The organism is Paracoccus bogoriensis (assembly GCF_019431455.1).
In the GTDB taxonomy this organism is placed as follows: domain Bacteria; phylum Pseudomonadota; class Alphaproteobacteria; order Rhodobacterales; family Rhodobacteraceae; genus Paracoccus; species Paracoccus bogoriensis.
The window spans coordinates 1-55,324 of sequence record NZ_JAHYSR010000003.1; the positions used below are offsets into that span (position 1 = coordinate 1).

The 55,324-nt window shown below is 66.6% G+C and carries 55 protein-coding genes, 1 tRNA gene and 1 pseudogene (1 of these 57 cut by a window edge); 31 read left to right on the plus strand and 26 right to left on the minus strand.

The window, feature by feature from the left end:
• Positions 1-190 (minus strand): IS3 family transposase (locus KY389_RS15790; RefSeq protein ID WP_425517133.1); only part of this gene is annotated, 190 nt, incomplete at its 3' end.
• Between the two features lie 332 nt (positions 191-522).
• Here KY389_RS15790 and tnpC point away from each other — a divergent pair.
• Positions 523-2,125: pseudogene (gene tnpC, locus KY389_RS01825) on the plus strand (IS66 family transposase).
• Positions 2,126-2,127: 2 nt separating this feature from the next.
• Here tnpC and KY389_RS01830 read toward each other — a convergent pair.
• From KY389_RS01830 to KY389_RS01840, 3 genes are all read right to left on the minus strand, one after another.
• The gene (locus KY389_RS01830) at positions 2,128-2,280 is read right to left on the minus strand and encodes a hypothetical protein (RefSeq protein WP_219829027.1); all 153 of its coding nucleotides are present in this window, start codon (positions 2,278-2,280) and stop codon (positions 2,128-2,130) included.
• A gap of 81 nt (positions 2,281-2,361) precedes the next feature.
• Positions 2,362-2,676, minus strand: coding sequence for a hypothetical protein (locus KY389_RS01835; RefSeq protein WP_219829028.1), 315 nt, complete (start codon positions 2,674-2,676; stop codon positions 2,362-2,364).
• 697 nt (positions 2,677-3,373) lie between these two features.
• Positions 3,374-3,449, minus strand: a tRNA-Lys gene (locus tag KY389_RS01840).
• On the opposite strand from KY389_RS01840, the gene dapF reads away from it, so the two are divergent.
• The 6 genes from dapF to dxs all read left to right on the plus strand — a co-directional run bounded on the left by dapF (position 3,423) and on the right by dxs (position 9,741).
• Positions 3,423-4,373 (plus strand): diaminopimelate epimerase, encoded by a 951-nt coding sequence (gene dapF, locus KY389_RS01845; protein WP_219829029.1) that lies wholly within the window; start codon positions 3,423-3,425, stop codon positions 4,371-4,373. The genes KY389_RS01840 and dapF overlap by 27 nt on opposite strands.
• The gene (gene mtaB, locus KY389_RS01850; RefSeq protein ID WP_219829030.1) at positions 4,370-5,635 is read left to right on the plus strand and encodes a tRNA (N(6)-L-threonylcarbamoyladenosine(37)-C(2))-methylthiotransferase MtaB; all 1,266 of its coding nucleotides are present in this window, start codon (positions 4,370-4,372) and stop codon (positions 5,633-5,635) included. The genes dapF and mtaB overlap by 4 nt, the downstream gene beginning before the upstream one ends.
• A 145-nt stretch (positions 5,636-5,780) precedes the next feature.
• The gene (locus KY389_RS01855) at positions 5,781-6,701 is read left to right on the plus strand and encodes a histone deacetylase family protein (protein ID WP_219829031.1); all 921 of its coding nucleotides are present in this window, start codon (positions 5,781-5,783) and stop codon (positions 6,699-6,701) included.
• Entirely contained in the window at positions 6,698-6,934 is a 237-nt protein-coding gene (locus KY389_RS01860) for an exodeoxyribonuclease VII small subunit (RefSeq protein WP_219829032.1), read from the plus strand. Before KY389_RS01855 ends, KY389_RS01860 begins: the two co-directional genes overlap by 4 nt.
• Positions 6,934-7,797, plus strand: coding sequence for a polyprenyl synthetase family protein (locus KY389_RS01865; RefSeq protein ID WP_219829034.1), 864 nt, complete (start codon positions 6,934-6,936; stop codon positions 7,795-7,797). The genes KY389_RS01860 and KY389_RS01865 overlap by 1 nt, the downstream gene beginning before the upstream one ends.
• A gap of 27 nt (positions 7,798-7,824) precedes the next feature.
• A complete protein-coding gene (gene dxs, locus KY389_RS01870) occupies positions 7,825-9,741 on the plus strand; it encodes a 1-deoxy-D-xylulose-5-phosphate synthase (RefSeq protein WP_219829035.1) in 1,917 nt (638 codons plus the stop codon).
• Between the two features lie 2 nt (positions 9,742-9,743).
• Here dxs and fliP read toward each other — a convergent pair whose 3' ends face one another.
• The 4 genes from fliP to fliF are packed head-to-tail and all read right to left on the minus strand — an operon-like array spanning position 9,744 to position 12,797.
• Positions 9,744-10,457, minus strand: a complete 714-nt coding sequence (gene fliP, locus KY389_RS01875) for a flagellar type III secretion system pore protein FliP (protein ID WP_219829036.1) — start codon at positions 10,455-10,457, stop codon at positions 9,744-9,746.
• On the minus strand, positions 10,454-10,711 hold the full coding sequence (locus KY389_RS01880) for a FliM/FliN family flagellar motor switch protein (protein WP_219829038.1): 258 nt from the start codon (positions 10,709-10,711) through the stop codon (positions 10,454-10,456). Before KY389_RS01880 ends, fliP begins: the two co-directional genes overlap by 4 nt.
• Positions 10,699-11,265 carry a hypothetical protein gene (locus KY389_RS01885; RefSeq protein WP_219829040.1) on the minus strand — a complete coding sequence of 189 codons (567 nt, stop codon included), beginning with the start codon at positions 11,263-11,265 and terminating at the stop codon, positions 10,699-10,701. The genes KY389_RS01880 and KY389_RS01885 overlap by 13 nt, the downstream gene beginning before the upstream one ends.
• An 8-nt stretch (positions 11,266-11,273) precedes the next feature.
• Positions 11,274-12,797, minus strand: a complete 1,524-nt coding sequence (gene fliF / locus KY389_RS01890; RefSeq protein WP_343222887.1) for a flagellar basal-body MS-ring/collar protein FliF — start codon at positions 12,795-12,797, stop codon at positions 11,274-11,276.
• Positions 12,798-12,970: 173 nt separating this feature from the next.
• Between fliF and KY389_RS01895 the strand changes: the two genes are divergently transcribed.
• Genes KY389_RS01895 through motA form a run of 4 tightly spaced genes read left to right on the plus strand, consistent with a single transcriptional unit; the run spans position 12,971 to position 15,243 of the window.
• Positions 12,971-13,444, plus strand: coding sequence for a flagellar basal body-associated FliL family protein (locus KY389_RS01895; RefSeq protein ID WP_219829042.1), 474 nt, complete (start codon positions 12,971-12,973; stop codon positions 13,442-13,444).
• Positions 13,441-13,830 (plus strand): hypothetical protein, encoded by a 390-nt coding sequence (locus KY389_RS01900; protein ID WP_219829043.1) that lies wholly within the window; start codon positions 13,441-13,443, stop codon positions 13,828-13,830. The genes KY389_RS01895 and KY389_RS01900 overlap by 4 nt, the downstream gene beginning before the upstream one ends.
• Positions 13,823-14,365: a MotE family protein gene (locus KY389_RS01905; RefSeq protein ID WP_219829044.1), complete on the plus strand. Its 543-nt coding sequence runs from the start codon at positions 13,823-13,825 to the stop codon at positions 14,363-14,365. The genes KY389_RS01900 and KY389_RS01905 overlap by 8 nt, the downstream gene beginning before the upstream one ends.
• Positions 14,366-14,376: 11 nt before the next feature.
• A complete protein-coding gene (motA, locus tag KY389_RS01910; protein WP_219829045.1) occupies positions 14,377-15,243 on the plus strand; it encodes a flagellar motor stator protein MotA in 867 nt (288 codons plus the stop codon).
• A gap of 8 nt (positions 15,244-15,251) precedes the next feature.
• On the opposite strand, the gene KY389_RS01915 is transcribed toward motA, so the two are convergent.
• On the minus strand, positions 15,252-16,436 hold the full coding sequence (locus tag KY389_RS01915) for an IS110 family RNA-guided transposase (protein WP_219829046.1): 1,185 nt from the start codon (positions 16,434-16,436) through the stop codon (positions 15,252-15,254).
• A gap of 224 nt (positions 16,437-16,660) precedes the next feature.
• Here KY389_RS01915 and KY389_RS01920 point away from each other — a divergent pair, with 224 nt between their 5' ends.
• The 5 genes from KY389_RS01920 to KY389_RS01940 are packed head-to-tail and all read left to right on the plus strand — an operon-like array spanning position 16,661 to position 21,237.
• A complete protein-coding gene (locus tag KY389_RS01920; RefSeq protein ID WP_219829048.1) occupies positions 16,661-16,948 on the plus strand; it encodes a hypothetical protein in 288 nt (95 codons plus the stop codon).
• Positions 16,945-19,047, plus strand: a complete 2,103-nt coding sequence (locus tag KY389_RS01925) for a flagellar biosynthesis protein FlhA (RefSeq protein WP_219829050.1) — start codon at positions 16,945-16,947, stop codon at positions 19,045-19,047. The genes KY389_RS01920 and KY389_RS01925 overlap by 4 nt, the downstream gene beginning before the upstream one ends.
• A complete protein-coding gene (locus KY389_RS01930) occupies positions 19,044-19,799 on the plus strand; it encodes a flagellar biosynthetic protein FliR (protein WP_246587888.1) in 756 nt (251 codons plus the stop codon). The genes KY389_RS01925 and KY389_RS01930 overlap by 4 nt, the downstream gene beginning before the upstream one ends.
• Complete coding sequence (gene flhB / locus KY389_RS01935) at positions 19,796-20,857, plus strand: flagellar type III secretion system protein FlhB (RefSeq protein WP_219829052.1); 1,062 nt, start codon at positions 19,796-19,798, stop codon at positions 20,855-20,857. The genes KY389_RS01930 and flhB overlap by 4 nt, the downstream gene beginning before the upstream one ends.
• Complete coding sequence (locus KY389_RS01940) at positions 20,851-21,237, plus strand: hypothetical protein (RefSeq protein WP_219829054.1); 387 nt, start codon at positions 20,851-20,853, stop codon at positions 21,235-21,237. The genes flhB and KY389_RS01940 overlap by 7 nt, the downstream gene beginning before the upstream one ends.
• Positions 21,238-21,496: 259 nt before the next feature.
• Here the strand turns inward: KY389_RS01940 and KY389_RS01945 are convergent, their stop codons facing one another.
• From KY389_RS01945 to leuC, 3 genes are read right to left on the minus strand one after another with little or no spacing between them, the layout of a single operon-like run.
• A complete protein-coding gene (locus KY389_RS01945; RefSeq protein ID WP_246587889.1) occupies positions 21,497-22,516 on the minus strand; it encodes an endonuclease/exonuclease/phosphatase family protein in 1,020 nt (339 codons plus the stop codon).
• A complete protein-coding gene (leuD, locus tag KY389_RS01950; RefSeq protein WP_219829055.1) occupies positions 22,507-23,112 on the minus strand; it encodes a 3-isopropylmalate dehydratase small subunit in 606 nt (201 codons plus the stop codon). Before leuD ends, KY389_RS01945 begins: the two co-directional genes overlap by 10 nt.
• A gap of 9 nt (positions 23,113-23,121) precedes the next feature.
• Positions 23,122-24,555, minus strand: a complete 1,434-nt coding sequence (gene leuC / locus KY389_RS01955; protein WP_219829058.1) for a 3-isopropylmalate dehydratase large subunit — start codon at positions 24,553-24,555, stop codon at positions 23,122-23,124.
• Positions 24,556-24,946: 391 nt separating this feature from the next.
• Between leuC and rsfS the strand changes: the two genes are divergently transcribed.
• The 6 genes from rsfS to KY389_RS01985 all read left to right on the plus strand — a co-directional run bounded on the left by rsfS (position 24,947) and on the right by KY389_RS01985 (position 30,554).
• Positions 24,947-25,297: a ribosome silencing factor gene (rsfS, locus tag KY389_RS01960; protein ID WP_219829060.1), complete on the plus strand. Its 351-nt coding sequence runs from the start codon at positions 24,947-24,949 to the stop codon at positions 25,295-25,297.
• Between the two features lie 10 nt (positions 25,298-25,307).
• A complete protein-coding gene (gene rlmH / locus KY389_RS01965) occupies positions 25,308-25,775 on the plus strand; it encodes a 23S rRNA (pseudouridine(1915)-N(3))-methyltransferase RlmH (protein ID WP_219829062.1) in 468 nt (155 codons plus the stop codon).
• A 135-nt stretch (positions 25,776-25,910) separates the two neighbouring features.
• Positions 25,911-27,425, plus strand: a complete 1,515-nt coding sequence (gene gpmI / locus KY389_RS01970; protein ID WP_219829064.1) for a 2,3-bisphosphoglycerate-independent phosphoglycerate mutase — start codon at positions 25,911-25,913, stop codon at positions 27,423-27,425.
• The gene (locus KY389_RS01975) at positions 27,422-28,660 is read left to right on the plus strand and encodes a murein hydrolase activator EnvC family protein (RefSeq protein WP_246587890.1); all 1,239 of its coding nucleotides are present in this window, start codon (positions 27,422-27,424) and stop codon (positions 28,658-28,660) included. The genes gpmI and KY389_RS01975 overlap by 4 nt, the downstream gene beginning before the upstream one ends.
• Positions 28,661-28,675: 15 nt before the next feature.
• The gene (locus KY389_RS01980; RefSeq protein ID WP_219829066.1) at positions 28,676-30,079 is read left to right on the plus strand and encodes a S41 family peptidase; all 1,404 of its coding nucleotides are present in this window, start codon (positions 28,676-28,678) and stop codon (positions 30,077-30,079) included.
• Entirely contained in the window at positions 30,072-30,554 is a 483-nt protein-coding gene (locus KY389_RS01985) for an RNA pyrophosphohydrolase (RefSeq protein ID WP_219829070.1), read from the plus strand. The genes KY389_RS01980 and KY389_RS01985 overlap by 8 nt, the downstream gene beginning before the upstream one ends.
• Here the strand turns inward: KY389_RS01985 and nagA are convergent.
• The 5 genes from nagA to KY389_RS02010 form a co-directional block, all read right to left on the minus strand.
• Positions 30,512-31,672 carry an N-acetylglucosamine-6-phosphate deacetylase gene (nagA, locus tag KY389_RS01990; protein ID WP_219829072.1) on the minus strand — a complete coding sequence of 387 codons (1,161 nt, stop codon included), beginning with the start codon at positions 31,670-31,672 and terminating at the stop codon, positions 30,512-30,514. The two genes, KY389_RS01985 and nagA, sit on opposite strands and share 43 nt — an antisense overlap.
• Complete coding sequence (locus KY389_RS01995) at positions 31,672-31,989, minus strand: SIS domain-containing protein (protein WP_246587891.1); 318 nt, start codon at positions 31,987-31,989, stop codon at positions 31,672-31,674. Before KY389_RS01995 ends, nagA begins: the two co-directional genes overlap by 1 nt.
• Before the next feature lie 59 nt (positions 31,990-32,048).
• Positions 32,049-32,894, minus strand: coding sequence for a glucosamine kinase nucleotide-binding domain-containing protein (locus KY389_RS02000; RefSeq protein ID WP_219829075.1), 846 nt, complete (start codon positions 32,892-32,894; stop codon positions 32,049-32,051).
• A gap of 346 nt (positions 32,895-33,240) precedes the next feature.
• Positions 33,241-34,500 (minus strand): lytic murein transglycosylase, encoded by a 1,260-nt coding sequence (locus KY389_RS02005; protein WP_219829076.1) that lies wholly within the window; start codon positions 34,498-34,500, stop codon positions 33,241-33,243.
• Between the two features lie 124 nt (positions 34,501-34,624).
• Positions 34,625-34,951, minus strand: coding sequence for a hypothetical protein (locus KY389_RS02010; RefSeq protein WP_219829078.1), 327 nt, complete (start codon positions 34,949-34,951; stop codon positions 34,625-34,627).
• A gap of 119 nt (positions 34,952-35,070) precedes the next feature.
• Between KY389_RS02010 and KY389_RS02015 the strand changes: the two genes are divergently transcribed.
• Positions 35,071-35,541, plus strand: coding sequence for a YbaK/EbsC family protein (locus KY389_RS02015; RefSeq protein ID WP_219829079.1), 471 nt, complete (start codon positions 35,071-35,073; stop codon positions 35,539-35,541).
• Here the strand turns inward: KY389_RS02015 and KY389_RS02020 are convergent.
• A complete protein-coding gene (locus KY389_RS02020; protein WP_219829080.1) occupies positions 35,538-36,323 on the minus strand; it encodes an alpha/beta hydrolase in 786 nt (261 codons plus the stop codon). The genes KY389_RS02015 and KY389_RS02020 overlap by 4 nt on opposite strands.
• 62 nt (positions 36,324-36,385) lie before the next feature.
• Between KY389_RS02020 and kynU the strand changes: the two genes are divergently transcribed.
• Positions 36,386-37,573 carry a kynureninase gene (gene kynU, locus KY389_RS02025; protein ID WP_219829082.1) on the plus strand — a complete coding sequence of 396 codons (1,188 nt, stop codon included), beginning with the start codon at positions 36,386-36,388 and terminating at the stop codon, positions 37,571-37,573.
• Positions 37,574-37,663: 90 nt separating this feature from the next.
• Positions 37,664-38,287, plus strand: a complete 624-nt coding sequence (locus KY389_RS02030) for a DsbA family protein (protein ID WP_219829083.1) — start codon at positions 37,664-37,666, stop codon at positions 38,285-38,287.
• Positions 38,288-38,299: 12 nt separating this feature from the next.
• Here KY389_RS02030 and KY389_RS02035 read toward each other — a convergent pair whose 3' ends face one another.
• The 5 genes from KY389_RS02035 to KY389_RS02055 all read right to left on the minus strand — a co-directional run bounded on the left by KY389_RS02035 (position 38,300) and on the right by KY389_RS02055 (position 43,971).
• Positions 38,300-40,096, minus strand: a complete 1,797-nt coding sequence (locus KY389_RS02035; RefSeq protein ID WP_343222884.1) for an aminopeptidase P family protein — start codon at positions 40,094-40,096, stop codon at positions 38,300-38,302.
• Positions 40,093-40,785 carry a metal-dependent hydrolase gene (locus KY389_RS02040; protein WP_219829085.1) on the minus strand — a complete coding sequence of 231 codons (693 nt, stop codon included), beginning with the start codon at positions 40,783-40,785 and terminating at the stop codon, positions 40,093-40,095. Before KY389_RS02040 ends, KY389_RS02035 begins: the two co-directional genes overlap by 4 nt.
• Before the next feature lie 69 nt (positions 40,786-40,854).
• Entirely contained in the window at positions 40,855-42,603 is a 1,749-nt protein-coding gene (gene recJ / locus KY389_RS02045) for a single-stranded-DNA-specific exonuclease RecJ (protein ID WP_219829246.1), read from the minus strand.
• A gap of 66 nt (positions 42,604-42,669) precedes the next feature.
• A complete protein-coding gene (glpX, locus tag KY389_RS02050; RefSeq protein WP_219829087.1) occupies positions 42,670-43,635 on the minus strand; it encodes a class II fructose-bisphosphatase in 966 nt (321 codons plus the stop codon).
• Positions 43,636-43,716: 81 nt separating this feature from the next.
• A complete protein-coding gene (locus KY389_RS02055; RefSeq protein ID WP_219829089.1) occupies positions 43,717-43,971 on the minus strand; it encodes a BolA family protein in 255 nt (84 codons plus the stop codon).
• Positions 43,972-44,040: 69 nt separating this feature from the next.
• Between KY389_RS02055 and KY389_RS02060 the strand changes: the two genes are divergently transcribed.
• Positions 44,041-44,670, plus strand: a complete 630-nt coding sequence (locus tag KY389_RS02060) for a J domain-containing protein (RefSeq protein WP_219829090.1) — start codon at positions 44,041-44,043, stop codon at positions 44,668-44,670.
• 45 nt (positions 44,671-44,715) lie between these two features.
• On the opposite strand, the gene lnt is transcribed toward KY389_RS02060, so the two are convergent.
• From lnt to KY389_RS02075, 3 genes are all read right to left on the minus strand, one after another.
• Entirely contained in the window at positions 44,716-46,275 is a 1,560-nt protein-coding gene (gene lnt / locus KY389_RS02065; RefSeq protein WP_219829091.1) for an apolipoprotein N-acyltransferase, read from the minus strand.
• On the minus strand, positions 46,275-48,413 hold the full coding sequence (locus KY389_RS02070; RefSeq protein ID WP_219829093.1) for a DEAD/DEAH box helicase: 2,139 nt from the start codon (positions 48,411-48,413) through the stop codon (positions 46,275-46,277). The genes lnt and KY389_RS02070 overlap by 1 nt, the downstream gene beginning before the upstream one ends.
• A 197-nt stretch (positions 48,414-48,610) precedes the next feature.
• Positions 48,611-49,732 (minus strand): TIGR00341 family protein, encoded by a 1,122-nt coding sequence (locus KY389_RS02075; RefSeq protein WP_219829094.1) that lies wholly within the window; start codon positions 49,730-49,732, stop codon positions 48,611-48,613.
• A 143-nt stretch (positions 49,733-49,875) separates the two neighbouring features.
• Here KY389_RS02075 and argS point away from each other — a divergent pair, with 143 nt between their 5' ends.
• The 5 genes from argS to scpB form a co-directional block, all read left to right on the plus strand.
• On the plus strand, positions 49,876-51,618 hold the full coding sequence (gene argS, locus KY389_RS02080; RefSeq protein WP_219829096.1) for an arginine--tRNA ligase: 1,743 nt from the start codon (positions 49,876-49,878) through the stop codon (positions 51,616-51,618).
• Positions 51,619-51,684: 66 nt separating this feature from the next.
• Positions 51,685-52,815, plus strand: coding sequence for an SPOR domain-containing protein (locus KY389_RS02085; RefSeq protein WP_219829097.1), 1,131 nt, complete (start codon positions 51,685-51,687; stop codon positions 52,813-52,815).
• 1 nt (position 52,816) lies between these two features.
• A complete protein-coding gene (locus KY389_RS02090; protein WP_343222885.1) occupies positions 52,817-53,806 on the plus strand; it encodes a glycoside hydrolase family 3 N-terminal domain-containing protein in 990 nt (329 codons plus the stop codon).
• Between the two features lie 51 nt (positions 53,807-53,857).
• Positions 53,858-54,706, plus strand: coding sequence for a segregation and condensation protein A (locus tag KY389_RS02095; RefSeq protein ID WP_219829101.1), 849 nt, complete (start codon positions 53,858-53,860; stop codon positions 54,704-54,706).
• Positions 54,690-55,324, plus strand: partial view of an SMC-Scp complex subunit ScpB gene (gene scpB / locus KY389_RS02100; protein ID WP_219829103.1) — the 5' portion only. Its footprint extends 64 nt past the window's final position; only the first 635 of its 699 coding nucleotides appear in the window; it begins with the start codon at positions 54,690-54,692; its stop codon lies off the right edge, out of view. Before KY389_RS02095 ends, scpB begins: the two co-directional genes overlap by 17 nt.

The following is a 55,324-nucleotide window of genomic DNA, read 5'->3' on the forward strand; positions in this document are numbered from 1 at the left end:
GCTTGGGCGCAATCGGGCACCAGGCCCCTTCACGGCCCTCGCGCGGGATCTTCTTGCGCTTGGTGCGCCGCAGCCACAGCCGTTCTTCGCGGTAGATGCGCTCGACCACCTTCACGTTCACGCGGAAGTTCTCGCGGACGAGTTTTGCATGCAGCATGCGATAGCCATACCTCCTGTGCTTGCCTGACAAGGTGATCAGGCGCTCTCTGAGCCGTGCGTGGCGGTCTGGCCGGGCTTGATAAGCCTGAGCCGGACCCGGTTCATTCTGCGCAACGATTGATCCCCCGGATCAATCGCTTAACGCTTGAACCATACCCCTGCAAAACCCCGACAATCTGTTCTTCGGTAAAACCTGATTTGCGCATCATCTGTTCTCCTTTTTATTACGAACGTTATAAGAACAAACTCTCCTTTTGAATGGCCAGGACTCTTGGGGGCAGGTCAGTGGCGGGGTGACCGTAAACTGTGCAGAAAGGCCTGTTTTTACTGGCCTGACAGGGCATCCTGTGATTCACTTCCCTCATGGAAACCGCTGATCTTGCGCGCGAAAATGCTCTGCTGAAAGCCCGCCTCGCCGAGGTGGAAGCGACGCTGGCCGAGACACAAGAGGCCAATCGGCGGCTACAGGATATCCTGCGCACGGCGCAGCGCGAAAAGTTCGGCAAAAGCTCCGAGAAGCTGTCACCCGATCAGTTCAACCTTCCCCTCGAAGATGCCGAGTTCGCCCAAGGCGTGCTTGAGGCGGCGCAGGAGAAGGCCGAAGCAGCGATGCAGCGGGCACGCGGCGAGGAACCTCGCAAGCCCAGGCGCAATCGCGGGCACCTGCCGTCCCATCTGCCCCGGGTCGAGCGCGTGATCGAGCCTGCCAGCACGCTCTGCCCCTGCGGTTGCGGCGAGATGGCCAGAATCGGCGAGGATGTGTCCGAACGGCTGGACGTGATCCCGGCCCAGTTCCGGGTGCTGGTCACGCGGCGCCCGAAGTGAGGGTATGACTGCCACTGGTTCGAAGGAATACCCGAACGCCTGCCGCCGCTGCTCGCAGGCCGTGGCGCAAGCGCATGCGCCCGAACATGTCGTGCCCGGCGGGCTGCCCACGGAACTCTTCATCGCCTGGATCATCGTCTCGAAGTTCGGTGACCACCTGCCATTTTATCGGCAGACCGAAATCTTCAAGCGGCAAGGCATCAACCTGGACCGGGGCACGCTCGGCAACTGGGTCGGCCGCGCCTGTTTCCTCCTGATGCCCGTCATCAACCACATGCGCGCCCATCTGCGCGGCGCAGACCGCATCTTCGTGGATGAAACCCGCGCGCCGGTGCTGGACCCGGGGCGAAAGGCCACCAAGAGCGGCTTCTTCTGGGCCGTCGTGTCCGATGATCGCGGCCATGGCGGTGCTGGCCCGCCCATCGTGCTGTTCCATTATGCCCCCGGCCGGGGAAAGGCGCACCCGCTGAACTTCCTCGCCGGGTATCGGGGCCGCTTCCTGCAATGTGATGCCTATCAGTCCTACAACGCGCTGACGGAAATCGCGCGCGACACTGGCCCGTGGCAGCTGGTCCATTGCTGGACGCATGTCCGCCGCCGCTTCGTGAAACGTTTCGAGAGCGATGGCTCATCCATCGCCGAAGAGATGCTGCGCCAGATCGCGCTGCTCTATCAGATCGAAAAATCCGTGCGCGGCAAGGAAGCTGCCGTGCGCCTCGCCGCCCGGCGTGAGCATTCCGCACCGATCATCGCCGCACTGAAACCATGACTGGAAGCCCAGCTCTCGCGGATCCCACAGAAATCCCAGCTGGCCGAAGACATCCGCTACACGCTGGGGCATTGGCTAGGCCTGATCCGCTTCCTGGATGACGGCACGCTGGAACTCGACACCAACCCGGTCGAGAACCAGATCAGACCCATCGCCCTGACAAGAAAGAATGCGCTGTTCGCCGGGAACGAAATCGGCGCCGAGAACTGGACCATGCTGGCCTCGCTGGTCGCCACCTGTAAGATGTCGAACATGAGCCCGGTCGACTACATCGCCGCCACCCTGCGCGCCATCCTCGACGGCCACCCGCAAAGCGGCATTGAAGACCTTATGCCATGGCGCTTCAACCAGCCGTCAAGCATGGCCGCATAGGGTCACGCCGTAGCGCTTACCGTGATGTTCGGGAAGCTGTTCTTGATGCCCCTCTTGATGTTGCGGATATGGTCGTCGCCTTGAGAGGCGGGATCGGTGGCCGTGGGGTTCGTAACCACCAGATCGCTGACATGGGTGACGGTTTCGAGCGCCACGAGTGTATCTCCTTTGGATCAGTCCAAAGCACGGACTCTAGGTTTCACCCTACGTCCGTTTGGTGATACACTTTTCGAGGTTTAGCGGATCGGCACCACGTTGGATCCCAAATCCTCAGGTTCTTCATCAGGCCAAGGCTCCAAGGCTTCCTTGCGGTAGTTCCCGGCTTCGATTTGGTCTTGGATGAAGGCTTCGAGGTTGAAACCCTTGGGAGTCCCCCAAGCGAAGACCTCACGAAGACCCGTAATGTCTATGTCCCCAAGCTCGAACTCGCGGAGGGACGCAACGAGCGTGTCGATGCGGTCAGCCTGCGGGTTGAAATCCTGGCCCTCTCCCGAGGCACCGTTTTCGGCTTGCCATAGGGCCTGCCTTAGCTGCGACAGGGTGTGGTTCATTTAAACCTTCTTTGGTCTATTACGCTGAGAGTTCCACCGTTGCACGTTTTGGAGTCCTTAGGTGGCCGTTTTGCTGGGGTTTTAGGGGGCTCTTGGATGGGTCCAGAGGTGCTGGCGGAATCCGCCGAGCTTCCCAGAAAACCGCCGTCTTTTCAAGGGGATGATCCTCAATAACAATAAATACAATAATAATAACCCCCGATTTTTGAAGCCGGTTTTCTCGACCGCCCACCCCCCTTTGCGATCCTCTTTCGGTCTATCCGGGCGGGTCAACTGATTCTGCATTAGTTTATAATCCTGTTTTACGTAATTTTTTCAATAGTTTAAATAGGATGATCTGGTCGGGTGTGGCGATATATATAGGCACACAACATGCCTTGCGTATCACCAAGCGGACGACAGAGAGGCATCAGCCCGCCGTGTGGATTTAGCCGGATCCACGCGCGTCAGCTACGACCTGTGCAAGCGCAAATGGCTGGGTCTTGGGGCCTTCGCCGGGACTGACGACGCGCCGGGCCGCTGGCATCTGCCCTAGGGCATCATGCTGCACGAGGTCACGGAGGATCTGCCCAAGAACATCCTGCTATCGGCCTCGTGGTTGGAGCATCTGGAAACTTAGGACCGCCACCTTTTTGCCGCCCGTATGTGAACGCAATACTCTGCGAGGCCGCCAAGTTTCTGATTTCTTGGATAAAAGTGGTGAGCCCAGCAGGATTCGAACCTGCGACCCACTGATTAAAAGTCAGTTGCTCTACCAACTGAGCTATGGGCTCAACACGATGCGCTACCTAGGGGCGGTGGCCGATGGCGTCAAGCGAAAAATGATCGTGCTGGCGGAATCATTGTCGCGGGCCTATATCGCGGTCATGACACATCCGCCTGAAACCGGCCTGCCCTTTCTGAAGATGCACGGCCTTGGAAACGACTTCGTGGTGCTGGACCTGCGCGGCGGCCTGGCCCGGCCCGATGCGGGCCTTGTCACGCGGATCGCGGACCGCAACCGGGGCGTCGGGTTCGACCAGATGGCGGCGATCGAGGACTGTGCCGATGCCGATGCGCGGCTGGTTTTCTGGAATGCCGACGGGTCTTTCTCGGCGGCGTGCGGGAATGCGACGCGCTGCGTCGCGCGCTGGCTGATGGACCAGGGCGGCGTCTCGGACTTGCGGCTGCGGACCGATCACGGTGTCCTGCTGGCCGAGGACGCCGGGGGCGGGCTGACGCGGGTGAACATGGGGAACCCGGTGCTGGACTGGCGCGCGATCCCCTTGGCGCGCGATGTCGATATCGACCATCTGCCCATCGCGGGCGACCCGGTTGCCACCGGCATGGGCAACCCGCATGTGACGTTCTTTGTCGATGATGCCGCCTCGGTCGATCTGGCCAGCTTTGGCCCCGAGATGGAGCATCACCCGCTTTATCCGCAGCGCACCAATGTCGAGATCGTGCAGATCCTGTCGCGCGACGCGATCCGGCTGCGGATCTGGGAACGGGGCACCGGGCTGACGCTGGCCTCGGGGTCGTGCTCCTGTGCGGCGGCGGTTGCGGCGGCGCGGCGCGGGCTGACGGATCGCCGCGTCCGGGTCGAGGTGCCGGGGGGCGTTCTGATGATCGACTGGCGTCAGGACGGCGTCTGGATGGAGGGTCCGACCGCCATTGTCTTCGAGGGTCGCCTGACACCCGAATGGCTTGCCGCATGAGCGCGCCCGCGAAAGCACCGGTCTTTTCCACGCTCGGCTGCCGGCTGAATGCCTACGAGACCGAGGCCATGCGCGAGATGGCCGAGGCTGCGGGCCTTTCCGGTGCCGTGGTGGTGAACACCTGTGCCGTCACCGCCGAGGCCGTGCGCAAGGCGCGCCAGGAAATCCGCCGCCTGTCGCGCGAAAATCCGGGCGCGCCGGTGATCGTGACTGGCTGCGCCGCCCAGACCGAGCCCGAGACCTTTGCCGCCATGCCGGAAGTGACAAAGGTCATCGGCAATCACGAGAAGATGCAGCCCGAGACCTGGGCATCCCTGCGCGCCCCCGACCTGATCGGCGAGACGGAAAAGGTCGTCGTGGACGACATCATGTCGGTCCGGGAAACGGCGGGCCATCTGATCGACGGCTTCGGGCGGCACCGGGCCTATGTGCAGGTCCAGAACGGCTGCGATCATCGCTGCACCTTCTGCATCATCCCTTATGGCCGGGGCAACTCGCGCTCGGTCCCCGCGGGGGTCGTGGTCGAGCAGATCAGGCGGCTGGTCGGGCGTGGCTTCAACGAGGTCGTGCTGACCGGGGTGGACCTGACCTCTTGGGGGGGCGATCTGCCCGGCACGCCGCGTCTGGGCGATCTGGTCATGCGCATCCTGCGGCTGGTGCCGGACCTGCCGCGACTGCGGATCTCGTCGATCGACTCGATCGAGGCGGACGAAAACCTGATGCTGGCCATCGCCACCGAAAAGCGCCTGATGCCCCATCTGCACCTGTCGCTGCAGGCGGGCGACGACATGATCCTGAAGCGGATGAAGCGCCGTCATCTGCGCGATGATGCCATCGCCTTTTGCGAGGAGGCGCGGCGGCTGCGCCCGGACATGGTGTTCGGCGCAGACATCATCGCAGGCTTTCCGACCGAGACCGAGCCGATGTTCGAGAATTCGCTGAAGTTGGTCGAGGAATGCGGGTTGACCTTCCTTCACGTCTTTCCCTTTTCGGCCCGCAAGGGCACGCCCGCTGCTCGTATGCCTGCCGTGCCCGGCCCGGTGATCCGGGAGCGTGCCGCGCGTCTGCGCGCGGCAGGTGATGCGGCCCTGCGACACCATCTGGAGGCGCAGCGCGGTCGGACCCATCGTATCCTGACCGAGAGCCCGCGCCTCGGCCGCACCGAGCAGTTCACCGAAGTCGTCCTTGGCGAGGATCAGCCCGAGGGCGCCTTGCTGACGCTGCGCATTGCCGGGCATGATGGGCGACGTTTGACCGTTTGAATGTGGCTTTGCATGTCGGTCCGGATAGGAGGTGCTGCCCCGTCCTGCGCCCCCCTGGGGGGAATGTTTCGGCCAAGGCAAAGGGGCGGGGTTGTAGCGCTTTGGACAGGCCTCTAGGCTTGCACAGAACGAAAGGGACATGCGGATGGGCGTGATCGCATACAGCCACAAGGCCGCCACTGGACACGAGACCCCCGAGGGGCATCCCGAACAGGTGGCGCGTCATGCGGCGGTGATCCGGGCGCTTGATGGGCTGGTTCTGGACTGGCGCGAGGCCCCTCTCTGTGCCGACGAGGAAGTGCTGCGCTGTCATCCTGCCTCTTATCTGGCCGGGTTGCGCGACGGGGCGCCGGCCGCCGGGGTGCGGATGCTGGACGCCGATACCTGGCAATCGCCCGGATCGCTTGAAGCGGCTCTGCGCGCTGTCGGAGGGGCCTGCGCGGCCGTGGACGCGGTTCTGGCCGGCGAGGCCGATCGCGCCTTCGTCGCCATGCGTCCGCCGGGTCACCACGCCGAGCGCGAGACCGCGATGGGGTTCTGTCTGTTCGGCACGGTGGCGATTGCCGCCAAGCGCGCGCTGGATCATCACGGCCTGCCGCGCGTGGCGGTTCTGGATTTCGATGTGCATCACGGCAATGGGACGCAGAACCTGCTGTGGGACGAGGCGCGGGCACTGTTCGTATCGAGCCATCAGAGGCCGCTTTATCCCGGCAGCGGCGCGGTCAGCGAGAGAGGGGCGCATGGGCAGGTGATCAACATTCCGCTGCCAGAGGGCAGCGACGGCGCCTTTGCGCGGCGCGAATGGGCGCGCGCCCTGACGGCGGTGGCCGCGCATCGGCCCGAACTTGTTCTGATCTCGGCCGGGTTCGACGCGCATGGCGCCGATCCGCTGGCCGGTCTGGACTGGGACGAGGAGGATTTCGCCCTGTTGACACGTGATATCTGCGACATGGCGGCGCGCTGCGGGGCGCCTGTGGTATCCTGCCTCGAAGGCGGCTATGATCTGCCAGCCCTGGGCCGGTCTGTGCGTGCCCATGTCATGACGCTGATGGAGGCCACTGGATGAGCGATATCAACACCCTCTCCTTCGAGGAGGCCATGCGCGAGCTGGAGGCCACGGTCGGCAAGCTGGAGACTGGCGAGGCCACGCTGGAGGAATCCATCGCGCTATACGAGCGCGGCGCCGCCCTGCGCGCCCATTGCGAGGCGCGGCTGCGCGAGGCCGAGGAGCGGGTCGAAAAGATCACCCTGGCCGCGAATGGCCAGCCGACGGGAACGGAACCGGTCGAGGGGCTGTGATGCAGGATCGGCTGGGCGCCGTTCAGGTGCAGGTCCAGGCCGCGCTTGACCATGCCATTGACGGATTGCCAAGCGGCGCCTTGGCCGATGCCATGCGCTACGCGGTCTCGGGTGGCAAGCGGCTGCGGGCCTTTCTGGTGATGGAATCGGCTCGGTTGCACGGGATTGCAGACAGGGCTGCGCTGCCCGTCGCGGCGGCCGTCGAGGCGCTGCATGCCTATTCTCTGGTCCATGACGACCTGCCGGCAATGGATGACGACGACCTGCGGCGGGGTCAGCCCACGGTGCATGTGAAATGGTCCGAGGCGACGGCCATCCTTGCGGGCGATGCGCTGCAGACGCTGGCCTTCGGGCTGCTGACCGATCCGGCGATCGGGGCGGCCGAGGCGCGGCTGCGGCTGGTCGCCTCGCTCGCGTGGGCTGCGGGGGCCCAGGGGATGGTCTGGGGTCAGTCGCTGGATATCGAAGCCGAGACCGCCCCGACGCCGCTTGACCTGGCGGCGATCATGCGTCTTCAGGGCGGCAAGACTGGTGCGTTGATCCGTTTTGCCGCGACAGCCGGGCCGCTGATTGCGGGCGACGATCCCGCCGCGCTGGACCGCTATGCCGCCGAGATGGGGCTGGCCTTTCAGATCGCCGATGACATCCTGGACGTGACAGGGGATGAGGTGAGGACCGGCAAGCGCGTGGGCAAGGACGACGCGGCGGGCAAGGCGACCTTCGTTTCGCTGCTGGGGCTTGATGGGGCGCGCATCGCCGCGCAAAACCATGTGACCGCAGCCGAAGCCGCCTTGGCGCAGTATGGTGCGACAGCGGGGAACTTGCGCGCCCTGGCGCGCTTCGTTATCGAGCGCGACACCTGAAAACGCCCGTCCGGGAGGGGACCATCCATGACAGACCGACCCAAGACGCCGCTGCTGGACCGGGTGAGCCTGCCTTCGGATCTCAAGGGCCTGAACGACCGCGAATTGCGGCAACTGGCCGATGAATTGCGGGCCGAGACGATCAGTGCGGTCAGCGTGACCGGAGGACACCTGGGCGCCGGCCTTGGCGTGGTCGAGCTGACCGTGGCGCTGCACGCGGTCTTTGACACGCCGCGCGACAAGATCATCTGGGATGTCGGACATCAATGCTATCCGCACAAGATCCTGACAGGGCGGCGCGACCGCATCCGGACGCTGCGTCAGGGCGGCGGGCTGGCGGGTTTCACCAAGCGATCCGAAAGCCCCTACGATCCGTTCGGGGCGGGCCATTCCTCGACCTCGATTTCGGCTGCGTTGGGCTTCGTCATGGCCCGAGAACTGGGCGGCGATCCGGGCGATGCGATTGCGGTGATCGGGGATGGCGCGCTGAGCGCGGGGATGGCCTATGAAGCGTTGAACAATGCCGGGGATCTGGGCAAGCGGCTGATCGTGATCCTGAACGACAATGAAATGTCGATCGCGCCTGCGGTCGGCGCCATGTCGTCCTATCTGACGCGGCTTTATACGGGCGGTCCGTTCCAGGAATTGAAGGCTGCGGCCAAGGGCGCGGTCGGTCTGCTGCCCGAGGCGCTGCAGGAAGGCGCGCGCCGCGCCAAGGAAATGCTGAAGGGCATGACCATCGGCGGCACCCTCTTCGAGGAGTTGGGCTTTTCCTATGTCGGGCCGGTTGACGGGCATGATCTGGACCTGTTGCTGCCGCTTCTGAGGACCGTCAAGGCCCGCGCAACGGGGCCGGTCCTGATCCATGCCGTCACGAAAAAGGGCAAGGGTTACGCACCCGCAGAAGAGGCCGCAGATCGCGGCCATGCGACCGGCAAGTTCGATGTGATCACAGGCATTCAGGCCAAGGCAAAGTCGAACGCGCCCAGCTATACCTCGGTTTTTGCGCAATCCCTGATCGACGAGGCCAGCCGAGATGAGCGGATCGTTGCCGTGACGGCCGCCATGCCCGACGGGACCGGATTGAAGCAGTTCGCGCAGCGTTTCCCGCGCCGCTGCTTTGATGTGGGTATCGCCGAGCAACATGCCGTGACCTTCTGCGCGGGTCTGGCCGCTGGAGGCATGAAGCCCTTCTGCGCGATCTACTCGACCTTTCTGCAGCGCGGCTATGACCAGATCGTGCATGATGTCGCAGTCCAGAACCTGCCCGTGCGCTTCGCCATCGACCGCGCGGGTCTTGTCGGGCAGGATGGCCCGACGCATGCGGGCGCTTATGACATTGCCTTTCTCGCGAACCTTCCCGGCTTCGTCGTGATGGCCGCCGCGGATGAGGCTGAGTTGATGCATATGGTGGCCACCGCAGCCGCCCATGACAGCGGCCCCATCGCGTTCCGCTTTCCGCGCGGAGAAGGAACCGGCGTCGATCTGCCCGAACGGGGTCACGTCCTGCCTATCGGCAAGGGTCGCATGATCGCCCAAGGCATGGGCGTCGCCATCCTGTCGTTTGGCACGCGCCTGTCCGAGGTCATGGCCGCACGAGAGGCATTGTCGGCACGCGGCATCCAGCCGACCGTTGCGGATGCCCGCTTTGCCAAGCCGCTGGACCGCGACCTCATCCTGGATCTGGCAGCGCGGCATGATGCGCTGATCACGATCGAAGAGGGGGCAGTCGGAGGTTTTGGCAGCCACGTTGCACAACTGCTTGCCGATGAAGCGGTGTTCGATCGTGGCCTGCGGTTCCGCTCGATGGTGCTGCCAGACAGCTTCGTCGATCATGACGTGCCGGCCGCCATGTATGACATATCGAAACTGAACGCCCAGCACATTGTGGAGAAGGTGCTGTCTGTCCTTGGCGTCGAAGCGCTTGAGACGAAGCGTGCCTGATGTCATTGGTAACTTCGCACAAGCGCGGCGGCGATCAGCGTCCAGCCATCCACCGCGACGAAAAAGGCCAGCTTGAAGGGCAGTGACACCACCACCGGTGGCAGCATCATCATGCCCATCGACATCAGCACCGCCGACACCACCAGATCGATGATCAGGAAGGGCAGGGCGATCAGAAAGCCGATCTCGAAGGCGCGCTGGATCTCGGACAGCATGAACGCGGGGACAAGGACTGATAGCCGGTCCTGAGGCTGGCCCTGCCCCGGCGAGATTTCGGCCAGCCCGGCGAGAGTCGAGGGGTTTGTGCGTGCCATCATGAATTGTCGGAACGGTTCGATCCCGCGGTCGAAGGCGTCGGCGATGCCGATCTCTCCGGCCTGGAGTGGTTGTCCCGCAGCCTGCCACGCATCCCGCAGCACCGGGTCCATGATGAACCAGGTCAGAAACAGCGCCAGGCTGATGATCAGCATGTTGGGCGGCGCTTGTTGCAGCCCGATGGACTGCCGCAGGATTGACAGCACAGTGACGATGAAGGGAAAGGCCGTTACCATGATCGCCAGGGCAGGCGCAAGCGACAGGGCGGTCAGCGCCAGCAACAGCAGCACGGCGTTCTGCCCCAGTCCGGCACCCAATCCTTCGGCCAGCCCGGCGCCCGGATCCTGCGCTGCGGCCGCGCCGGGTATCAGCAGGGCCAGCAGCAGAAAGGCCGATTTCATGCCAACCCTGTCGTGCCGAGAATGCGGACGCAGAGCCTGTCCTCGCCGCTGTCGTCGCCGGTCAACTCGCCTCGGGCGATGACCTTGTCGCCGACGCAGATCTCGACCCCGTCCTCGATAGGCTGATCCAGGATCAGCACGTCATCGGGCTTCATCCGCGACAGCTCGGCGACCGTGCGGCGGGTGCGGCCCAGCCGGATCGTGATTTCGACCTGGATGCTGTCTGTGTCGATCAGGTTTTTCAATGCTTCCATGATGCGCTCTCTTGGGTAATCTCGGCGATGAGGGCGGCGATTTCGGCCGCGGTCCGTTCGGGATCCAGTTCGATCCGCCCGCCTTCCAGCGTGATGATCACCTGCGCGGATTGGCTTTGCTCGATCTCGATCGCGTCGAGGCCGTGGCGGTCCAGCAGGTCGCGAACCATCGCCATCAGACCCTGCTCGCAGGATATACGGGCGCGCAGAGGCGCCGCGCGCTCAGCCAGCCGCGCGAGTTCGGCGGACAGCGCCTGTTCGAGGCGCTGTGAGACCCCGACCGGCGCCATGACATCAAGGATCTCCGACAAGAGCGGCATCAGCACGGCAACGGCCTCGGCCCGCAAGTTGGCGCGCCGCGCCTCGTCATCGGCAAGGCTGGCCGCCAGCATCGTGATCGCTTGGGACAGTTCGGCCAACTGCGCCTCGCGCATGTCGGACTGCCCTGCGCTATAGCCGTCCATGTAGGCCTGATCGACGGCATCGCGGGAAAAGACCTGTTCTCCCGGTGTGATCTGCTCGGGCTGGGACGAGAAGGATTCCAGTTTGAACATCGCAAGGCTCAATGTGCTTTCTCCTTTTCCGCGATCCAGCCGGCGAGGATCTTCACGCTTTCCTCGTGCCGCTCGCGCATCATGCCGCGCAACCGCGACACCGGATCTGCCGGAGGCAATTGCAGCGGATCGGAATATATGGACTGCATCGGCTCGATCGGCGTCGGAGCAGGGCTGAACTGAATATCATCAGCCATCAAACCACCAGTTGGCGCAGGGATAGGCGGGCTGTTATCCAGTTGGGGCAAACGCGGCGCCCCGGGTTCCGGACGATTGCGCAACATCGGGCGCAGAAGCAGCAGAAACGCCGCCAGAAGAAACACGCCGATCAGCACCAGCCGTACCAGGTTGTCGATGTTGAGACGATCAATCAAGGATGGTCGGGCCAGTGTTCCCTCTTGTCCAAGCGCAACGAAGGGCAACGACTTGACGGTGATCTGGTCTCCCCGGGTCTCGTCATAGCCCACCGCCGATGCCACCAATTCGCGCAGAACCTGAAGTTCCGCCTCGGGGCGCGGGACAATGACCGTTTCGCCTTGAGCATTGGCCTGAGCAGTGCCGTTGACCAGAACGGCAACCGTCATGCGACGCGTCGCCCCCGGCTGGCGAGAGACCTCGCGCGTGACGCGACTGACTTCAAAATTCTGCTGCTGCCGGTTTTCCTGCCGCGCGCTCTGGCTGTTGTCGCCCGGTTGCTGCGGGGTGTCAGGCAGGTTCGAGGCCGCCGTGACTGCCCCGGCGCCGCTTGAGGTGCTCTGATCCGATGTCTCCTCGGTCACCTGCGAGATCATCGCACGCTGATCGGGATCGAATCGCTGTTCGGTCAGCAACTCGGTCTCGGTCACGAGGTCGAGGTTCAGCTCGACGATGGCATTACCGATGCCGACATGGGGTTCCAGGATACGCTCGACATTGCGTTTGATCTCGGCCGCGCGGTCAGCGCCGGACTGATCCTCGCCGGTGGCGACAATACCGCGCTGCGTATCGATGACCGTCACGCGGTCGGGCTGCAGGCCTGGTACCCCGGATGAGATCAGATATTTCAGCGCTGCGGCCTGTTCGCGGCTGATCGCGCCACCCGAGGTCGTCAGCGTAACCGAGGCGCTGGCATTCTGGTCGCGTCGATAACCGCGCCCGTTTTCGACCGCCAAATGGACCCTCGCGGCCTGAACATTGGGCAAGGCAAGGATCGTGCGCGCCAGTTCACCCTCTTTCGCGCGCCAATAGGCTGCGTCGAACATCTGCGAGGTCGTGCCAAAGCCGGTCATTCCGTCCAGCAACTCGTATCCCGTGCTGCTGGCTGCGGGCAGCCCTTGCGCCGCCAGATCCATGCGAAGCCGGTCGCGCTGCGTCGCCTCGACCCAGATCGCATCGCCGCGAACTTCATAAGCCACGCCCGCGCGTTCGATCCCGGCGATTACCTCGCCGGCCTGTGCCGGATCGAGCCCGCCGTAGATCAGCGCCATGCCCGGACGGTTCACCAGCCAGGCGAACGAGGCGACAGCAATGAAAGTCGCCGCGAATGCGGCCACCAGAAGCAGCCTTTGTTGCGAGCTTCGCTCGTTCCAGTAGTCCTGCAGTTTTTGCAAAACCAATCCTCTCGAATCAGCACGTTCTGTCTGTCCCGACCCTCATGACATGGCCGGGCTTAAGAATTGGTTAGTGGCACCTTGGTATTCCGGTCCTGTCAGGACGGAGAATCACCATGGCCAACGCCATCACCCACCCCGAGCACAACCCGCCGCGATTTCGCGGCATGATGTTTGCCATCATCGCGGCGCTGGTCCTTGCCGGGGCCGGCTTCGGCTCGACTTTTCTGGGGTTCTGGTCGCCATCGGCGCTGCTTCACCGCGAGGCTGCGCCGGCCAAGGGCGCGTCTTTTGCGGTCGAGTTCGTCAACATCCCACCCGTCGAGGTGATCGTGCCGGGCCCGAACAGTCGCACCCTGATCGTGCAGGCTGTCATCGAGACCGACGCCGCCCATCGTTCCCAGGTCGAGCATCTGATGCCGCGCATCTCGGACCTGTTCACGGCCTTTCTCTCGGGCGTCGATCCGGCGGCCTATCAGCGGCGCGGCGTGCTGGAGGTGATCCGCGCCGAACTTGTCACGCGCGCTCGGCTCGTCCTGGGCGAAGAATCCGTGCGCGACCTTCTGATCACGGAGTTCCGCTTCAAATGAGCATTGATCATCTTCTGCAGGGGGGCCTTCTTCTTGCCTGTCTTGGACTTGCGATCTTTTGCGTCACGCTGGCGCGCAGGCTGCGCCGGCTGAACGACCTGGAAACTGGCTTGGGCGGCGCCATAGCCGTCATGGCAGCCGAGGTTGACCGCCTTGAAAAAGCCATTCGCGCCGCCCGCGACGAGGCGACTTCCGCCAGCCGCTCGCTGGCCGGCGAGGTTGCTGCCGCGCGCCGCGAACGCGCCTTGTGGGAACTGCGCCAGAAGATCGCGGCTGCCGCCACGATGCCCGCGGATTCCGCGTCTCACCCGCCCGCCTCTGCTGCCGGCGAGACCGAACAGCTTCTGCGCCGCCGCCGCAAGCGCCAGGAGGTGAGCCATGGCTAGGCGCATCCTTCCTGTTCTGGCGCTTGCCTTTGCGGCGCCGGTTGTCGTCGCCATGGCCGCCCGGTTCGAAGTTCGCGACCTCTTTGCCGCTGTGGCCGCCCAGGATGAACTCCTCAGGGGTTGCGGTGATGTCCCCGAGGCCGTCGCCCTTGCGGGCGAATTGCGAGACCGCGCCCTGCGGATCGAGCGTTACATGCAGGTTCTCGATACCCGCAAGGCCGAGATCGCTGCGGCCGAGGCAACACTGCGCGAGAGGCTTGTCGAATTGCGTAGCCATCAGAACGGCACGCGATCGCGCCGCGACGGGGCCACCGCCGCAATCCGCGAGGACATCGAGCGCCTGATCGCGGTCTATGACCAGATGAAACCGGCCGAGGCCGCCGCGATCCTCACCAACCTGCCGCCCGATTTCGCGGCCGAGATCCTGATGCGCGTGCAGCCTGCAACGGGTGCACGCATCATCGCCGCTGTCGAGCCGGCCCAAGCCGCGTTGCTCACCGCGCAGATGGGCGCGCGCAGCGTCAGAAACCGGTAAAGGAACCAGAGATGTTCGGTATTGTCGGTATCATCTTCACCATTGCGATGGTCTTTGGGGGCTACCTGCTGGCAGGCGGCAAGATGGGGGTGATCCTGCACGCGCTGCCCTTTGAGATGATGATGATCATGGGTGCCGCGACAGGGGCCTATCTTCTGGGCAATGACAGCCATGCGCTGAAGACGACGCCGTCCAGCATCATCCGCGCCTTCAAGGGTCCGAAATGGACTGCACAGGACCACCAGGACGTGCTGTGCCTGCTGTTCCAGCTGCTCAAGCTGGCGCGCGAGAATCCGGTCGGACTTGAACAACATATAGAAAAACCAAAGGAATCCCCGATTTTTCTGGCCTACCCTCGTCTGGTCGCCGACCATGAAGTTGCGTCGTTGATTGCGGACACGCTGCGTTCGGCCAGCCTGAACTATGATGATCCCTATCAGGTCGAGGACATGCTGTCGCGTCGCATCGCCGCGCTGCGCGAGGAACAGATGCATGTGCCCCACGCCTTGCAGAACATGGCCGATGCATTGCCCGCCCTGGGGATCGTTGCGGCCGTTCTGGGTGTGATCAAGACGATGAGTTCGATCGATCAGCCGCCGCCCGTGCTGGGAAAAATGATCGGCGGGGCGCTGGTCGGCACGTTCCTGGGAGTCTTCCTGTCCTATGGCTTCGTTGGGCCGCTGGCAAACCGGTTGGGATCGGTCGTCAAGCAGGACATGGGCTTTTACGACGTGATCAAGTCGGTCCTCGTTGCGGGCTTGCACCAGCACGCAACCTCGCTCTGTGTCGAGGTCGGACGGCAGGCGGTGCCGGAACATTGCCGTCCCAGCTTCGACACACTGGAGAACGCTCTGCGCGACATCAAGAGGGCTGCGTAATGCGTAAATCAAGCGGCTTTGATGAGGGGATCGTATGTCTTTCGGCGCTGGATCATGGTCCAGAGCACGGTGACGCGTCGGCGTGCCAGGGCGATGAGCGCTTGGGTGTGGTGTTTTCTCTCGCGGCGCTTTCGGTCGGAGAAGACCTTGCAGAGCGGATCGTTGCGGCAGACGGCGCAGAAGGCGCCGTGGTAGAAGACGCGCTTGAGGGCCTCGTCCCCGCCGTAGGTGCGCCGCCAGCCCGCCTTTTGGCCCGACTGCCGGATCACCGGCGCAAGCCCTGCAGCGGAGGCCAGAGCATCGGCCGAGGGGAAGCGCCGGATGTCGCCGGCGCAGGCGATGAACTCTGCCACAAACACTGCCCCCACCCCCATCCCCGGCAGCGACCGGATGAGGGCGCCGTCAGGTTGGACGGCAAGCAGGGCCGCGAGGTCACGGTCGAGGCGGATGATCTTCACGCGCGCCTCGAGCGCCTCGGTGGCGAGTTCGCGCACCAGTTCGGCCATGACCGCCTCGCCAGGCACGGCGAGCATCTGGGCACGCGCCGCGGCAAGGGCGTGCTCGGCCAGCGCCCCGGCACCCTGCACATGCGGGGTCTTCGCGAGATGCGCCATGATCCGCCGCTTCCCTGCCTGCCGGTTCTCGGCGGGCGTGACGTGGCGGGTCAGCAGGACCAGCGGCCCCTTGCAGGTGATGTCGAGGTCGCGCTCGAGCCCCGGATGGATGCTGCTCAGAAGCCCGCACAGGCGGCAGATGCGCCGGGTCTGTTCCTCGATCAGGTCGCGGCGGCGGCCGACCTCGAGGCGGATCGCCGTCACCGCCTCGTCGTCCGGCAGGATCGGGCGCAGCGTGCGGGTGCGCATCAGGTCGGCGATGATGCGGGAATCGCGCGGATCGGACTTGCGCTCTTCCCCGGCAAAGCTCTGGCCCGCCCTGTTGACGGCGAAGCCCGGCGCATGGACGAGGCCGAAGCCTTCGGCCAGAAGCGGCGCTCCGAGGAAATGGGCGAAGGAGCCCACCACGTCGAGGCCGAGGACCGGCTCGCCCCCAAGCCTGCGCAGATCGGCCGCGAAGGCGGCGATGCCCTCCGACGTGTTCTCCGCCGCCCGGTCGAGCAGCGTCCGGCCCGCCTCATCGACGGCGCAGGCCCAGTGGATCGCCTTGGCGACATCCATTCCCACAGAAATCCGCATGGCGATCCTCCCTCGTTGCCCCGAACCCGCATGCCCCGTCTCGCCGGCATCGCTTCACAAAGCCATCAGCGGCATCGTGTAATCAGCGGTCGATCAAGGGCGGCGATGCGGGCAGCCCAGCCCTTCGGGCCATCGGGAACAGCCAGCATGACAGCCATACCCGCATCAGCTGCGCCCAAACAGGTTTCCGCCGACATGAGCGCATCGAAAAGAGGTAAGACCGCATGACCGCGCCTTCCGCAGCGCTGCTGCTGTCGCTTGCCCTCGCCGCCGCAGCCCCCGAGCCGGGTGCGACCGACCCGTTGGATGCATTCATCGCAGACGCGACCGGTTGGCTGCTGACCGATGGCAGGCTTCCACCCGATTATCGACTGCGTCTTCTGGCGATGGAGCCCGCAGACAGGGTCGTTGCATTGGCGCATCTGCGCCGGATGGGCCTGCTGACCGGGGCCGCATGGCCCGTAGGCGACCTGCTGCGCCCCGCCACACCAGCCAGAAAGGCAGATGAATGACCCCGGTCGCAGCGATCTCGCGAAGGTCGAACAAGCTTCTGGACGCGCCGCTTCTGATCACGGGGGGGCTTGTACTCGTCGTCATCTCGTTGGTGGTGCCCTTGCCCGCTGCGGCGCTGGATGCCGGGATCGCGCTGTCCATCGCCACGGCCACATTGGTTCTGGTAATGGCTTCGCTGGTTGACAAGCCTACGGATTTCCAGGCTTTCCCCGTCCTCCTTCTGGTCAGCCTGGTGATCAGATTGTCGCTGAACGTCTCATCGACCAGGCTCATCCTGACCGAGGGACAAAATGGCACACAAGCCGCCGGACAGGTGATCAACGGTTTCGCGAAATTCGTGGCGGGGGGCTCGATCCTCGTCGGACTGACCGTCTTTGCCGTGATCTCGGTGGTGAACTTCATGGTCATTACCAAGGGCTCGGGACGCATGGCCGAGGTCGCGGCGCGTTTCGCGCTGGATTCTCTGCCGGGTAAGCAACTGGCTATCGACGGCGATCTGAATGCCGGCGCGATCGACCACCAGGAGGCCAAGCGCCGCCGCGCGCAGGAGCAGCGCGAGATCAGCTTTTTCGGTTCGCTGGACGGGGCCTCGAAATTCGTGAAGGGCGATGCGATCGCGGGAATCGTCATTACGCTGATCAACCTTCTGGTCGGGCTGGGTATAGGCATCTTTTTCCATGGAATGCCTGTGGGCGAGGCTGCATCGACCTATTCGCACCTTACCATCGGCGATGGTCTGGTGAGCCAGATCCCTGCGCTGATCACCTCGATGGCGGCGGCGCTGCTGCTGTCGCGCGGTGGCGCGACCGAGACGACTGCGCATCTTCTGTCGCACGAATTCGCGCGCAATTGGCGGCCCGCCGCGATGGTCGCCGCGGCGCTTGTGGCGATTGCTCTGGTTCCCGGTATGCCCAAGGCGATCTTCTTCGCCCTGGCGTCGATCTTTGCAGCAATCGCATGGATGATCTCGCGGCGCCTTGCGCAAGGCGCTGCCGCGGATGACCCGCTGCCCGAGGCCGAGCCTGCGGCGCGTCCGGCCGCAAGGATCGGCGATGTGCTGGATACCGACGAGATCAGCGTCGAGATCGGGGCTAACCTGGTCCTGACCGCGCTGGATCAGGCGCGGGGGCTCGGCAGCCGGATCACCAATCTGCGCATCCATGTCGCCCGCAACTACGGTCTGATCCTGCCTGATGTTCGCATCACCGACACCGACGATCTTCTGCCTGGCGATTACCAGATCCGAATCCAGGGGGTGGTGCGCGGACGAGGCAGCCTGCGGCATGACCAGATCCTTGCTCTTGGCGGGGACCAATTGCTGACGCAACTCGGCGGCACTCCGGTGCGAGAGCCGGTCTATTCCAGCCCCGCCCGCTGGATCGCCTTCGACAAGCAGGACGAGGCGGCCTTGCTGGGGGCTACGGTCGTCACCCCGATGGAGGTTCTTTCGACCCACCTGATGGAAGTGGTCAAATCGAACCTTTCTGCGCTGATGAACCTCTCGGCATTGCAACGTCAGATCGAAGAGCTGAAGGCCCTTTCCGATCCGGTCCGTGCCGAACGCTATCGCAGGTATTTCGACAGCATGATCCCCGACAAGGTGTCACCCGAGACGCTTCTGGCGATCCTGCGTGCGCTTCTGGACGAAGGGATCTCGATCCGAAACCTGCCTTTGATCATGGACGCGATCAGCGAGTTTCGCAGCGTCGAGCAATCCGAGCTGGTCTATGAACTTGTGCGCAAGCGTCTGCGCGGCCAGATCACGCAGCAATTTGCCGATGATAGCGGTCGGATCGCCGCCCTTCAGCTTCATCCCGGATGGGAGGCCGAGTTTGTTCGCGCCGATGCCGAAACCGGAAGGCCCGGCAGCGGTGCAATGACCCCCGCATTGTCGGCGCGCCTGCTTGAGGCGGTGCGCAAGGCCTTGGCCTCGGTGGACCCGATCGAGCGTTGCGTCGTCGTCGTGCCCGACCACCGCAGGCGCATGGTGCGCGCCGTGCTGGGGGCGAACGGGTTGAGCGTGCCTGTGCTGGGCCTTGAAGAGGTCGATCCCGGCGCCGAACTGCGCCTGCTGGCCACGATAGAGGCCGTCGCATGATGCAGCAGATCCTGGCCATCATTCCGCAGATCGATTGGGCTCTGGTGCTGGTCTATGCGCGGGTGCAGGCCTGTATCCTGATCCTGCCTGCCTTGGGCGAGCGCATGCTGCCTGCGCGACTGCGCGTGGCTTTGGCCTTGGCGATAACACCCTTGCTAAGCGATCTGGTGGCCATGCGGCCTATGCCAGAGGCGCCCTTGTCAATCCTGACCGATATTTCTTCGCAGATGGCGATCGGGTTCATGACCGGCGCCTTCCTGCGCTTGCTGGCGCTGGCACTTGACGTGGCGGCGACGGCCATTGCCGCGACGGCCTCGCTGTCGCAGATCATGGGCATCCAGAACGAGACCTCGCCCCATCCGGTGGGCAACCTGATCCAGCTTGCGGCCTTGGCGGTGCTGATGGCGCTTGGCCTGCCTGTGATGATCGTCGAAATGCTTGCTGACAGCCTGCGTATCTGGCCACCCGGCGCCCTTCCGGATGCGGAATACGTGCTTAGCAACGGTGCGCGGATCGTCGCCGACAGCTTCTGGCTGGCGATGATGCTGGCCGCGCCCTTCACACTCGGCGGCTTTCTCTTTCAGGCGCTGTCCGGGGTGATCAACCGGGTGATGCCAAGCCTGCCGGTGATTTTCATCGGGGCACCGGCGTCGATCCTGCTCGCGCTGGTCGCGCTTGCGATCCTGGCGCCGCTATTGATCTCGCTCTGGGCGGATCAGGTTCTGGGTTTCATGCTGCCGGTGACGCCATGAGTGATGACAAGGATGACAAGCAGTTCGACCCGACCGAGCAGAGGCTGCAAAAAGCGCGCGAAAAAGGCGATGTGCCCCGCTCGACCGAATTGACGACGGCGGCGATGTATCTGGGTGCTTGGGTCGCCTTTGCGATGATTGCGGGCTTGGCAGTCCGGCAGTGGCTGGGCATGGCATCGCGCGCAATGGGCGCCGAGGGCTGGCCTGTTGGCGGCGTCTTCAGGCTGGGCCAGACGCTGGCGCAGAATGCGGGGCTGGCCTTTGTGGCCTTGGCCTGCGTGCCACTGCTGGCCATCATCGCCAGCCTGTTCGCTCAGCGCGCTTGGGCCTTTTCGTTGCAAAAACTTGCATTCGACTTCAACCGGATCAATCCGGCCAGAAATGCAGGGCAGAAATTCGGTGCATCGGGCCTTGTGACCTTCGGGATCTCGGTGGGCAAGGCTGTGCTGGTCTGTCTTGGCGGCTGGTTCCTGTTCGCTTCGCTTCTGGAGCGGATCGGAGCCTCGGCGCTGACCGGCGAGGCCTGGACCTGGTCTCTGGGCGATATGCTGGGGCGTGTCCTGCTGCTGGGGCTGACAGTTTCGGTGCTTTTCACAGTCCCCGACGTTGCCTGGAAATGGTTCGATCACCGCCGCAAGAACCGCATGAGCCGCAAGGAAATGCAGGACGAAATGAAGGATTCCGAGGGCGATCCCCATATGAAGGCAGCGCGCCGGCAGCGTGCCGTCGATCTTGCGATGAAGCAGATGCTGGCAGATGTCGCAAAGGCGGATGTCATCATCGTGAACCCGACCCATTACGCGGTCGCCCTGGGATGGCAGCGCGGCTCGGGGCGTGCACCTGTGTGCGTGGCCAAGGGCACGGACGAGATCGCCGCACGGATCCGCGAGAAGGCGCGCGAAAGCAACGTGCCGATCTGGTCCGATCCCCCCTGTGCGCGGGCGATCCACGCGACTGTCCGCGTGGGGGAGGAAGTCCGGCGCGAGCATTTCGCCGCTGTCGCCGCCGCGATCCGCTTTGCCGAGAAGATGCGCGCCAAGGCGAGGCGAACATGGTAAGACCCGCCATGCTGAGCGCGTTGGAGCGTGTGGCGCGGCTGCGCGCCGAACAGGAGCTGAAAAAGCTTGCGGCGTTTCGTCGGCATGTCCTGGCTGCGCATCACCAGGTCGAGGCGTCTCGTGCCGCCATGGCCCAGAGCTACGCCGCCCAAGCCCCGCTGAGCGTTGCCGAGGCGCGGATGGCGAATGCCCAGGCCGGGCGGGCGGCCCGGGATCTGGCGCGGGCGCAGGCCGATCTGGCGCGGATGCAGCCCCGGTTCGACCAGATGCGCGAACGCGCGGGCCGGGAACTGGGTCGCGCCGAGGTTCTGTCCAGGATGGCCGAAACTGCGCTGCTTGCCGTGCGACAGCGCCGGGAAAGGGGGCAGATGGAAGAATAGATCATGGGTCGTGCGATTGATGGCGGCACAAAGGCCCGGCCGTGGTCTAGCCGGCCCCGACCCTGCCGCGATCGCGCGAGCGGGTCTTGGTCGAGCATTGGCCCAAGGGCTTGGCGCGAATTGCAGCAGCCGGTGTTCTGCCAGGTCGGGACAAGTGCGCGGGGCAAGTGCGGCGAAGGTGCTTGCGTAAAGCGCCCGGTGTCACCGCGGCCGTCGTGTCCACGGCGCGCCGAGGCGCCGAAGATGTGATGCGGAAGCGCTATTTCTCGGGCATTCGCAGATCGGTATAGACCAGTTTGCGGTGGGATGCGCGCGCCACTGCATCGGCCAAGGGATCATCGGCTGATGGCCAAAGCACCGCCGACCCGGTCACGATCAGGGCGTGCGACGGCAGGATGTAGTCGAGCCGCAGATTGCCGGGTGCGCGCGGATATTCCGCCGTATCCAGCGCAGGGTCGCCGCGATGATTTCTGTTCGGGCCGGTCTGAGGCGGCTGCCAGGCGCCGCGAGGCTGCGGATCCTGCACGACCGTCATCAAAGCATCCAGGGCGGCCGGGTCGCCCTCGCCATCCAGCGGGTCCATGTTGACATTGCCCATGATGACAAAGGGTGCATCCGGCAGGTGTTGCAGCCAGAAGGCGGCCTCGTCATGGTTGCGCGCCACGTTGCGTGTCTCGAAGGCCGGAGGTGTCGCGGCAAAGGCCAGCAGATGCAGCGGCCCCCGAAATGTGGTCAGGGCCACGTCCCAGTGCGCGGTCGAGGACAGGCGCAGCAGATCGGCATGGGCGCTGTCGGGCATTCGGTGGCCGCGCAGATCGCGCCAGAGCATCGCGCTGTAGTCGGTGACGCTGGCAATCGGCAGGCGCGACAGGATCGCCATGCCGGACTGGCCGGTAAAGCTGCCATAGCCCTGCGCGTCGCGGGGCCCTCCAAGGCGGCCGTCGCCGTCCAGATCGGCGCCGCTATCCATGCCCGTATTGGGCTGGCTGGCATGGGTGTAAGGCATGGGGTGCCCCTGTTCGGCCAGCAGCGCCGAAAAGGCCGTCAGCGCGCGCCCTTCCAGATCCCAGTCGAAGCCCGTCAGCAGGATCGCGTCGGGCGCGGTCGCGGCGATCACTTGCGCTGCGGCCAGCACCTGCGGATCTCGGGCCATGATGTCGCGCAACAACAATCCGGGCCCGTCGCGCGAGAGGCCGGGGTTCCATGTAGCCAGGCGCAGATCCTCGGCGCTGGCGGGCAGGGCCAGGGCCAGAAGGATTGCCGCGATCCTCAGACCCAAGGGCGAGCCTGGGCCATCTGCATTTCGTAGCGGTCGATCAAGGCAGCCTTTTCCATCGTCAGCCCGATATCGTCCAGCCCGTTCAGAAGGCAATGCTTGCGGAAGGGGTCGATCTCGAAAGACCAGCTGCGCCCGTCCGAGGCGGTGACGGTCTGCGCCTCCAGATCGACGGTCTGGCGGGCATTCGCGCCTTTGCGGGCATCCTTCATCAGGGCGTCCACCGCGTCCTGCGGCAGCACGACCGGCAGGATGCCGTTCTTGAAGCAATTGTTGAAGAAGATGTCGGCGAAGCTGGTCGAGATCACGCAGCGGATGCCGAAATCAAGAAGCGCCCAAGGCGCATGTTCGCGCGACGATCCGCAGCCGAAATTGTCCCCCGCGATCAGGATCTGTGCGTTGCGCCAGGCCGGCTGGTTCAGGACGAAATCGGGGATTTCGCGACCGTCGCGATCATAGCGCAGTTCATCGAACAGGTTGACGCCCAGACCCGAGCGCTTGATCGTCTTGAGGAACTGTTTGGGGATGATCATGTCCGTGTCGATATTGACCAGCGGCATGGGCGCGGCGATCCCGGTGAGGGTGGTGAACTTTTCCATGATCTGTCCTTACGCGGGCTGGGCTGCGAATTCGCGGATATCGACCAGACGCCCGGCCACGCCCGCCGCTGCCGCCATGGCCGGGCTCATCAGATGGGTCCGGCCCCTGTAGCCCTGACGCCCCTCGAAATTGCGGTTCGAGGTCGCGGCGCAACGCTCGCCCGGCGCAAGCTGGTCGGGGTTCATGCCCAGGCACATGGAGCAGCCCGCAAGACGCCATTCGAAGCCCGCATCCTTGAAGATCCGGTCCAGCCCCTCTTCCTCGGCCTGAGCACGCACGAGGCCCGAACCGGGCACGACCATGCCGCGCACGCCTTCGGCCAGCCTGCGTCCGCGCAGCACGTCAGCGGCGGCGCGCAGATCCTCGATCCGGCCATTGGTGCATGATCCGATAAAGACCGCGTCGATGGCGATATCGGTCAGGGGGGTGCCGGGGGTCAGGCCCATGTAATCCAGCGACCGGCGCGCGGCCTCGACCTTGCCGCCGGTGAAATCTTCGGGGGCGGGGACGCGGGCCGTGATGGGCAGCGCATCCTCGGGCGAGGTGCCCCAGGTCACGGTGGGCGCGATATCCTCGCCGCGCAGGGTCACGACCTTGTCGAAATGCGCGCCCTCATCCGAACGGAGCGTCTTCCACCAGGCCAGCGCGGCCTCCCACTGGGCGCCTTTGGGGGCGTGGGGGCGGCCCTTGACATAGGCGAAGGTCGTCTCGTCCGGGGCGATCAGGCCGGCGCGGGCGCCGCCCTCGATGGCCATGTTGCAGATTGTCATGCGGCCTTCCATCGAAAGGTTGCGGATCACCTCGCCGCAATATTCGATGACATGGCCGGTGCCGCCTGCCGTGCCTGTCCTGGCGATGATGGCCAGCACGACATCCTTGGCGGTGACGCCGGGGGCGAGGCGGCCGGTGATCTCGACCTTCATGTTGCGGGACTTCTTCTGAATCAGGGTCTGGGTGGCCAGGACATGCTCCACCTCGCTGGTGCCGATGCCGTGGGCCAGCGCCCCGAAGGCACCATGGGTCGCGGTATGGCTGTCGCCGCAGACCACCGTCATTCCGGGCAGGGTCCAGCCCTGTTCGGGGCCAACGATATGGACGATGCCCTGGCGGATGTCGTTCACCGGATAATAGACCACGCCGAATTCGCGGGCATTGCGGTCCAGCGCCTCGACCTGGATGCGCGATTCCTCGTTGTCGATGCCCTTTTCGCGGTCCCAGGTGGTAGGGACGTTGTGATCGGGCACGGCGATCGTGCGTTCGGGGGCGCGCACCTTGCGGCCGGCCATGCGCAGCCCCTCGAAGGCTTGGGGGCTGGTCACTTCATGGACCAGATGCCGGTCGATATAAAGAAGGCAGGTGCCGTCCTCTTGCCGGTCCACCACATGGGCGTCCCAGATCTTGTCGTAAAGCGTTCGCGGCGCTGCGGCTGCTGGAATGGTCATGGCTGAGGTCTTTCGGCTGTGATGCGAAAATGGAGGCGGGGCCGGGCGAATGCCCGTGCGCCATCAGCCCCGCGCGGTCACGCAGAGCGTTTCGCCATAGAAGCGCTGCGGCAGGCGCGCGCGGTCATGGATGTCGAAATAACGCATCATGGGCCGACATTAGGATGTGCCGTCACGTCTGGCAAGGCCGCTGAGGGGCCGGTTTTCCACCGGCCGGGCGTAAATCCGGCCCGGCAGAGATTGAGATGGCCCGAAAAGATGCTATCTTTGCACCATCCCTGCGCCGGGGTCTTCGGCGCGACGACCGGAGGATCAAACCCTGTCACAAGACGTGCCGCCGGCCCAAAAGCCGGCCAAGACTACCGCCAACCCGGCCTCGGGCGAGGATCGGATGTTGTCGCTCGTGCTGACATCGCTGGATGACGACAAGGCCGAGGATGTGATCAGCATCGACCTGCGTGGCCGTTCCGCCATTGCCGACCACATGGTGATCGCATCGGGCCGCAGCGCGCGCCAGGTCGCCGCCATCGCCGAGAAGCTGGCCGAACGCGTGAAGCAGGCCACAGGCCGTAGCCCTCGGATCGAGGGCAAGGATGCCGGCGACTGGGTGCTGATCGACACCGATGATGTGGTCGTGCATGTCTTCCGGCCCGAGGTTCGCGAATTCTATCAGCTGGAAAAGATGTGGATGCCCGCCGATGCCCTGACGCGGCTGCGCGACGCCGATCGCCCGGCGCCTTGACGGCGCCGGGATGCGGATCGACCTTGCCGCCGTCGGGCGGCTGAAGAAAGGCCCCGAGGCCGCGCTGGTCCAGGATTACCTGACGCGCTTTGCGCGCACGGGCCGTGCGCTTGGCCTGCCCCCTGTCACCTTGCACGAGGTCGAGGCGCGCGCCGGGGGCGGCATGGCCGCCGAAGCCGAATTGTTGTCGCGCGCGATCCCTGCGGGTGCGGCGCTGGTGATCCTGGATGAACGGGGCGATCTGACCGATTCGCCCGGCTTCGCGGCGCGCCTGGCGGCCTGGCGCGACGAGGCGCGCGATGTCTGCTACGTCATCGGTGGCGCGGATGGACTCGATCCGTCGTTGCGCGCGCGGGCCGACTGGCAGATCAGTCTGGGTCGCATGGTCTGGCCGCACATGCTGGTGCGCGTCATGCTGGCCGAGCAGCTTTATCGCGCAGCCACGATCCTGGCCGGTTCGCCCTATCACCGGGTGTAGGGGCTGCTCGTGCCCCCGTCGCGTTCCGCGCCCCCCCGACCATATTTGATCCAAGGCAAAGCAGGCTGTCGCCCGGTTGCCGGCGGGCAGGCAGGCGCGTAGAAGAGTGAAAAAAACCGGCGAGGCAGAGCAGAGATGAGCAAACCCGTTATCCTGTGCATTCTCGATGGCTGGGGCCTGTCGGACCGGCCTGAGCTGAGCGCACCCGACCGCGCCGCGACCCCCTGCTATGACCGGTTGATGCGGGACTGCCCCAATGCTCGATTGATCACTCATGGTCCCGATGTCGGGCTGCCGCGCGGACAGATGGGCAATTCCGAGGTCGGCCATACGAATATCGGCGCAGGCCGGGTCGTCGCCATGGACCTTGGCGCGATCGACCTGGCCATCGAGGAGGGCCACTTCGGGCGCAACGAGGCCTTGACCGCCTTTGTCGCGCGGCTGCGCGAGACCGGCGGGACCGCGCATCTGATGGGCGTCGTTTCGGATGGCGGTGTTCACGGGCACCTGTCGCATATGCTTGCCGCAGCGCAGGTCGTGTCCGAAGCCGGTGTGCCGGTCGTGGTTCACGCCGTGACCGACGGGCGGGACGTGCCGCCTTCATCCGCGGACCGTTTCATGGCTGCGCTGGAGGCTGGGCTGCCCTCGGGTGCGCGGATCGGCACCGTGGTCGGGCGCTATTACGCCATGGATCGCGACAGCCGGTGGGAGCGTGTGCAGCGCGCCTTTGACGCCATGGTCGTCGGCCGGGGCGAGGATGCGCCCAGTGCCTCGGCTGCGGTGGCCGCAGCATGGGCGCGGGGCGAAACGGACGAGTTCATCGCGCCTTTCGTCATCGACGGCTATAACGGCGCGCAGGATGGCGACGGGTTCTTCTGCCTGAACTTCCGCGCCGACCGTGCGCGCGAAATCCTCTCGGCCATCGGCGATCCGGCTTTCGACGCCTTCGACGTGTCGGCGCGGCCGGAATGGGCGTCGCTGCTGGGCATGGTCGATTACAGCGCGCACCATGACAGCTTCATGCAGGCCGCCTATCCCAAGCGGCCGGTGACGAACACGCTGGGGGCCTGGGTCGCCTCGAAAGGGTTGCGTCAGTTCCGTCTGGCCGAGACCGAGAAATATCCGCATGTGACCTTTTTCCTGAATGGCGGGAAGGAGGAGCCCGAGCTAGGCGAGGACCGCCACATGCCCGCCAGCCCCAAGGTCACGACCTATGATCTGGCGCCCGAGATGGCCGCCGACGAGGTGACGGCCAGGCTGGTCGAGGCAATCGGGCAGGGCTACGATCTGATCGTCGTGAACTATGCCAATCCCGACATGGTGGGCCATACCGGCAGTCTGGACGCCGCCATACGCGCCTGTGAGGCCGTGGACCGGGGGCTGGACGCCATGACGCGCGCGCTGGAATCGGTCGGCGGGGCCGCGCTGATCTGCGCCGATCACGGCAATTGCGAACAGATGATCGACCCCGAGACCGGCGGCCCGCATACTGCCCATACGCTGAACCCGGTGCCCGTGATCCTGTTCGGCGGACCGGCCGGCATTCGGCTGCGCGACGGGCGGCTGGCCGATCTGGCGCCGACGGTTCTGCAATTGATGGGTCTGGACCAGCCTGCCGAGATGACCGGCACCAGTCTGATCGTCGCATGAGCCGCGCGCTTGGCCTTGTTCTGGCTGCGATGCTGGCGGGCCCTGCGGCCGCGCAGGAGGTGGTCGAGGACATTACCGGTCCCGGCCTTGTGACGGGCGGTCCCGATCTGGCCGAAAGCGCAGTGCTGACCCCAGCCGGGCGCGCCGTGGCCGATGCCGAGGCGGCCGCCGCGCTGCTGCGGGCGGCGTTGGCGCAGTTGTCCGAGGCGGTCGCGGCCGACGATCAGGTCGTCGCCCTGACCGAGGTGATTCGCGCCTACGAACTGGGCCTTGCCGCTCTGCGCGACGGGCTGCGTCAGGCTCATGCGCGCGAGCTGGAACTGCGCGAGCGTTTCGAGGCGCAGAGCGCGCAGCTGTCGCGCGTGCTGGGTGCCATGACCGCGTTGCAGCAGAGCCCCGAGACCACGATGCTGCTGCATCCGGCGGGGGCCTTGTCGAATGCGCGGTCGGGGATGATCCTGTCCGATGTCACGCCGGGCCTGCGCGCTCAGGCCGAGGCCCTGCAGGCCGACCTGGACGAAATCGCGACCGTTCGCGCCTTGCAGGCCAACGCCTCGGCGATGCTGGGCAACGGGCTGGCTTCCATGCAGGAGGCGCGGCGGCTTCTGGCCAGCGCGGCGGGCGACCGGTCCTCGATGCCGCCGCGCTATGCCGAAGACCCCGAGGAATTGCAGGCGCTGCGCGAAGCGGCGGATTCGCTGGACGATTTCGCCCGCGGTATCGCGCGGATGGAAAAGGATGTCGGGCCCCCGATGGAGGATTTCGAGGGCGCGCAGGGCAGCCTGCGCCTGCCCGTGGTGGGCACCGTGCTGCGGCCTTACAACGAACCCGATGCCGCAGGCGTGCGCCGCCCCGGCTGGGTTATCGCGACCGCGCCCGCCGCACTTGTCCAGACCCCATGGCCTGCGACAATCCGCTATCGTGGCCCGTTTCTCGATTACGGCAATGTGATGATCGTCGAGCCCGCACGCGGCTACCTTATGATCTTCGCGGGCCTGTCGCAGGTCTTTGGCGAAGTGGGCGATGTGCTGGCTGCCGGCGATCCGGTCGGGTTGATGGGGGGCGCCGAGGCTCCGGCGCAGGAATTCGGCGCGCGTTTCGTCGCCGATGCCGCCATGGGAGGCGCGGCGGGTCGCCCCGAAACGCTGTATCTGGAGCTGCGGCGTGGCAATGAAACTCTGGACCCGGCAGAATGGTTCGTGCTGAATCCCTTTGTCGAGCCGCAACAGGACTGAGGCAGGAAGGCCGTCATGAGACATTATCTGATTGCAGGTATCGGGGGCGTGCTGGCCGGGGCGCTGGTCACGACCCATATAGCCGGCCCCCTGGTCGCGCAGGAGGCAGAGCGTAACGTCTCGGTCTATGAGCAGCTTGAACTGTTCGGCAATGTTTTCGAACGGATCCGCAACGATTATGTCGAGGTGCCAGACGACAAGGCGCTGATCGAAGCCGCGATCAACGGAATGCTGACCTCGCTGGACCCCCATTCGGGCTTTCTGTCCGCGGATGCCTATTCCGAGATGCGCACTCAGACGCGCGGCAGCTTCGGCGGGCTGGGCATAGAGGTCAGCCAGGAAGAAGGCATGGTCCGTGTCGTCTCGCCCATCGACGACACGCCGGCCGCGCAGGCGGGCGTGCAGGCGGGCGACTTCATCACTCATGTGAATGGCGAATCGCTGCTGGGTCTGACGCTGGATCAGGCCGTGGACATGATGCGCGGCCCGGTCGGGTCTGAAATCACCATCACCATCCTGCGCCAGGGCGAGCCCGAGCCCTTTGACCTGACCATGACGCGCGACACGATCCGCCTGACCGTCGTTCGCACCAGGATCGAGGGCAATGCGGTGATCCTGCGCGTCTCGACCTTCAATGACGAGACCTATGATACCTTGCGCGCGGAACTGGAAAAGGCCGTCGAGGAAGCGGGCGGCATCGACCGCGTGACCGGGTTCGTCCTCGATCTGCGCAACAATCCGGGCGGGCTGCTGAATCAGGCGATCAGCGTGGCTGACGCATTCCTCGATGCCGGCGAAATCGTCAGCACGCGCGGCCGCGACGCCTCGCAGAGCGAACGCTGGAACGCCGAGCCGGGCGATCTGGCGCAGGGAAAGCCGATGGTCGTGTTGATCAATGGCGGCTCGGCCAGCGCCTCGGAGATCGTGACTGGTGCGCTGCAGGACCATCGCCGCGCCATCGTCGTGGGCGAAAAATCCTTTGGCAAGGGCAGCGTGCAGACGGTCATGCCGGTGACGGCGGACAGCGCGATCCGGCTGACGACCGCGCGCTATTACACGCCGTCGGGCCGCTCGATCCAGGCCATGGGAATCCAGCCCGACATCCTGGTCGCCCAGCCCCGCCGCAATCCCCATGTCGAGGACGAGGAGGCGCGCAGCAGCAGTAATTTTTCGCGCTCCGAGGCCGAATTGCGCGGCGCGCTTGGAAACGAGATCAGCGATGACCAGCGCGAGTTGATCGAACGCGAGGCCGCCGAACTGGCCGCCACCGCCGCCCTGCGCGAAGAGGATTATCAACTGGCCTATGCGGTCGATATCCTCAAGGGCCTGGCCGCAATGAACTTCCGCGCCGGTCAGGTGCCCGCCGCCGAGACGCCCGCCGCCACCGGCGAGGGCGCAGGGTCGTCCGGCAATGGCTGATACGGGTCCGGGCGGTTTGCCCTATCGTCCCTGCGCAGGGGTGGTGCTGTTGAATGATCGCGGGCTGGTTTTTGCGGGCCAGCGGCTCGACATGCCGGGCGCGTGGCAGATGCCGCAGGGCGGGATCGACGAGGGCGAGACCCCGCGCGAGGCTGCCCTGCGCGAACTGACCGAGGAAACCGGCATTCCTGCCGATCTTGTCGAGGTTCTGGCCGAGACGCCCGGCTGGATCACATATGATCTGCCTCCCGACATGGTGGGCCGCGTCTGGAAGGGCCGCTATGGCGGACAGCGCCAGAAATGGCTGTGTCTGCGTTTCCTGGGCCGGGACCAGGATATCCGCATCGACACGGAGCATCCCGAATTCGACCGTTGGCAATGGATGGGCGCCGAGGATTTGCTGGCCAGCATCGTTCCCTTCAAGCGCGCCGCCTATGCCGAGGTGCTGGAGACCTTCCGTGACTGGTTGCGCTGATCCGGCGCCGTCCATAACCGCGCCGCCGTCAGGTCTTGATCCAGCAGGGTCAGTTCGGCCCTGATGCCGGGGCGCAGGATGCCCAGATCGGCCTGGCGCCTCAGCGCGCGAGCCGGCTCGCTGCTGGCCATGGCCAGGGCTCGGGCCAGCCCGGCCTCGGGCAGGGCGGCGATGCGGCGCACCGCTTGGGCCAGCGTCAGATCGGCCCCGGCCAGCGTGCCGTCGGCCAGCGTCAGACGGCCATCCTGGCGCTGGACCCGCCTCCCGCCCAGATCCATCTGCGTCAGCCCGGTCCCGGCAAAGGCCATGCAATCGCTGACCAGAAACAGCCCCTGCGGCCGGGCGCGCAGCGCGACCCGAATGATGGCGGGATGCACATGGATCCCGTCGGCGATCAGCCCGGCATGGGCCTCGCCCGACAGGACCGCGCTGACCAGGCCGGGCTGGCGATGGTCCATCTGGCTCATGGCGTTGAACAGATGCGTGGCGCAGGTGGCGCCTGCGGCAAAGGTCTGTTCGGCCTGATCCAGCGTGCAATCGCTATGGCCGAGGCTGACCACCGCACCCGCTGCCCGCAGAGCGGCAATCTGATCGCGGTGTGCGGCCTCGGGGGCCAGCGTTACCATCAGCGAGGGCAGTTGGCGCGCTGCTTGGCACAGCCGGTTCAGATCGCTGTCGCTCATCGGCCGGATCAGCGCGGCGTCGTGGGCGCCCTTGCGGCGCGGGTCCAGATGCGGGCCTTCCAGATGCAGACCCAGAAAGCCGGGCACCTGCTGGCGGGCGGCCTCGATCCCGGCTTCGATGACGCGGGCGGTCGCATCGGGGGTGTCGGTGATCAGCGTGGGCAGGATGCCCGCCGTGCCAAGCCCGCGATGGGCCTGACAGATCGCCCGCAGCGCCGCGACATCGGTCGTGCCATCGACCATCAGGCCGCCGCCGCCATTGGCCTGAAGGTCCAGAAAACCCGGCGCGATGATCCCATCGACCCGTTCGGTCGGGGCGGGGGCTTCGGCCTCGGGCAGGATCGCAGCAATCCTGTCATGCTCGATCACCAGCGCAGCGTTGTCGTGCAACGTGGTCCCGTCGAAGAGGCGCGAAGCCGCAAGGATATGCCGCATCAGGTCGTCTCCGTCACCTTGCGCAGATGCGGCGGCGTGTCGGGGTCAAAGCCGCGACGGCGGGCCAACTGCTCGACAAAGGCGTCGTAGCTGGCGATCAGCACCAGCGGATGCCGCCCCGCGACCGAGGGCAGGCGCATGGCGCCCCGCGCCTCGGCCCCGGTCAGGAACATGTCGGCGCCCGACGCGGCCATGCGTTCGGCGGTCTCCACCACCTGCGGCAGGGCGGCATCCTCGACCCCCAGCACCAGAGTCGGGAAATGCGCCTGCACGATGGCGGCGGGACCGTGCAGGACTTCGGCGATGCCGCGCCGCATTCGAGGCTTAAGCGGCCCCGTCCTGGTGTCGGCAAGGGTCCTGGGGCAAAGAAGCCCGGTCATGGCGCTTCTCCGATCTCCAGGGCCATGGCGAGCGCACCGCTGACGGAATCGCCCAAGGCCGGGCGCAGGGGCCAACGATCAGCCAGCCGGGCGGCATAATACGGCCCCAGCCCGCCGGTCAGGACAACGGGCAGCCGGTCGCCCTGTTGCAGCGCGCTGATCGAGGCGTCCAGTTCTGCCAATGCGGCATCGAAGATCGCACGGGCCGCCGGATCCTCGGATGTCAGGATGCGGGGGGCCAGGCGTGCAAAGTCGCCGGGGCGGGCGGTGTTGCCGAAGGCGATGATCCCCTCGATTCCACCAAATTCGTCAAGGACTTGCGCTAGAAGTGGGGACATGGGGTGGAACCCGTCCGCTGCCCTCATGGCCCGTGCCAGAAGATTGCGCCCCAGAACCGCACCGCTGCCCTCGTCCCCCATCAGAAAGCCCCGCCCGCCAACCTGTCGCAGTGTGCCGCCACGCTGAACGGCAAAGACCGATCCGGTCCCCATGGCCGCAAGGATGCCGTCATCGCGGCCAAGCGCGCCGCGCGCGGCGGTGATCCCGTCATTGACGATCCGCATATGCGCAAAGGGCAGCATGGCCTCTAGCCGCGCCGCCGCGCTGCTCATGCTGCCGCCCGCAAGGCCCAGTGCGGCCGTCAGATCTGCGGGCGATGCGCCGGTGCGGGACTGGGCCAGCGCCTCGGTTGTGGCGGCCATGATGCTGGCCGCTGCAAGGTCGATATCGGTGTTGATATTGGCCGGTCCACCCGTGCCCTGTCCCAGGATTCGCCCGGTCGGATCCGCAAGCAATGCGCGGCAACCGGTTCCCCCTCCATCGACTCCCAGAAACAGCGCCACGTCGCCTCCTTGTCTTTGGAAGGCATATCAAAATAATACCCGCCAACAAGGCGTAGCAGGACATATCGCAAGCCGATGCAGATTTGCAGGCTCAACCGGCAAGAAATATTCCATATGACAATGTCTCGGCTTCATCCTGCTGCAAAACAGGGTCCACACCCATACCGTGGTCCAGCGCCGCGATGCCCGCAGAAGCGCACCGCCTTTGTTAAGGCGGCGTCGCTGGGATCGGGCGCACTGATGGTCCGGCGGCGCCCGGAATCGTCAGGGGCCAGCGCCAACGCGACCGGGGCGCAAGGCGCGAAAGGGCCTCTTTGGGGCGCCTTTCCGTCTCGGTCTGCGCGTCTCAGCGGCGAAGCTGGTCCAGCAGGATCGAGGTCGGATAGCCGTCCGGCGTGACCCCGATCGAGCGTTGAAAGGCTGAAACGGCCTCCATCGTGGCCGAGCCGAACAGGCCGTCGATCTCGCCCTGATAAAAGCCGCGCTGCGCCAGACGGCGCTGGATTTCTTCGCGTTCGGAGGCGGACAGGGGGCGGTCGCTGCGCGGCCAGGATCCCTGGATGCCCGGACGGCCCGCGATGCGCTCGGCCAGGAACGACACGCCAAGCGCGTAATTGTCCGAGTTGTTGTAACGCAGGATCGCCCGGAAATTGTCGCCGATCAGGAAAGCCGGACCGCGCGCGCCGGCGGGCATGATGATCGAGCCGTTGACATTGGGCAGCGCGCCGCCGCCGATGCGGCGCACGCCCTGGGCTGACCAGTCGGCGGCCGAACGCCGCGTGTTCTTGCCGATCAGGCTCATGTTGAAGTTGGGCGGCAGCTGCACCTCGGCGCCCCAGGGCTGGCCTGGAACCCAGCCGTTGCGGCGCAGGTAATTCGCGGTCGAGGCCAGCGAATCCGTCGGGTCATCGGACCAGATGTCACGGCGGCCGTCGCCGTTGAAATCGACCGCATATTCCAGATACGAGGTCGGCATGAACTGGGTATGGCCCATCGCGCCGGCCCAGCTGCCCAGCATGTTTTCGGGCGCGGTGTCGCCGGCCTGGATGATCCGCAGCGCGGCGATCAGCTGATTCTGGAACATCTCGCCCCGGCGGCCGTCATAGGCCAGCGTCGTCAGCGAAGGGATGATCTGCATCCGGCCGCGATTCGCGCCAAAATTGGATTCCATTCCCCAGACCGACAGCACGATCTCGCGCGGGACACCGTAGCGTTGTTCGATCGCGGCCAGGGTGCGGGACAGTTCGGCATTCTTCTGGCGGCCGGTGGTGATGCGGTTATCCGAAACGGCGCTGTCCAGATACAACCAGACGGGGCGGGTGAATTCGGCCTGGCGGCGGTCCAGGCGGATCACCTCGGGGTTGTAGCGCGCCAGCCGCATCGCGCGATCATAGGTGGCAGGCGAGATGCCCGACGCCAGCGCACGCGCGCGGAAATTCTGAACGAAGCGCTGCAGCCCGGCTTCGTCGCCGGGGGCTGCGGGGGGAATGGCGGCGGGCGTCACCGCGGCGGGCGAGGCGGCCACCGGGCTGCGCGATACGGGCCCCGCGCAGGAGGCCAGAGCGCCCACGATCGCGGTGGACAGGAAAATGCGGGAAAGGATCATCTGTTTCGCCTGTTCGTGACTGCCATTGTTTCTTGATTGCAGCCAGCCTAGCCGAAAGGCCGCCTCTTGCCTAGCCAGCCCCCGGAAAGCCCGTGGTCCCGGCGGCCTCACGAAGGCGTGAGCGTCAGTGAGCGATATCTTCGGAGCGGTCCCCGAACCAGGGCGTCATCTGCGCGATGATGACGGAATTTTCGTCCAGCGCACGCTGCATCAGGGCGCGTTCCTCATCGTCGATTTCGTGGCCCTGGGCCAGCCGTTCCTCCAGCGTGCCGTAGCCGGTCACGTTCAGAGGCGCCATCTGGGCCTGTTTCAGGATGGCCACGGTCTCGCGCACGGCCTCGGCTTCGTCCTTGCCCGAGGCGTAGCAGATCAGCCCCGCGCCGGTCGCGCCCTCGGGCAGGCCGTCGCCCTTGCGGCGGCCCAGTTCGATCACCAGCGTATAGACGTTCATCGCAATCTCCTTGCCTGGTGGCTTTGCCAACACGATCATGGCGCGGCGTGCAAGGGGCGGCTTGCCCAAGGCGCGCGGGCCGGGTCAGATACGCGCGACTGCAAACAAGGGGGGCGGGGATGAGCAAGAGCCTCGCGCGCGTGCGTGCCGCGCTGGAGCAGACGGGCGAGGCTGCGCGGATCGTCGAGATGGCCGACAGCACCCGCACCGCTGCAGAGGCCGCGGCGGCGGTGGGCTGTCACCTCGATCAGATCGCCAAGTCGATCATCTTCCGCGGCGAGGCCAGCGGCCATGTCGTCCTGTTCGTCACGGCGGGCGGGCGGCAGGTCGATCCGGCCCGCGCCTCGGCCCTGGCGGGCGAGGCCTTGGGGCGCGCCGATGCCGCGCTGATCCGGGCCGAGACGGGCTTTGCCATCGGCGGCGTCGCGCCCCTTGGCCATCTGCGCCCGCCCCGCGCCTTTTTCGACCGGCATCTGCTGGCATTCTCGCAGGTCTGGGCGGCGGCGGGCACGCCGCGCCACATCTTTGCCATCGCCCCCGACAGGCTGGCGAGGCTGGCCGGCGCGACCATTGCGGATTTCACGTCCTAGCCCAGCAGGCGGCGCATCATTGGGCTGCCCGGATCGGCCAGCCCGTCCACCACGTCGAAATGATGTCGGCCCGGATCGACCACGCATTCCGTCGCGGCCCCCATCCCGGCCCACAGATCGGCCAGAACCCGTGCCTGGCGCAGGAACTCGGGCCGTTCGGCGCCGCCGACCCAGACGGTGACGGGGATGCCCTCGTGCGGGGTCAGCAGGGCGGGGCTTTCGGCCAGCGCCTCGGGTAGGTCCAGCGCCAGCGTCGCGTTCATCGCGGTCCGCATCAGCGGGCGCAGATCCGACAAGGGCGAGATCGGCAGGCAGGCAGACACCCGCGCAGCGACCGGGTCAGGCAGCACGCCGGGGCAGATCATGCGCGCGGCCAGATGCCCGCCCGCGGAATGGCCGGTGATGGCGATGGGGCCAGGGATCAGGGCTGTCGCCTCGGCGATGCTGGCGGCGACCTCGGCGGTCATCGCGGCAATGCGCGCCCTGGGCGCCAGCGGATAGGCGGGCATCAGGCAAACCCAGCCCCGCGCCAGCGCCCCCGCCGCCAGGTGCGACCAGTCGGCGGGGCCGAACCGCATCCAGTAGCCGCCATGGATGAAGACCATCAGCCCGCGCGCATCCCCTGCGGGCCGGAACAGATGCCCGCCGCGCAGCGCCTGCGGTGGGTGGGCGGCACGAAAGGCTGCGGCGGCGGCCTGCCAGCGGGCGGGGTAGTGCGCGCCCTCCGCGATATGGGCGGCATTGGCATAGGCATCGTCCCAGTCCGTGACGCGATAGAGCATCGTCCACCCCCTCTTTCGGGCAGCGAACCGCCCTGTTAGCGTGCCGTCAAGAGGAGACCGCGATGACCGATTTCGCCCGCACCCGCCAGGCCTTTTACCTGCCGCAAGGGATCACCTATCTCGACGGCAATTCCCTTGGTCCCATGCCAAAGGCCGCCACGGAGCGCGTCGCGCGGATGATGGCCGATGAATGGTCGGAAATGCTGATCACCGGCTGGAACCGGGCGGGCTGGATGGATCAACCGGGCCGGGTGGGCGACCGGATCGCGCGCCTGATCGGCGCGGGGCCGGGGCAGGTCGTGATGGGCGACACGCTATCGGTCAAGCTGTTCCAGGCCGTCAGCGCCGCGCGCGCGCTGCGCCCTGACCGGCGGGTGATCCTGTCCGATAGCGGGAACTTCCCCTCGGACCTCTATGTGGCCGAGGGGCTGGCCCGCGCGGTCGGCGCCGAATTGCGCGTCGTGGCCCCCGAGGATGTCGAGGCCGCCATCACCCCCGATCTGGCGGTCCTGATGCTGACCGAGGTCGATTACCGCACCGGCCGCCGCCACGACATGGCCGCCCTGACCGCGCTGGCCCATCAGGCGGGCGCGCTGACGGTCTGGGATCTGGCCCATTCGGCGGGCGCGGTCGATGTGGACCTGTTGGGCGCAGATGCCGATTTCGCGGTGGGCTGCACCTACAAATACCTCAATGGCGGGCCGGGCGCGCCCGCCTTCATCTGGACGCATCCTCGGCTTGAGGATCAGGCGCAACCCATCCTGCAAGGCTGGCTTGGCCATGCCGCGCCCTTTGCCTTTGATCTGGATTACCGACCCGCGCCGGGCATCCAGCGGATGCGCGTCGGCACGCCGCCGGTCATCGCGCTGGCCGCGCTGGAGGCCGCGATGGATGTCTGGGATCAGGTCGAGATGGCCGATCTGCGCGCCGCATCCATCGCGCTGAGCGAACGTTTCATCGCGGGGGTCGAGGCTGAATGTCCGGGCCTCATCCTCAATTCGCCGCGCGACCCGGCCCGGCGCGGCTCTCAGGTGGGCTTCCGCCATCCCCAGGGTTACGCGGTGATGCAGGCGCTGATCGCCCAGGGCGTGATCGGCGATTTCCGCGCGCCCGACGTGCTGCGCTTCGGCTTCGCGCCGCTTTACAACAGCGCCGAGGATGTGGACCACGCGGTCGCCGTGCTGGCCTGCATCCTGCGCGAAGGGTCATGGGACCGGCCCGAGTTTCACCGCAGGGCGGCCGTGACCTGACGCCATCGTGACCCGGTCCCGGTCGTATCGGGATTTACGCATGTATGCCCGCCCGATACGCAAAGGAGACAGACCGCGAAAGGACAAGCCATGCCGACCCGCCGCAGCCTTCTGACCACCGCCAGCGCCGGGCTGGCGCTGTCGGCCCTGCCGGCCCGCGCCCAACGTGCCAATCCCATGCCCGAGGAAATCCGCCGCGTTCTGGAACGCGACGACACCTCGCCTGTGCTGGGCAATCCCGACGGCAACATCACGCTGAGCGAGTTCTTTGACTACAATTGCCCGCATTGCCGCACGATGATGCCCCGCATCCAGGCGCTGATCGGCGAGGATCCGAACCTGCGCGTCGTGTTCCGCGAATGGCCGATCTTTGGACCGGGTTCGGATTTCGCGGCGCGGGCGTCGTTGGCCTCGCTGTCGATGGGGCGCTATTGGCAGATGCATTCGCGCCTGCTGTCCACCCGCCAGCGGATCGAACGCCCCGTCGTGCTGCGCGTCGCGCGTGAGATCGGCCTGGACGAGACCGCCCTTTTGGCCGAAATGGACAGCGACAGGGTCGAGCGGCATATCTCGATGACCTATCTTCTGGGCGATCATATGGGGCTGGCGGGAACGCCGACCTTCATCTGCGGCGACGAGGCTGCCTTTGGCGCCCTGAGCATGGACGATCTGCGCGGGCTGGTCGCGCGGGGCCGCCAGACGCTTGGCGTCTAGCGGCACCCCAATTCAAAGCGGCTCGGTCGCGGCAATCAGCCAGTCGCGTTCGGCGCCGTCCAGATCGCCCGCCAGCTCGATCCGCACGCGCATGTGGTAATCGTCCAGCCATGCCCGTTCCTCGGGGGCCAGCGCGGCCCGGTCGATCAGGCGGCGGTCGATCGGGCAGAGGGTCAGCGTCTCGAAACCCAGCATGGCGCGGCCGGGCTCGGCCTCGGCCTCGGTCACGACGACCAGATTCTCGATCCGGATGCCGAAGCTGCCCTCGCGGTAATAGCCCGGCTCGTTCGACAGGATCATGCCCGGCCGCAGCGGCATGTCGCTGGCCCGGCTGATCCGCGCCGGGCCTTCATGGACACACAAGGCCGCGCCGACACCGTGGCCGGTGCCGTGGTCGAAATCCATCCCCTGCGACCACAGGAATTGCCGCGCCAGCGCGTCCAGATGCGCGCCGCCCACGCCTCGCGGAAACCGCGCCCGGCTGAGCGCGATCATCCCGCGCAGGACAGCGGTGAAGGGCGCCACCACATCCGCCCGCGCCTGCCCAAGCGCCAACGTGCGGGTGATGTCGGTCGTCCCATCCGCATACTGGCCGCCCGAATCCACCAGCAGCAGGTCGCCCGGCACCAGTCGGCGATTGGTCGCCTGGGTCACGCGGTAATGGACGATGGCGCCGTTCGGCCCCGCGCCCATGATCGTGTCGAAGCTGATATCCAGAATCCCGGCCTCGCGGCGCAGATCTTCAAGGCGGCGCACCAGGTCGATCTCGGTCAGCGAGGCATGGTCCTGCGCGTCGAGCCAGGCCAGAAAGCGCACCATGGCCAGACCGTCGCGGCGATGGGCGGCGCGCATCCCGGCCAGTTCGGCGGCGTTCTTCACGGCCTTGGGCAGGATCGCCGGATCGGGGCCGCGCGCGATGGCGGTGCCTGCGGCTTCCAGAATGCGGAATGCCGCTTCGGGCGCGCTGCCTGGGTCCAGACGGACGGGGCCTTCCAGATCGGTCAGCGCGGCGGCCAGACCGTCGGGCGGCAGGATCGAGACCTCGTTGCCCAGATGGGCGCGCAGGCTGTCGTCGAATTTTCCCGCATCCGCAAACAGCGCGACCTGCCCGCTATCGGACAGGACCGCGAAGCTCTGCACCACGGGATTGCGTGGCAGGTCGCTGCCCCGGATGTTCAGCAGCCAGGAAATCGAATCGGGCAGGGTCATCAGCGCCGCGGCATGGCCCGCAGCCCGCAGGTCGGCCGCCAGTCGCGCGCGCTTCTGTGCGGCGCTTTCGCCCGCCAAGTCGTCGGGATGGATGCGCGCGGCCCCGACCGGAGGCGCCGGGCGATCCGTCCAGATCGCATCCACCGGGTTCTCGTCCAGCGCGATCAGCGCGATGGCGGTTCCATGCAGGGCCTTTTCCAGAGCCTCGATGTCGCGGCGGCTGTGCAACCAGGGGTCGAAACCAACCCGGCCCCCCTGCGGCAATCCCTCGCTCAGCCAGTCCGAGAGGCAGGTCTCGGGCCAGTTCACCGGCGCAAAATGGCGCAGGTCGATCTGGTCGCGCACCTGCACGCGGTAGCGGCCGTCGATAAAGACCCCCGCCCGGTCGGCCAGCACCACCGCAAAGCCCGCGCTGCCGGTGAAGCCCGTCAGCCAGGCCAGCCGCGCATCGGCATCGGCGACATATTCGCCCTGATGCGCGTCGGCGCGCGGCACGATCACGCCATCAAGGCCGCGCGCCGCCATTTCGGCCCTCAGCGCGTCGAGGCGGGCGCCGTGATCGCCGCCCCCGGCCGGATCGTCGAATTGCTGCAAGCTCACAGCGTGATTGCCTTCATCACCTCGGGTTCGATCACGGTGACGCCGGGCAGCCCGTCGATCAGCGCCTGCGCAGATTGCTCCAGCGCGGGGAAGGTCTTGTAATGGCAGGGGATCACCGTCTTGAAGTTGAAGTAGCGCCTGGCCGCATAGGCCGCCCGCGCCATGTCCATGGTAAAATGTCCGCCCGCCGACAGGATGCCGATATCGGGCTTGTGCAGGTCGCCCATCCATTCCATGTCGGCCATGATGTCGGTATCGCCCGAGACATAGATGACACGGCCTTCGCCCGCGATCATGTAGCCCGATTCATGGCCCGCATAGATCGGCCCGTCCGGCCCGGCAAGGGAACTGGAATGGCTGGCATTGACCATCGTGACCCTGGCGCCGCCCAGTTCGACCGTGCCGCCCTTGTTGAAGCCGATGCCTTTGATCCCCTCGGCCGATTCCCAATGGCTGATCAGGTCGTAGATGCCCACGACCGGCACGCCCAGGTCGCGCGCCAGGGCCAGCGTGTCGCCGGTATGGTCGCCATGACCATGGGTGATCAGGATATGGGTCGCGCCCGCGACGGCCTCGTCCCGCGCCTCGGCGGGAAAGAGCGGGTTTCCGGTGAACCACGGGTCGATCAGGATCACCGCATTCTCGATGTCCAGACGAAAGCCGGAATGGCCAAGCCAGGTCAGTTTCATCAGATCCTCCTTCGCGCTTTGCGGCAGGTTAGCCGTGCGGGTGCGCCCTGACCAGAACCTGCGACCGCGTCAAAGGTTGCCCACCGGCGCGGCATCGTCCAGCCGCAAGCGCAGCCTTTCGCGCCCGCCCCAGTTCGACACTTCCAGCTTGCCCGCCAGATGAAAGCGCCGCCCCTTGGCGCCGATCAGGCCGGGGCCAAGGGGACCGTCCATCGCGCCCCAGACCACGGCCTCCAGCGGCGGGTTGCCGGGGCTGCGGAATTGCAGGCGCAGATGCCGGTCGCCCATCGTGGCGGCGCTGTCGATCAGCTGATCAGCAAAGGCGAAACGCGGCGCCGGGGCGGCCTGGCCGAAGGGGCCGGCATCTTCCAGCAGGCGGAACATCTCGATCGTGGCGCCCGACGGCTCCAGCAGGCCCGAGATCCGCAGATCCCCCGCCCCCGTGCGCCCGGCCAGATCGCGGGCGATCAGCGCGGCCAGACGCTCCATCGCGGCGGGGATCCTGGCCTCCTCGACGGTCAGGCCGGCGGCCATCTCGTGCCCGCCGCCCTTCAGCAGCAGCCCCTCGCGCGCAAGCCGCTGGATCGCGCGGCCCAGATCGACGCCGGGAACCGAACGCGCGCTGCCCTTTCCGATCCCGCCCTCGACCCCGATCACGACCGAGGGCAGGTCGGTCGCCTCTTTCACCCGCGCGGCGACGATGCCCACCACGCCCGGATGCCAGCCGGGGCCAGCGGCCCAGGACAGGCGCGCATCGGCCCGCGCCTCGACCTGCGCGAGGGCTTCCTGCCGGACGGCGGCCTCGATCGCGCGGCGGTCGCGGTTCAGTTCGTCCAGTTGCCGGGCCAGCTCGCCCGCCTCGCGCGGATCGCGGCAGGACAGGCACAAGGCGCCCAGATCGGCGCGCCCGACACGCCCCCCGGCATTGATGCGCGGGCCAAGCAGAAAGCCCAGATGGAACGCGCCTGGCGCACCGTCCAGCCGCGCGATGTCCGACAGCGCGACCAGACCCGGTCGCTGGCGCCGCGCCATTACTGCCAGACCTTGCCGCACAAAGGCGCGGTTCACACCGACCAGGGGCGCCACATCCGCCACTGTCGCCAGCGCGACCAGATCCAGCATTGCCATCAGGTCAGGTTCGGGCAGGCCTCGCGCGCGCAGGACGCGACCCGCCTGCACCAGCGTCAGGAACACGACCCCTGCCGCGCAGAGATGGCCAAGCGCGCCATCCTCGTCCATGCGGTTCGGGTTCACCACGGCCAGGGCAGGGGGGAGGGTTTCGCCACCCAGATGGTGGTCCAGCACGATCACGTCGCAGCCCGCTGCAGCCGCCAGCGCGTCATGAGACAACGTCCCGCAATCGACGCAGACGATCAGGTCATGCGCCTCGGCCAGCTTGGCCATGGCGGGGGCATTGGGGCCATAGCCCTCGTCGATCCGGTCGGGAACATAGAGGCTGGCCTGCCGCCCCAGCTGATGCAGCCAGTCCAGCAACAGCGCGGCCGACGCGCCGCCATCCACATCGTAATCCGCAAAGATCGCGATCCGCTGACCCGACACGGCCGCCTCGACCAGCCGTTCGGCCGCTGCCGCCATGTCGCGCAGGGTCAGGGGGTCGGGCAGCAGATCGCGCAGCTTGGGCGCCAGAAAGCCGGGCACCTCTTCTGGCGAGACGGACCGCTCGGCCAGGATGCGGGCGACCGGCAGGGGCAGGGCCGCCTGCTGGGCCAGACCCTCGGCCCGGCGTTCAAGCGCGGGATCAGGCCCGACCCATCGCCGCCCGGTCAACGAGCTGTCGATGCCCAGAAACGCCGTCATTGTCGTGTTCACTCAGTCAGTCCGGAGATGTCCCCGGAACGGGGACAGGGGCGGCGCCCCCATAGCTCACTTCACCGGGTTGCGGTAGATCATGCGGCGCACCGATCCGGTCTTGGACCGCATCAGGATCGTCTCGGTGGTCAGATAGCCCGGCTCGCGCTTGACGCCCGCCACGATCGAGCCGTTGGTCACACCCGTTGCCGCAAAGATCACATCCGCCGTCACCAGGTCGTCGCGGCTGTAGATGCGGTCCAGTTCGGTGATGCCGGCCTTGCGGGCGCGGGCTTTCTCGTCCTCGTTGCGGAACAGGAGCCGGCCCCACATCTGCCCGCCCATGCATTTCAGCGCGGCCGCAGCCAGAACGCCCTCGGGCGCGCCGCCCGACCCCATATACATGTCGATGCCGGTCAGCCCGGCCTCGGCGCAATGGATCACGCCGGCCACGTCGCCATCGGTGATCAGGCGGATCGCGGCGCCGGTCTGGCGGACCTCGGCGATCATCTCCTCGTGGCGCGGACGTTCCAGGATGCAGACGGTGATGTCGCTGTCCGCGCAGCCGCGCGCGCGGGCCAGGGCGCGCACCCGTTCGGCCGGGCTCATGTCCAGGCTGACCACATCGGCCGGATAGCCCGGACCGACGGCCAGCTTGTCCATATAGACATCGGGCGCGTGCAGCAGCGTGCCGCGCGGGGCCATGGCGATCACGGTCAGGGCGTTGGGCATGTCCTTGGCGGTCAGCGTGGTGCCCTCCAGCGGGTCCAGCGCGATATCGACCTCGGGGCCGTTGCCGGTGCCGACCTCTTCGCCGATATACAGCATCGGCGCCTCGTCCCGTTCGCCCTCGCCGATCACGACGACGCCCTTGATGTCCAGCTTGTTCAGCTGGTCGCGCATCGCGTTCACGGCGGCCTGGTCGGCGGCCTTCTCGTCGCCGCGGCCGATCAGCCGGGCCGAGGCATGGGCGGCGGCCTCGCTGACACGGGCCAGGCCCAGAGACAACATGCGGTCGTTGAAATCCTTGGGCGCGGTCATGTCCCTCGTCCCTCTCTCGTTGGGTTCAGGCGGGTTCTATGAGGCCCGGACAGCAGCGGCAAGCCTGCGCGCGCTAACGGTTCAGCTTTCCGCCAGTTCCAGGGCAAGCGCATGGATTCGTGGCACGATGTCGCCCAGGGTGGCGTGGACAAGGCGATGCTGTTCGATCCGGCTGAGGCCCGCAAGGCGCGGGCTGGCCATGCGGATGCGGAAATGGGTCTGCCCGCCTTCGCGGAAACCGGCATGGCCGCGATGGGCTTCGCTTTCGTCCAGCACCTCCAGCCGGGTCGGCTCCAGTGCCGAAAGGCGGGCGATCATCTCGGTCGCGATTGTCATTCCTCAAGCCCTTTCATGTCCCGCCAAATAGCCTAAACTGCCGCCTCCGAGTCGCAAAGGTGCCCTGACATGAGCAAGAACGACCCGTTCGGTTTCGACATTTCCGCCGCCAAGGACAAGAAACGCAAGGCCAGGGGGCGGCGCGGTATGTCGGGCGCGTTCGAGACATCGACCCGGATCTGCGATCGCGAGGGCTGCGACAAGCCGGGCCAGTATCGGGCGCCCAAGAATCCGCGCAACCTTGATGACTATTTCTGGTTCTGCAAGGAGCATGTCCGCGAATACAACGCGAACTGGAATTACTTTCAGGGCCAGTCCGAAGAGGAATTCCAGAAATTCATCGACAATGCGACCGTCTGGGAACGTCCGACCAAGCCCTTTGGTCGCGCGGCGCAGGAACAGAAATGGGCGCGCCATGGCGTCAGCGACCCGCTGGAGATCCTGGGCGCGAACGGCACCGCCCCCGAGGCCCGCGCGCAGGCCGCCGCCCGCAAGCTGCCCCCGACCGAGCGCCGCGCGCTGGACATTCTCGAGGCCAAGGATACCTGGACCCGCGCCGAGATCCGCAAGCAATACAAATCGCTGGTCAAGGATCTGCATCCCGACAGGAATGGCGGCGACCGTTCCGACGAGGAGCGCCTGTCCGAGGTCGTCTGGGCCTGGGATCAGATCAAGGACAGCCGCTACATCCGCGACTGAACGCCAACGGGGCACCGAATGCCGGCGGCCCCTCGGGGGTTTCTCTCAGGTCGTGCGACGCCGCCGCCAGCAAGAGACAGCCAGCGCCAGCGCGATCAGCACCAGCATCGGCGTGTCGCCCCAGGCCAGCCAGCGCGTCGGGGGCAGGGCGCCGGGCAGTGGCGCGTCGATCTTGCCCGCGACGTTCAGGGCAAGGCTGGCACGGATCCCGCCCCGTGCGTCGATCACCGCGCTGACACCGGTATTGGCGGCACGGATCATCGGCAGACCGGTCTCGATGCTGCGCAACCTTGCCTGGGCAAGGTGCTGGTATGGCCCCGAGATCGTGCCGAACCACGCATCGTTGGTGGCCTGGAGCAGCCAGCCGGGGCGGGTGTCCAGCGCGCGCAGATGCTGGGGAAAGATCGCCTCGTAGCAGATCAGCGGCTGAAAGTCGGGCGCGCCGGGGACGCTCATCGTCATGGGGCCGGGGCCGGGCGAATAGCCAAAACCCTGTTGCGCGGCAAAGGCACCGATGCCCAACCGCGCCATCCGGTCGCCCCAGGGGATGTATTCGCCGAAGGGGACCAGGTGGAACTTGTCGTAGATTTCGCTGACCTCGCCACCCGGCTGGATCGTGGCGAGACTGTTGTAAAAGCGCGTCCCCTCGCGGCGCTGGATGCCCATGATCAGGGGGGCATCCGCGGCCTCGGACATGATGGGCAGGACTTCGCCCGCCTGATCCAGCAGGAAGTTCACCGCCGTTTCGGGCCAGATGACCAGATCGCGCGGGCCGGGTTCGGATGACAGGTCCAGCAGGCGGCGGAAGAAAACGGCCGCCCAGTCCGGATCCCATTTCAGCGCCTGCGTGGCGTTCGGCTGGACGATGCGCAGCATCGTCGGCTCGTCCGGGGGCAAAGGCTGCGCCAGGCGCGCCTGCCCGCTGGCCCAACTGCTCGCGATCAGGGCCGCGCCCAGGGCGGTGCCGGGAACGAAGCCCGCCAGCCTTGGGCGCACCGGGCGCCAGAGGATCGTCGGCAGGCATGCGACCGCCAGCGTCAGGACCGACAGTCCAAGCGCGCCGAAGGTCGCCGCCATCTGCGCCGCAGGCGTTCCGATCCAGACATGGCCGGTCAGCGCCCAGGGAAAGCCGGTCAGGATCCAGCCGCGCAGCCAGTCCGACAGCGCCAGCGCCGCCGCCATGGCCAGCGCGCGGCGTCGCCAATCGGCGGTCAGCCTTGCCGCCGCCCAGACCGGAATCGCCCAGAACAGCCCGCCGCCAAGCGCCATCAGGATCAGCGCGAAAGGCGCCATCCAGCCGTGAATTTCGGGCTGGACCAGAAAGGGCTCGACGATCCAGAACAGGCCAAGGGCGAACCAGCCCACGCCAGCCGCCAGCGCGTGCCAGAAGGCTGCGGCGGGGCGGGCGCGGGCCAGCCGCCACAGGATCAGCGCCAATGCGCAGAGCGTCGCGCCCCAGACGCCGAAAGGCGCCAACCCAAGTGCGGCGATCGCGCCGAGGGCCAGATCGGGCAGAAGCTGCCTGACAGGAGGGCGGCCCCGGCGGTGAAGCCGGGGCGGATGCAGGGCGGTGCGTCGTGCGGGTCGCCTTGCCGGTCCCGCCATCACGCCTCGGCGTTGCCCGCCTCTGCGGGGGCGCTGTCGGAAGCCGCATCCTCGGCCTTGGCGGCGGGTTTGCGGCGGCTGCGGGTCTTGGGTGCGGGCTTTTCGCTCTCGGCTTGCGGCTCGGCTGGCGCCTCGGCGGTACCGGCCTTCTTGCGCGAGCGGCGGGCGGGCGCCTTGGGCTCGGCCGGCTCGCTGGCCTGACTGGCCTCGGCCAACTCGGTTTCGGCCTCGGCCTCGGGCTTGGCCTTGCGGCTTCTCGACGATCGGGGCCTGGCCACCGCGGCATCCGCCGAATCCGTATCCGTCGCTTCGGCCTTCTTGCGGCGTCTGCGGGGCTTGGCGGGGCTGGCTTCGGACGCCTCGGGCTGGACTTCCGGCGCGGCGGGTGTGGGGGCGGGGGCTTCAGGCTGCATCTCGACCGGCAAGTCAGACTTTGCCTCGGTCTGAGGCTGCGCCTCGGCCTCGGGCTGGGTCTCGACCGGGGTTTCGGCCATCTTTTCCGAGGATTCACGGCCGCGCGTCCGGCTGCGCGAACGACGCGATGAGGTCTTTTCCAGAGCCTCTTCGCCAGCCGGTTCGGCTTTGATCTGTGCAGCCTCGACTGCTTCTGTCAGATCGACGGGTGTGTCGCTGCTGTCCCTGGCGCTGTCCTCGACGCTGGGGCTGCTGCGCAGTTCGACCAGCATGAAGCCGGGGATGTGATCGCCCATCCCGACGATGCGTGGGCCGCGATCCTGACCGCCCTGACGCAAACGCCGATCATCACGACGGCCTTCGCGCCGGTCGTCACGGTGCTCGTCGCGCGGCTGGGGCGCGGCGGCGCGCTTGACCGGGGCCGCAGCCTCGGGCGCAGCCTCGGCGCGTGGAGCGGGTTTCGACACGGATTCGGCGCGGAAGCCGCCGCTGCGCTGGCGTCGCGAACGGCTGCTGCCGGTGCGCTCATCGCGTTCGGCGCCGCGCGGTTCGGAACGCTCGGGGAAGGTGCCGAAGCCCTCGGGCAGGGAGGCACGGGGCAGGGTCTTGTTCACGAGGCTTTCGATCGCGGTCAGGTATTTGTCGTCCGAAGGCGTGGCGATGCTGATTGCGGTGCCCGGGCGCCCGGCGCGGCCGGTGCGGCCGATCCGGTGAACATAATCCTCGGCATGGCTGGGCAGGTCGTAGTTGAAGACATGGCTGACCGCCGGGATATCCAGTCCGCGCGCGGCCACGTCCGAGGCGACCAAGAGCCGCAGCTTGCCGTCGCGGAACGCCTCCAGCGTGCGGGTCCGCTGGCTCTGGTCCAGATCGCCATGGATGGGAGCCGCGTCATAACCGTGCTTGGCCAGCGACTTGGACAGGATGTCCACGTCGGTCTTGCGGTTGCAGAAGATGATTGCGTTGGTGAGGCCCTCGCCCTCGGCGTCGATCAGGGCGCGCAGCAGGTCGCGCTTCTGCTTGGCGGCCATGTCGCGGCGGGTGGGGGTCAGTTCGATCAGGCGCTGCGTGATCGTCTCGGAGGTGGTGGCCTGGCGCGCGATCTCGATGCGCGCGGGCGCGTGCAGGAAGGTGTTGGTGATGCGCTCGATCTCGGGGGCCATGGTGGCGCTGAAGAACAGCGTCTGGCGGGTGAAGGGCGTCAGCTGGAAGATCCGCTCGATATCCGGGATGAAGCCCATGTCCAGCATCCGGTCGGCCTCGTCCACGACCATGATCTGCACGCCGGTCAGCAACAGCTTGCCACGCTCGAAATGATCCAGCAGGCGGCCGGGCGTGGCGATCAGCACATCGACGCCGCGGTCGATCAGCTTGTCCTGTTCGCCGAAGCTGACACCGCCGATCAGCAGCGCCTTGGTCAGGCGGGTATGCTTGGCATAAATGTCGAAATTCTCGGCGACCTGCGCGGCCAGTTCCCGCGTCGGGCACAGCACCAGCGACCGCGGCATCCGCGCGCGGGCGCGGCCTCGGCCCAGAAGCGTGATCATCGGCAACGTGAAGCTGGCGGTCTTGCCGGTTCCGGTCTGCGCGATCCCCAGCACGTCTCGGCCTTCCAGCGCCGGGGGAATAGCGCCCTGCTGGATCGGGGTCGGCGTCTCGTAGCCCGCCTCGGCGATGGCCTGGAGAACCTTGGGATCGAGCTTCAGATCGGAGAATTTGGTCATTCGGGGCTTTCTCTGGTTCGGCACCATCCGTGTGCCGCGTTCCCTGCCGGTGGTGCCCGGATGGCACCATCGCAACATGTGTCAGGGACGCATGTTCGGACGCCCCGCCTTGGCCCGCCGGATACGGGTCAGCCGTCCCTAGACCAGAGCTGGTCGCAGGTCAAGAAATCTGCGCCAGAGGCCGCCTTGGGCTGGTCCTACGGCTCGGGGAAGGGCGGGCCGAAAAGCGGCGGGTCGATCCCTTCCAGGGTCAGGCCGCGCGGCGTGATGATCCTGGTTTCGACATGGCGCACGCGCAGATCGACAGGGCGGCCGTCGGGATGGGCGGGGAGCAGGTCGGCCATGCGTGCCACCTGCGGCACGGTCGGTTCGATCGGGCCGTGGATCTCGGCGCGAATCACCATGCGGTCGGACAGGCCGAAGATTTGCAGGCTGTCCACCTGACTGCCCTCCAGATCGACCAGGGCCTCGCTCAGCGTGGCGCGGACGCGGTTTTCATAGACCCGTTCCGTCACAGTCGAGCGCAGATTGGCCGCAAGCCACAGCCCCAGAAGGACAAGGACCGCGATGCTGCCGATATGGCGGCGCAGGAACTGGAACGCGGTCACGTCATCGCCATCATTGTCGCGCGCATAGCCGCGCACCCAAAGCACCACGGCGGCCGCGAACTGGATCGCCACGATATTCGTCAGCGCCAGCAGCGCCGCGCCAAGCGATGCGTCATATTCCCCCCGCGTCAGCAGGATCGCCGAGGAGGCCAGCGGCGGCACCAGCGCGGTGGCGATGGCCACGCCCACGAAGCCCGCAGCGATCCGGGGCGAGACGGTCGCATAGGCCCCCGCCGCGCCCCCGGCGAGCGCGATGAACAGATCGAAGCTGTTGGGCGCGGTGCGCGACCGGATCTCGTCTGTGATGGGGACCAGGGGATGCAGCCAGCCCACTGCCGCCGCGATCGCATAGACCACGACGCCCCCCGCCAGAAGCGCCAGAAAGGACTTGCGGAACAGCGGCCAGTCCCCGTCGGTGATGGCCAAGGCCACCCCCATGATCGGCCCCAGCAGCAGCGCCACGATCATCGCCCCGATCACCACCGCCGGGCTGTCGGCCAGCAGGCCGTAGCTGGCGATCACCGCTGCCATGGCGTTCATGAACAGATAGCCCGGCGTGGTCAGCGCGGCCAGGCGGATGGCGACACGGTGGCGGTTGTGATCGGCACGGCGACGTTCCGCCACGGCCAGGGGGGTGTCGTCATCGGGCTCGGGGCGAGCATCGCCCGAAGAGTCGGTCGAGGGGCGGGCAAAGGAGTTCGCTTCGGTCATGAACGCTTTGCATCTGGTTGAGAGGTCAGGATCGCGTCCCCAAGCGCGCAATGGGCTCTGGGGTTCCCGGCGGCGGACTCCAAAGGTTGACCTTTCGTCCCTGGCGTCGTTTAGGTGACGGTCGGAACCAGCCGGGGACACCGATGAACCTGTTCAACGATATCCGCGCCATCGTCATCGAGGCGCTGAACGCCATGGCCGAGGCGGGCGAACTGCCCCAGGGGCTGGACCTGTCCAATGTCGCGGTCGAGCCGCCGCGCGATCCGGCGCATGGCGACATGGCCACCAATGCCGCGATGGTGCTGGCCAGGTCCGCCGCAATGAAGCCGCGCGACATCGCCGACAGGCTGGCCGCGCGCCTGACCGATCCGCGCATCTCTGCAGCCGAGGTCGCCGGCCCGGGCTTTCTGAACCTGCGCCTGGCGCCCGTGGTCTGGCATGACGTGGTGCGCGCCGCTCTGCGGCAGGGCGTCGATTTCGGCCGCTCGGACATGGGCGCGGGTTTGCGGGTCAATGTGGAGTTCGTCAGCGCCAACCCGACCGGCCCGATGCATGTGGGCCATGTGCGCGGCGCGGTCTTTGGCGATGCGCTGGCCCGGCTTCTGGCCTTTTCCGGCCATGATGTGACGCGCGAATACTACATCAATGACGGCGGCGCGCAGGTCGATGTGCTGGCGCGCTCGGCCTATGAGCGTTACCGCGAGGCGCACGGGCTGGAGCCCGAGATCCGCGAGGGCCTTTATCCCGGCGATTACCTGATCCCGGTCGGCGAGGCGCTCAAGGAGAAATACGGCGACAGCCTGCTGGACCGCCCCGAAGAGGAATGGCTGGCCGAGATCCGCGATTTCGCGACCGAATGCATGATGGCGATGATCCGCGAGGATCTGGCCCTGCTGGGCGTGCAGATGGATGTCTATTCCAGCGAAAAGGCGCTTTACGGCACGGGCCGGATCGAGGCCGCGATCAAGCAGCTGGAAAGTCAGGGCCTGATCTATCGCGGCGTGCTGGAACCCCCCAAGGGCAAGCTGCCCGAGGATTGGGAAGCGCGCGAGCAGCTGCTGTTCCGCTCTACTGCCCATGGCGATGACGTGGACCGGCCGATCCAGAAGTCGGATGGCTCATGGACTTATTTCGCGCCCGACATCGCCTATCACTGGGACAAGATCGACCGCGGCTTCGACCAGCTCATCGACGTGTTCGGTGCCGACCATGGCGGCTATGTCAAGCGGATGAACGCGGCGGTCAAGGCGCTGTCGAACGGCCGCGTGCCGCTGGACATCAAGCTGGTGCAGCTGGTCAAGCTGTTCAAGAACGGCGAGCCGTTCAAGATGTCCAAGCGCGCGGGCACCTTCGTCACCCTGCGCGACGTGGTCGAGGAGGCGGGGCCCGACGTGACCCGCTTCATCATGCTGACGCGCAAGAACGACGCGGCGCTGGATTTCGACTTTGCCAAGGTGCTGGAACAGTCCAAGGACAACCCGGTCTGGTATGTGCAATACGCCAATGCGCGGATCAATTCGGTTCTGCGCCGGGCGCGCGAGGCAGGAATCGATGTGGACGATTCGACCCTCGCCGCCGCCGACCTGACCACTTTGGCCCATCCGGCCGAACTGGCCTTGGCTGCCAGGCTGGCCGAATGGCCGCGCCTTGTCGAACACGCCGCCCGCGCGCACGAGCCGCATCGCGTCGCGTTCTTCCTTTATGAGATCGCCTCCGACCTTCATTCGCTGTGGAATCGCGGCAATGACGAGCCAGCCTTGCGCTTCGTGCAAGAGGGCGACGCGGCAACGACCCAGGGAAAAATCGCACTGGTCCGAGCGGTTGGCGTTGTTATTTCAAGCGGTCTGGGTATTCTTGGCGTCACCCCGATGGACGAGATGCGCTGACCAACAGCCACGGCCCGGGGTGCGAGCAGGCAGAATGAATCCGGATCAACCGGCGGGCAGGCAGATATGGCAGTGATGGATTTCCGCGAAGGCGGCTATGTTTTCTCGCGTCACAAGGTGAAACGGGAATTTGCATATGATCAGGCCGCTTCGGGCCAGCGTCCGGGGCGCCAGCCCGGCCAGGACGGGGCGCTGCCTCAGGGCGACGGCCTGTCCGCGCGACTGGCGCGCGTCACGCATTACATGGGCGCGGTGGCCTCGGTCGGGCTGATGGTCGGGCTGATCGCCTGGGGCTGGCAGCTTGTGTCGCGCGACGTATCGGGCGTGCCGATCATCCGCGCCATCGAAGGCGAGGCCCGCACCGCCCCCGAGGAACCGGGCGGCCGCCTGACGCCCCATACCGGACTTGCCGTCAACAGTGTCGCCGGAGGCGAGGCGCCGGCCCCGACCCAGCAGGTCGCCATCGCGCCCTCGCCCGTCGATCTGGCACCCGATGACCTGCCGATGGGCGCGCTTGGCGCGACTGCACGCGAACCCTCGCACCAGACCGAAACGCCGCTGACCTTCTCGGGCGAGCCGATCATGCCGCTGTCGGATGCCGAGGCGCGCGCCCTGGCCGAGGCCGAGGCTGCCGCCGCCGCCGAACGCGCACTGGCCGATCAGGCCGTGGCCGATGCCCCCATTCTCGACGCGCCGGCCAGCGAGGGCCCTGTCACCGGCGTCGTCACCGACGAAACCGGCGCCCCGGCACAGGCGACCGCCATCGCCGAGGCGCTGGCCATGGCCCAGGCCGAAGCCAATCCCGCCATCCTTGTGGCCAGCGCCCGCCCGGCGCCGCGTCCCCGCGTGACGCGGGTGGCCGCCTCGGCACCCGCCGCCGCCCCGGCCGCCGCATCGGCCTCATCGCAGGCACAGACCCAGCCTGCCCCCGTTCAGGCGGCCAGCAGCGCCAGCGGTCCGGTCGTCCAGGTCGGCGCCTTCGACAGCAACGCCATCGCCCAGGGCGAATGGTCGCGTCTGACCGGCCGTCACGGATCGCTGTTTGCAGGCAAATCCCCGGTGATCCAGCAACATCAGGCCAATGGCCGCACCTTCTGGCGGTTGCGCGTTGCAGGCTTTGCCAGCATCAGCGAGGCGCGACAGTTCTGCTCGGCCCTGCAATCGGCTGGCACCGATTGCCTGGCCATCGGCCAGTAACGTGGCCCATAACGCGACCATTCTGGGCGGCATCGCCGGGACGGTGCTGTCGCCCGACGAGGCGGCCTTTTTCCGCGAGGCCGATCCCTGGGGCTTCATCCTCTTTGCCCGCAATGTCGAAACGCCCGACCAGTTGCGCCGCCTGACCGGTGATCTGCGCGAGGCCGTAGGCCGCGATTGCATCATCACCGTCGATCAGGAGGGCGGGCGCGTCCAGCGCCTGCGCGCCCCGCACTGGACCGAATGGCCCGCGCCGCTGTCGCAGGCGGCGGCGGGGCCGCGCGCGATGTGGCTGCGTTATCACCTGATCGGGCAGGAATTGCGCGCGGTGGGCATCGATTCGAATTGCGCGCCAACGCTGGACGTGGCACGGGACGCGACCCATCCCTTCCTGCGCGACCGCTGCCTTGGCTCTGACCCCGCACGAATCGCGGAACTGGGCCGTGCGGCGGCAGAGGGGTTGCTGGCGGCAGGCGTCTTGCCCGTGATGAAGCACATGCCCGGCCATGGCGGCGCGCAGATCGACAGCCATCATGGCCTGCCCGAGGTCGCGGCGGATCTGGACGCGCTGGACGCGCTGGATTTCGCGCCCTTCCGCGCGCTGGCCGACCTGCCGATGGGCATGACCGCCCATATCCGTTTCGCCGCGCTGGATTCCGCGCCTGCCACGCAATCGGCGTGCGTGATCGGGCTGATCCGCGACCGGATTGGGTTCGACGGGCTGCTGATGACTGACGACATCACGATGAACGCCCTGCCGGGGACACATGCCGAACGCGCCGCGGCCTCGATCGCTGCGGGCTGCGATCTGGTGCTGCACTGCAACGGAGACATCGCGCAGATGGCCCCCGTCGTCGCCGCCGCAGGCGCGATGAGCACAAGCGCGATGCGCCGCGCCGATGCTGCCCTGGCCTTGCGCCGCGACCCGAAGCCCGCCGACCTGCCCGCCCTGCACGCGGAATGGCGCGCGCTGACCCAAGCCGTGGCTTGACAGCGCGGCACCAAGGCCGGACCCTTGACGCCCGCGATCCCGAAGGACCAGATGCCCGCCAAGGTTCCCTATCTGCGCCCGGTCGATGACCCGCCCGCCCAGGCTGGGCTGGACCTGCCCGCGCCGGACGCGGACAGCGTTGCCCGCCGCCGCGCCGAAGAGGCGCTGATTGTCGATGTGGATGGCTATGAAGGTCCGCTGGACCTGCTGCTGACGCTGGCGCGCACGCAGAAGGTGGACCTGTTGAAGATCAGCGTTCGCGACCTGGCCGAACAATATCTGGCCTTTGTCGAACAAGCCCGCGCGTTGCGGATCGAACTGGCCGCCGATTATCTGGTCATGGCGGCTTGGCTGGCCTTTCTGAAATCGCGGCTGCTTCTGCCGCCCGATCCGCAGGCCGAGGGCCCCTCGGCCGAGGATATGGCCGCGCATCTGGCCTTTCAACTGGAACGCCTGGACGCGATGCGGCAGGCGGCGGCGCAATTGATGGCGCGCGACCGATTGGGCATCTCGCGGTTCGCGCGGGGCGCGCCGGATGCGGTCGTCCGCACGCGACGGACCGAATGGCAGGTCAGCCTGATCGACCTGATGCGCGCCTATGCACGGTTGAAGACGCGCGACGAATTCCGCCCCTTTGCCTTTGACCGCAAGGATGTGTTCACGATGGAACAGGCCCTGGACCGGATGCGGGCGCTGATCGGCTTTGCTGGCGATTGGACGGACCTGTCGGTCTTTCTGCCCGAGGGCTGGTCGGACGACCCCGCCCGCCGCCGCAGCGCGACGGCGGCGACCTTTGCCGCCTCGCTAGAGCTTGCGCGGCAGGGCCGGCTGGAGATACGGCAGGCCGAGACCTTCGCGCCCATATCCTATCGCCAGAGACAAGATGACCACCGCGCCTGACCCTGCACCGGATTTTCCGCCCCCGCCGCTGGATCAGCAGGAACGCATGGTCGAGGCGATCCTGTTTGCCGCGACCGCGCCGCTGAGCCTGCGCGATCTGGCCGACCGGATGCCCGTGGGCTGCGACCCGGCCGAGGCTGTAGCCGCCTTGCGACGCCGCTATCAAGGGCGGGGTGTCACCCTCGAACAGGTGGGTCAGGGCTATGCCTTTCGCACGGCGGCGGACCTGTCCTTTCTGATGCAGGCCGAGACCGTCGAAAGCCGCCGCCTGTCGCGCGCCGCGATCGAGACCCTTGCCATCATCGCCTATCACCAACCCGTCACGCGCACCGAGATCGAGGAAATCCGCGGCGTCGCCGTCAGCCGTGGCACTCTGGACCAGCTGATCGAGATGGAATGGGTCCGCATGGGCCGCCGCCGCATGACGCCGGGCCGCCCCGCCACCTTTGTCGTGACCGAGGCGTTTCTGGACCATTTCGGCCTGGAATCCCCGCGCGATCTGCCCGGTCTGGCCGAATTGCGGGCAGCGGGCCTGCTGGAATCGCGCCTGCCCGGCGAAGGTCTGGGCCTGCCTCTTGCGTCCGAGGATGCGGACGACGATATTCCCTCTGTGGTCTC

Bases quoted from the DNA above. Each gene is read 5' to 3' on its own strand.
- KY389_RS01835 (WP_219829028.1), bottom strand. From the start codon at position 2,676: ATGAACCACACCCTGTCGCAGCTAAGGCAGGCCCTATGGCAAGCCGAA.
- mtaB (WP_219829030.1), top strand. From the start codon at position 4,370: ATGAGCGCGCCCGCGAAAGCACCGGTCTTTTCCACGCTCGGCTGCCGG.
- KY389_RS01855 (WP_219829031.1), top strand. From the start codon at position 5,781: ATGGGCGTGATCGCATACAGCCACAAGGCCGCCACTGGACACGAGACC.
- KY389_RS01860 (WP_219829032.1), top strand. From the start codon at position 6,698: ATGAGCGATATCAACACCCTCTCCTTCGAGGAGGCCATGCGCGAGCTG.
- KY389_RS01865 (WP_219829034.1), top strand. From the start codon at position 6,934: ATGCAGGATCGGCTGGGCGCCGTTCAGGTGCAGGTCCAGGCCGCGCTT.
- dxs (WP_219829035.1), top strand. From the start codon at position 7,825: ATGACAGACCGACCCAAGACGCCGCTGCTGGACCGGGTGAGCCTGCCT.
- fliP (WP_219829036.1), bottom strand. From the start codon at position 10,457: ATGAAATCGGCCTTTCTGCTGCTGGCCCTGCTGATACCCGGCGCGGCC.
- KY389_RS01880 (WP_219829038.1), bottom strand. From the start codon at position 10,711: ATGGAAGCATTGAAAAACCTGATCGACACAGACAGCATCCAGGTCGAA.
- KY389_RS01885 (WP_219829040.1), bottom strand. From the start codon at position 11,265: ATGTTCAAACTGGAATCCTTCTCGTCCCAGCCCGAGCAGATCACACCG.
- KY389_RS01895 (WP_219829042.1), top strand. From the start codon at position 12,971: ATGGCCAACGCCATCACCCACCCCGAGCACAACCCGCCGCGATTTCGC.
- KY389_RS01900 (WP_219829043.1), top strand. From the start codon at position 13,441: ATGAGCATTGATCATCTTCTGCAGGGGGGCCTTCTTCTTGCCTGTCTT.
- KY389_RS01905 (WP_219829044.1), top strand. From the start codon at position 13,823: ATGGCTAGGCGCATCCTTCCTGTTCTGGCGCTTGCCTTTGCGGCGCCG.
- motA (WP_219829045.1), top strand. From the start codon at position 14,377: ATGTTCGGTATTGTCGGTATCATCTTCACCATTGCGATGGTCTTTGGG.
- KY389_RS01915 (WP_219829046.1), bottom strand. From the start codon at position 16,436: ATGCGGATTTCTGTGGGAATGGATGTCGCCAAGGCGATCCACTGGGCC.
- KY389_RS01920 (WP_219829048.1), top strand. From the start codon at position 16,661: ATGACCGCGCCTTCCGCAGCGCTGCTGCTGTCGCTTGCCCTCGCCGCC.
- KY389_RS01925 (WP_219829050.1), top strand. From the start codon at position 16,945: ATGACCCCGGTCGCAGCGATCTCGCGAAGGTCGAACAAGCTTCTGGAC.
- KY389_RS01930 (WP_246587888.1), top strand. From the start codon at position 19,044: ATGATGCAGCAGATCCTGGCCATCATTCCGCAGATCGATTGGGCTCTG.
- flhB (WP_219829052.1), top strand. From the start codon at position 19,796: ATGAGTGATGACAAGGATGACAAGCAGTTCGACCCGACCGAGCAGAGG.
- KY389_RS01940 (WP_219829054.1), top strand. From the start codon at position 20,851: ATGGTAAGACCCGCCATGCTGAGCGCGTTGGAGCGTGTGGCGCGGCTG.
- leuD (WP_219829055.1), bottom strand. From the start codon at position 23,112: ATGGAAAAGTTCACCACCCTCACCGGGATCGCCGCGCCCATGCCGCTG.
- leuC (WP_219829058.1), bottom strand. From the start codon at position 24,555: ATGACCATTCCAGCAGCCGCAGCGCCGCGAACGCTTTACGACAAGATC.
- rsfS (WP_219829060.1), top strand. From the start codon at position 24,947: ATGTTGTCGCTCGTGCTGACATCGCTGGATGACGACAAGGCCGAGGAT.
- rlmH (WP_219829062.1), top strand. From the start codon at position 25,308: ATGCGGATCGACCTTGCCGCCGTCGGGCGGCTGAAGAAAGGCCCCGAG.
- gpmI (WP_219829064.1), top strand. From the start codon at position 25,911: ATGAGCAAACCCGTTATCCTGTGCATTCTCGATGGCTGGGGCCTGTCG.
- KY389_RS01975 (WP_246587890.1), top strand. From the start codon at position 27,422: ATGAGCCGCGCGCTTGGCCTTGTTCTGGCTGCGATGCTGGCGGGCCCT.
- KY389_RS01980 (WP_219829066.1), top strand. From the start codon at position 28,676: ATGAGACATTATCTGATTGCAGGTATCGGGGGCGTGCTGGCCGGGGCG.
- KY389_RS01985 (WP_219829070.1), top strand. From the start codon at position 30,072: ATGGCTGATACGGGTCCGGGCGGTTTGCCCTATCGTCCCTGCGCAGGG.
- nagA (WP_219829072.1), bottom strand. From the start codon at position 31,672: ATGCGGCATATCCTTGCGGCTTCGCGCCTCTTCGACGGGACCACGTTG.
- KY389_RS01995 (WP_246587891.1), bottom strand. From the start codon at position 31,989: ATGCGGCGCGGCATCGCCGAAGTCCTGCACGGTCCCGCCGCCATCGTG.
- KY389_RS02005 (WP_219829076.1), bottom strand. From the start codon at position 34,500: ATGATCCTTTCCCGCATTTTCCTGTCCACCGCGATCGTGGGCGCTCTG.
- KY389_RS02010 (WP_219829078.1), bottom strand. From the start codon at position 34,951: ATGAACGTCTATACGCTGGTGATCGAACTGGGCCGCCGCAAGGGCGAC.
- KY389_RS02015 (WP_219829079.1), top strand. From the start codon at position 35,071: ATGAGCAAGAGCCTCGCGCGCGTGCGTGCCGCGCTGGAGCAGACGGGC.
- KY389_RS02020 (WP_219829080.1), bottom strand. From the start codon at position 36,323: ATGCTCTATCGCGTCACGGACTGGGACGATGCCTATGCCAATGCCGCC.
- kynU (WP_219829082.1), top strand. From the start codon at position 36,386: ATGACCGATTTCGCCCGCACCCGCCAGGCCTTTTACCTGCCGCAAGGG.
- KY389_RS02030 (WP_219829083.1), top strand. From the start codon at position 37,664: ATGCCGACCCGCCGCAGCCTTCTGACCACCGCCAGCGCCGGGCTGGCG.
- KY389_RS02040 (WP_219829085.1), bottom strand. From the start codon at position 40,785: ATGAAACTGACCTGGCTTGGCCATTCCGGCTTTCGTCTGGACATCGAG.
- recJ (WP_219829246.1), bottom strand. From the start codon at position 42,603: ATGACGGCGTTTCTGGGCATCGACAGCTCGTTGACCGGGCGGCGATGG.
- glpX (WP_219829087.1), bottom strand. From the start codon at position 43,635: ATGACCGCGCCCAAGGATTTCAACGACCGCATGTTGTCTCTGGGCCTG.
- KY389_RS02055 (WP_219829089.1), bottom strand. From the start codon at position 43,971: ATGACAATCGCGACCGAGATGATCGCCCGCCTTTCGGCACTGGAGCCG.
- KY389_RS02060 (WP_219829090.1), top strand. From the start codon at position 44,041: ATGAGCAAGAACGACCCGTTCGGTTTCGACATTTCCGCCGCCAAGGAC.
- lnt (WP_219829091.1), bottom strand. From the start codon at position 46,275: ATGGCGGGACCGGCAAGGCGACCCGCACGACGCACCGCCCTGCATCCG.
- KY389_RS02070 (WP_219829093.1), bottom strand. From the start codon at position 48,413: ATGACCAAATTCTCCGATCTGAAGCTCGATCCCAAGGTTCTCCAGGCC.
- KY389_RS02075 (WP_219829094.1), bottom strand. From the start codon at position 49,732: ATGACCGAAGCGAACTCCTTTGCCCGCCCCTCGACCGACTCTTCGGGC.
- argS (WP_219829096.1), top strand. From the start codon at position 49,876: ATGAACCTGTTCAACGATATCCGCGCCATCGTCATCGAGGCGCTGAAC.
- KY389_RS02085 (WP_219829097.1), top strand. From the start codon at position 51,685: ATGGCAGTGATGGATTTCCGCGAAGGCGGCTATGTTTTCTCGCGTCAC.
- KY389_RS02095 (WP_219829101.1), top strand. From the start codon at position 53,858: ATGCCCGCCAAGGTTCCCTATCTGCGCCCGGTCGATGACCCGCCCGCC.